Here is a 56362-nt window from a genome sequence, read left to right as displayed (position 1 = left end):
GGAGCGGGATCGCATTGCTTGTGCCATGGAGTACCTCCTGGCCGAAAGGCGGCGCGTCGTGGCGCCGCTCACACCCGATGTGTACAGATTGCGTCTCCTGACCACCGGATTTCAACCGGAAGCCTGTCTACGGGTACTCTGTACGGTCTGCACCGGTGTCTGCCCAGGCCAGCACAGTCAGCCCCTCCTCGACGGAGGGTGTTGTCAGTGGCGGCTGTTTTACTCGGAGACACTGTTGCTTACGCATCACGACCCTCCTGCCACGGAACGACCGTGGCCGCTGAGTCCAAAGGAGGTGGGTTCCACATGCGTCACTACGAGGTGATGGTCATCCTCGACCCCGATCTCGAGGAGCGAGCAGTCTCCCCGCTGATCGAGAACTTCCTCTCCGTCGTCCGTGAGGGCGAAGGAAAGGTTGAGAAGGTCGACACCTGGGGCCGTCGTCGGCTCGCTTACGAGATCAAGAAGAAGCCCGAGGGCATCTACTCGGTCATCGACCTGCAGGCCCAGCCTGCGGTCGTCAAGGAGCTCGACCGCCAGATGAACCTGAACGAGTCGGTCCTCCGGACCAAGGTCCTCCGTCCCGAGATCCACTGAGCTTCTAGCTCAGTGGTCATCGGGTTCGAGTAGCAGCAAGCAGCCAGAAGCAATCCCCGCCGAGAGGTTCATCCATGGCAGGCGAGACCGTCATCACGGTCGTCGGCAATCTCGTCGACGACCCCGAGCTGCGCTTCACCCCGTCCGGTGCGGCGGTCGCGAAGTTCCGCGTCGCGTCCACACCCCGCATCTTCGACCGGCAGACCAATGAGTGGAAGGACGGCGAAGGCCTGTTCCTCACCTGCTCGGTCTGGCGTCAGGCGGCGGAGAACGTCGCCGAGTCGCTCACGCGAGGCATGCGCGTTGTCGTGCAGGGCCGGCTGAAGCAGCGGTCGTACGAAGACCGCGAGGGCGTCAAGCGCACGGTCTACGAGCTGGACGTCGAGGAAGTCGGCCCCAGTCTCAAGAGCGCCACCGCCAAGGTCACCAAGACCACCGGTCGTGGTGGTCAGGGCGGCCAGGGCGGCCAGGGTGGATACGGCGGCGGTCAGCAGGGTGGCGGTAACTGGGGCGGCGGTCCCGGTGCTGGTGGCCAGCAGGGTGGTGGCGGCGCTCCCGCCGACGACCCGTGGGCCACGAGCGCGCCGGCCGGCGGCCAGCAGGGCGGGGGCCAGCAGAGCGGCGGAGGCGGTTGGGGCGGAAGCTCCGGCGGTTCCGGCGGTTCTGGCGGCGGCTACTCGGACGAGCCGCCCTTCTAGGGCAGCTCGTACCCCCACTTCTTGATCACACAGGAGAAACACCATGGCGAAGCCGCCTGTGCGCAAGCCTAAGAAGAAGGTCTGCGCGTTCTGCAAGGACAAGACCCAGTACGTGGACTACAAGGACACGAACATGCTGCGGAAGTTCATTTCCGACCGTGGCAAGATCCGTGCCCGCCGCGTCACCGGCAACTGCACGCAGCATCAGCGTGACGTCGCCACGGCTGTCAAGAACAGCCGTGAGATGGCGCTGCTGCCCTACACGTCCACCGCGCGATAAGGGAAGGGTGACCGAATCATGAAGATCATCCTCACCCACGAGGTCTCCGGCCTCGGTGCTGCTGGCGACGTCGTTGACGTCAAGGACGGGTACGCCCGTAACTACCTGGTTCCGCGTGGCTTCGCCATCCGCTGGACCAAGGGTGGCGAGAAGGACGTGGCGCAGATCCGCCGCGCCCGCAAGATCCACGAGATCGCCACGATCGAGCAGGCCAACGAGATCAAGTCCAAGCTCGAGGCCGTGAAGGTCCGTCTGGCCGTTCGCTCCGGCGACGCCGGCCGTCTCTTCGGCTCTGTCACCCCGGCCGACATCGCTTCGGCGATCAAGGCTGCCGGTGGCCCGGATGTCGACAAGCGTCGCGTTGAGCTCGGTTCGCCGATCAAGACGCTCGGCGGACACCAGGTGTCCGTGCGTCTGCACCCCGAGGTCGCTGCGAAGCTCGGCGTCGAGGTTGTTGCTGCCTGATTGGGCCGCACCTCAGCAGAACAGCGAAGGGCCGCACCCACTGGGTGCGGCCCTTCGCCGTTGCCGGATCAGCCTGTTTCACGTGACGTTGCCGGATCGGTCTGTTTCACGTGAAACAGGCTGTCTTAGCGGGCTCAGCGGGTGGCACCGGTGACCATCCACGCCCCGGAACGGGCGCGAAGCCAGAGCGTCGCCATGCGAACGAGCATCATGAGGGCCATCGCACACCACAGGGCCGTCAGGCTGCCCCCGAGGACGGGAACCAGCAGTGCCGCCGGGGCGAAGACAGCCAGTGTGACGACCATGGCCCAGGCCAGATAGGGCCCGTCCCCGGCGCCCATCAGGACGCCGTCCAGGACGAAGACGACCCCGGCGACAGGCTGGGTCAGAGCGACCACCAGCAGGGCCGGGAGCAGCGCGTCCTGCACGGACTGATCGCTGGTGAAGAGCGGTACGAACAGGGGACGAGCGAGAACGATCAGGGCTCCGAACACCACGCCGGAGACGACGCCCCACTGCACCATGCGGCGGCAAGCCTCGCGTGCGCCCTTGGTGTCACCCGCTCCAAGGTAGCGACCGATGATGGCCTGACCTGCGATGGCGATGGCGTCCAGCGCGAAGGCCATCAGACTCCACAGCGACAGAACGATCTGGTGTGCGGCGATGTCGGTGTCGCCCAGCCGGGCGGCGACGGCTGTGGCGATGAGCAGGACGGCGCGGAGCGACAGCGTACGGACCAGGAGAGGGACGCCTGCCTGGGCGCTGGCCTTGATGCCTGCGATGTCGGGACGAAGCGAGGCTCCGTGGCGCCGGGCGCCACGGACCACGACCACGAGATAGGCGATGGCCATCCCGATCTGAGCGATCACGGTGCCCCAGGCCGATCCTGCGATGCCGAGCCCGGCGCCGTAGACAAGGCCTGCGTTGAGGGCGGCGTTGGCCGCGAATCCGCCGATGGCGACGTAGAGCGGGGTGCGGGTGTTCTGCAGGCCCCGGAGCACACCGGTCGCGGCCATCACCACGAGCATCGCGGGGATTCCGAGGCTGGAGATCCGAAGGTAGGTGGTGGCGTAAGGGGCTGCGGTGTCGGAGGCGCCGAAGGCCTCGATGAGCCAAGGGGCCAGGGGGAGGGTCAGTGCGATGACGGCGAGGCCGAGCAGGATAGCCAGCCAGATGCCGTCCATGCCCTGGCGGATCGCTGAGGCCAGATCGCCGGCGCCGACCCGTCGGGCGACGGCTGCGGTGGTGGCGTAGGCGAGGAAGACGAAGATGCTCACGGCCGTCGTCAGCAAGGCTGCGGCAACGGCCAGACCGGCCAGTTGCGGAGTGCCGAGATGGCCGACGACTGCACTGTCGACCATCACGAAAAGGGGCTCGGCCACGAGCGCGCCGAAGGCGGGGACGGCGAGCGCGATGATCTCGCGGTCGTGCCGCCGACGACGAGATGGCGGGGTCGCCGGTGCCTGGATCATGGCAGTCAATCTAATCTTCCACAGGTAATAGATGCAAGCGTCTTGCAGTCCTTACAATTACCGCGGCGTGACGTTCTGGCATGTGCCGGTTGTCGCGATCTTGTGCTGACTCGGAAAGTTTTTCTCCCCCACAGCCCGTGGATGGAGAAACTGCAGGTCAGGTGGTTGGTGGTGGCGTCGTTATGAGTTTGTCCACAGTGCTGTCCCCCGGTCCGTGCACAGGTTCTGTGGAGTTCTCCACAGAACCTGGTCCGTCGTCCACATGCCCTGTGGATAACCAGATTGGCTGACGCTTCCGGGACGCCTACCGTGGTCCGGCGCCCCCACCTCGTTTCGGCCCTGGAAGCCCGCAGAACCCGACACACCGGAACCGGAGTCGGGCGTCCTGATTGTCGGTGCCGTGCCGTAAGAAAGAGTGGCACGGCTAGGTCCGCGGAGCGGACGGGAGGAGGTGGCCGGATGAGCATTCCCGAGCCTTTGGACGACCCCTGGGCCGACACCGGTCCCAGCGACCGTCTGCCTGTTTCCCGCCAGCGACGGGGCGAGGGCAAGGATCGCGGTGAGCAGCACGACCGAGGCCGGGAGGGCAACAGCTGGGAGGGCGGCTCCTCCGGTTTCGAGCGGGTCCCGCCCCAGGACCTCGACGCTGAACAGTCCGTCCTCGGTGGCATGCTCCTGAGCAAGGACGCTATCGCCGACGTCGTGGAGATCATCAAGGGCCACGACTTCTATCGCCCCGCGCACGAGACCGTCTACCAGGCGATCCTCGACCTCTATGCCAAGGGCGAGCCGGCCGACCCGATCACGGTGGCGGCCGAGCTGGTCAAGCGCGGCGAGATCACCAAGGTGGGCGGAGCTCCTTATCTGCACACCCTGGTCCAGTCGGTGCCGACCGCGGCCAACGCTTCGTACTACGCGGAGATCGTTCACGAGCGCGCCGTCCTGCGGCGACTCGTCGAGGCCGGCACAAAGATCACGCAGATGGGATACGCGGCCGACGGCGACGTGGACGACATCGTCAACTCCGCCCAGGCCGAGATCTATGCCGTCACCGAGCAGCGGACCAGTGAGGACTACCTGCCGCTCGGCGACATCATGGAGGGCGCGCTCGACGAGATCGAGGCGATCGGTTCACGCAGCGGCGAGATGACCGGTGTGCCGACCGGATTCACCGACCTCGACGCCCTGACCAACGGCCTCCACCCCGGCCAGATGGTCGTCATCGCGGCCCGGCCCGCCATGGGTAAGTCCACGCTCGCCCTGGACTTCGCCCGCGCCTGCTCGATCAAGAGCAACCTGCCCAGCGTGATCTTCTCCCTCGAAATGGGTCGGAACGAGATCGCGATGCGACTGCTGTCCGCCGAGGCGCGGGTGGCGCTCCACCACATGCGCTCGGGCACCATGACGGACGAGGACTGGACGCGGCTGGCGCGGCGGATGCCTGATGTCTCGGCGGCCCCGCTCTACATCGACGACTCCCCGAACCTCTCCATGATGGAGATCCGGGCCAAGTGCCGGCGTCTCAAGCAGCGGAACGACCTCAAGCTGGTGGTCATCGACTATCTGCAGCTGATGCAGTCCGGCGGTTCGAAGCGTGCCGAGAGCCGTCAGCAGGAGGTCTCGGACATGTCCCGAAACCTCAAGCTGCTGGCCAAGGAACTCCAGCTGCCGGTCATCGCGCTCTCCCAGCTGAACCGTGGACCGGAGCAGCGCACGGACAAGAAGCCGATGGTCTCCGACCTCCGTGAATCCGGATCGATCGAGCAGGACGCCGACATGGTGATCCTGCTGCACCGTGAGGACGCCTACGAGAAGGAGTCACCGCGTGCGGGCGAGGCGGACCTGATCGTGGCGAAGCACCGTAACGGCCCGACGGCGACGATCACTGTCGCCTTCCAGGGCCACTACTCACGCTTTGTGGACATGGCGCAGACCTGATCCGGCATCGTGGAGTCTCGGATTTCGCGGCACAATCTCACGATCTTGGCATCCAACGCGGCACCGAACGCGGCATCCAACCGAGATGCCACATGTCAAAGGAGGGCAGCCGCGACCACGGAGGTTCTCCGTGCGCGTCGTCGGCTGTCTGTCATGAACTGCTGTCTCCGGCAGCGGGTGCCTCGGCCCTGCTTTGCCATTCGGTCAGGGTGCGCTGGGCGCTGAGGGCTCCGGGAGACTCGGGGCCCTGTACTCGTCGCAGCGGGCGAGCAGCTCGGCGGGGGGCAGAAGACCTCAACGGACCCCGCCAGTTCGACGGACCGGTGGCGTTCTTCGGGAACGATGGTGGAGAGCAGGACGTCCAGGGCTCCGCGGACCTGCGGTTGGCTGTGGGCAAAGTGCATTTCAAACGGACGGGCGGAGCCCCTCTCGCCGGTGAGCCGGAACAAGTAGTCCGATTCGGCACAGCGGATGCTCATCTTCCGCGCCCCGGCCGCGAGTGCGGGATTCTGAGGCCGGGCGAACAGCACGCTGCGCCCCGGGTCACGCGTTGGGGGAGCCCCCTGTGCTCCCGGTGTCGCCGCCGCGTGACGGAATGGCCCCGGTGATGATGTCCGTCAGTCCTGCCCCGTCGCGGACGGTCACTTCACCTGAACGCTGCCGCAACTCTGTGGGCCCGCGTCCCCGCCGGTCGGACTTACGCCCCGCAGCAGAAAATGAACTCGCCATGCCTCGGTGCGGGAGGTAGTTGTTGAGGATGACTTCTCCTGCTGAACAGTTGCTCCCGGGTACACAGCGCGCTCTGTTGCACCGTATTGCCACCGCCCAGACCGAAGGACGCTCACCTTCCGTTGCCGCTGCCGTTCAACGACAGGGGCAGGCCGTCTGGAACGGCTCCCGCAGCTGTGTCGACGGCCATGCCCCGGACGCGGATACACAGTTCAGGATCGGTTCCCTCACCAAGACGTTCACTGCCGTGCTGGTGATGCGGCTGCGGGACGAAGGCCTGCTGGATCTTGGCGATCCCCTGGAGAAGCACCTGCCCGGTACGGGCGTGGGTGACGTCACCATTCATCAACTGCTAGGCCACAGCGCGGGACTCGGTGCCGAGTCCCCCGAACCATGGTGGGAGCGGACGCCTGGCAGTCTGCGACCCGCCCTTGCGGATGTGCTCGGCGATCAGAGCAGGATGCATCCTCCCGGCCGTCGGCATCACTACTCCAACCCGGGCTACACACTGCTCGGAGCACTGATCGAAGCGGCACGCGGAGTTTCGTGGGCAGAGGTACTGCGGAACGAGGTGCTGGAGCCGCTGGGTATGCACCGGACGAGCCCGCAGGCGCAGGCCCCGCATGCCGGCGGCTGGGCCGTCCATCCGTGGGCGGACGTCATGCTGCCCGAACCGGCCGAGGATCTCGGACTGATGGCGCCGGCCGGCCAGCTCTGGTCCACCACTGCGGACCTCCTGCGCTTCGCCGCCTTCCTTGCCGATGGAGACGACCGGGTACTCGCGGCCGCGTCCGTGGCCGAGATGAAGGAGCCGGCGGCACCGCCGGAGGCGGGGGGCTGGGACGGTCATTACGGTCTGGGCCTCCAGGTGGTCCGGAGGAAGGGCCGCACTCTCATCGGGCACACGGGGTCGCTTCCCGGTTTCCTGGCGGCGCTTTGGTTCAGTGCCGAGGACGATGTGGCTGTTGTCGTGTTCGCCAACGTCACGTCCGGGGTGATGATCGGTGAGGTGGCCGCCGAACTCGTGGACATCGTCGCCGAGTCCGAACCACGTATCCCGGAGCCGTGGTGCCCGCTGCCCGAGGTTGATGCGGAGCTTCTGGCGCTGACAGGCCCTTGGTACTGGGGTACGCGGACGAACATGCTGCGGCTGACTCCCGATGGTGGGCTGGAGCTGCAGACCTTGAACGGTCAGGGCCGCGGTGCTCGATTCACCGCCCGCCCCGACGGCGCCTGGATCGGGCTGGACGGCTACTACGCGGGGGAGACGCTTCGGGTCGTGCGGAACGACGACGGCAGTGTGAACCATCTGGATCTAGGTTCGTTCGTTTTCACGCGTGAGCCGTACGACCCCGCAGCAGCCGTTCCGGGTGGCGTGGACGCGGACGGTTGGCGCGGCCTGGGGAATTGAACGGGCAAGTGAGTTTAGGGGGTAGGTGAGTTGAGCGGTCCGGTGAGTTGGGCATCCCGTTTCACGTGAAACGGCACGGGCGGCCGCTCAGGCCGTCAACTCCCTTTCCAGCGGCGTGCGGAAGCGCGGTGTGATCCGGGCCTCCCCCACCCAGCGCGCAAGCCGGGATGCCTCCGCCTCGATGGCGGCGGTGGCATCCCGGCCTGTGTCGGTGAGAAGCCGCCAGACCGGCTCTCCGTCGGCGCGCAGAGCCCAGCCGCCTACGATCCGGCCGTTCCACCACACGGTGGGGCCGACGTTGCCGGAGCGGTCGAAGAGCGCTGCCCGGTGCCCGGCGGGAAGGTGGAATCCGCGATCGGCCCACCCCATGGCGCTCGGGTCGAGCGCAGGAAGTAGCGCGGCCCAGGGTTCGGGTGCCGGATCGGGCTCGTGGTCCTGCGGTGCAACCCAGGCTGTGGCACCGCTGTCGAGCCGTACCTCTTCCGCGCCGGCGGTTGTCAGCGCCTTGCGGACCTGCCCGAGCCCCCACCCCGTCCACCACTTGAGGTCTCCCTCGGATGCGGGGCCGTACGAACGGAGCCAGTGCAAGGCCAACTCCGCCTGCGCCCGGTCGGTTTCCTGTGCGGGCCGGGGCGCGGACGCCGTCCAGCGGAACTGGCTGGAGGTCCACGATCCTCGGGGCCGGTCCCGGCGGATCCGTCCTTCGGCGGCCAGCACGCGGATGACCCGTGAGGCCACGCCCTGCACCGTCTCCTGCTTCTTCCCGGGAAAGACCGTGATCTTGGTGCGCAGGGCGGGTACGGCGGAGGAGAGCTCGCTGCCTGTGGCGGAACCCCGGGAGGCCAGGGCCGCGAGTACGGACTTCTCGGTGCCGGCCAGCCACTGGTCGTCCAGCCCGTTGCCGTCCTCCGCCAGGTGTCTGAGAAGGGTCCTGCGTTCTTTGGCGGCGACAGCGCGCGCGTTCGACGCCTCGACCCGTGGGGCCATCCCCGCGGACACGACGAAGAGGGTGTTGCGCATGGAGAGCAGGCGGACCAGCGAGACGTCCTCGTAGAGGCTCTTCTCCACGGCGGCGATCTCCGGTACCCGGAGCCGTGCGCAGGCGGAGAGGAAGACGGTGGCCGCGTCGGTGGCGTGCAGGGCGACGACGGCGTCGGCCACGGCCACGGGGGACTCCGACCGAACCGAGGGGGCCAGCAGATGGCGGCGGCCGATCCTGATGCGGCGCTGTTCGTCGCTGATGCGGTGCACGGTCGATCCCTTGGAGGCCGGGGACGGGGTCAGAGGGTGAGCTTGAAGCCCACGTGGCTGGCCACGAAACCGAGCCGTTCATAGAAACGATGCGCGTCGGCCCGAGTCGCATCGGAGGTCAGCTGGACCAACTGGCATTCCTGCCGCCGTGATTCATCCACGGCCCATTGGATCAGCCGCGTGCCGAGACCGCTGCCGCGCTCGTCCGCGTGGACGCGGACGCCCTCGATCACCGACCGGGTCGAGCCGCGCCTGGAGAGGCCCGGGATCACGGTCAGCTGGAGCGTCCCTACGACGCGGTCCGAGCGTATGGCGACCATCACATGCTGATGGGGATCGTCGGCCAGCCGGCGGAACGCCGTGAGGTAGGGGGTGAGATCGTCCGGCGACTCGCGCTGGGCGCCCAGCGGATCGTCGGCGAGCATAGCCACGATCTCGTTGAGATCGCCGACGGCCGCAGGACGGATTTCCAGATCGCTCATGATCGGCAGCCTACGCTGCGACCCCTTACGGAGGCCCGCTACGCGGGAACCTTCAGCTCCTCGACCGTCCGGACGAGCGGGGCCAGTTCGGGGTTCTTGGCTGCCTCGTCCAGTGCGGCCCGCAGGGCGGTGTCATTGGTCGGCCGGGCCTCGGAGAGCAGCGTGAGGCCGGCTTCGGTGACGTCGGTGTAGATGCCCCTTCGGTCGGTGTCGCAGAGATACCGGGTCAGCAGGCCCCGGTTCTCGAGGCGGGTCACCAGACGGGTGGTGGCGCTCTGGCTGAGCACGACGGCGTCGGCCACCTGCTTCATCTGAAGATGACCACCGGTTCCGTTGTGCTGTCGGCTCAGGACGTCCAGCAGGGAGTACTCCCGCACGCTGAGGCCGTGCCCGGCCTGCAGTGCCCGCTCGATATGGGCCTCGATCTTCCCGTGGAGCAGGGAGAGCGCGCACCAGCCCTGGGAAAGGGCGGTCAGTGCCGGGTCCGTCGCTGTCATGGGGTCTCTCCTCCGTGCCGGAGTTGCTTGCGTCCAGGATAGGCGACGAGCGCAATAGCCCGCGCTTGCAATTAGCCCGCGTCTGCAATTATTGTGGACGCTCGTAAGGCGCAGACGCAATCTCCAGGGAAGGTGAAACCCATGCCGCTCGCGCTCCTCGCCCTCGCCATCGGGGCATTCGGTATCGGAACGACCGAGTTCGTGATCATGGGGCTGCTCCCCGAGGTGGCTGCGGACTTCCAGGTCTCGATCCCGACCGCAGGCTTCCTCGTCACCGGCTATGCGCTCGGTGTCGTCATCGGAGCCCCTCTGATGACCCTCCTCGGCACCAGGGTCAGCCGCAAGCGCATGCTGATGATCCTGATGGCGCTGTTCGTCATCGGCAATGTGGTCTCCGCGACCGCCCCCGTCTTCGGAGTGATGCTCGCGGGCCGGGTGATCGCCTCACTCGCCCACGGCGCCTTCTTCGGCATCGGATCGGTGGTGGCAGCCGATCTGGTCGCCCCGCACAAGAAGGCCGGTGCGATCGCCATGATGTTCACGGGCCTCACCGTCGCCAACGTCGTCGGTGTGCCGCTGGGCACCTACATCGGTCAGAGCGCCGGCTGGCGGAGCACGTTCTTCGTTGTCGCCGCTCTCGGTGTCATCGGTCTGCTCGGAGTGGCCCGGCTCGTGCCCGACCAGCCCCGCCCCGAAGGCGTCCGGCTCCGCCACGAACTCGCCGCCTTCCGCAACGTGCAGGTACTGCTAGCCATGGCGATGACCGTGCTGGGCTTCGGCGGAGTCTTCGCGGCGATCACGTACATCACGCCGATGATGACGGAGATCGCCGGCTACTCGGCCTCCTCCGTCACCTGGCTGCTGGTGCTCTTCGGCCTCGGCATGGTCGGAGGGAATCTGCTCGGTGGCAGGTTCGCCGACCGTCGTCTGATGCCGCTGCTGTACGTGTCGCTGGGTGGGCTCGCCGTCGTCCTGTCGCTGTTCACGCTGACCGCCCACAACCAGATCGCGGCAGCCGTCACCATCTTCCTGATCGGTGGCCTGGGCTTCGCGACCGTGCCCCCGCTGCAGAAGCGGGTGCTCGACCAGGCGGCCGGCGCCCCGACTCTCGCCTCCGCGGTGAACATCGGCGCCTTCAACCTCGGTAACGCCCTGTCCGCATGGCTCGGCGGCATCGTCATCGCCGCCGGTCTCGGCTACACCGCACCCAACTGGGTCGGTGCGGTGCTCGCCGCCTCCGCGCTGGTGCTCGCCGTCGTCTCCAGCACCCTGGAGCGCCGCGCGGCCGCCCGGAGCCGCCTCGTGACCACCCACGCTCCGGAGTCGGCCGCCGTACCCGCGGCCGCCCGGCACTGACCACCCCGTATCCCCCACCCATCACCGCACCACACCAAGGAGCCCCCCATGAGCACGCTCACCGCCGCTGTAGCCCCCCTGACCACGCAGGACGCGGAGGCACTGATCGAGGCGGCCCGAACGGCCGCCGAGGCCGCAGGCGTCGCGGCAGCCGTCACCGTCCTGGATGCGGGCGGCCACCTGCTGGCCTTCCGCCGCGACGACCGGGCCGTTCTCATCGCCGGTGAGACCAGCACCCGCAAGGCGTACACGGCGCTGCAGCTCGACGCCCCCACGGCCGACCTCGTCGAGGCAGTCCAGCCCGGCGGGCTCTTCCATACCCTTCCGACCGCACTGGACCGGCCGCTGCTCTTCATCGCCGGAGGCGTCCCGGTCCATCGCGACGGCCGGCTGATCGGCGCCGTCGGGGTCGGTGGCGGTGCGCCCGAGCAGGACCACGGGTTCGCGACCGCTGCCGCGGCCGGTCTCGTCTGAGGTCGCACCTGCCCTGCGCCAGGTAATTCGCTGGTGTCGGCTTCCATGTGTCTGGAGAATCTCCGTGCATGGGAGCCGACATTCACGGATTCATCGAGTGCCGGTCACGATGGGCGGAGCCGGAGGACGCGTGGTCGGCGGCCATCGACCTCGACCTGCTCTACCTGGGCCGGGACTATGACGCCTTCGGCTGCCTGTTCGGCGTGCGCAATTACGCAGGCTTCGTTCCCCTCGCGGCGGAGCGGGGGCTGCCCGAACTCATCTCCGACGCCGCACGTGCGGATTTCGACGACTGGGCCTCCAGCGCGCACAGCTCCAGCTGGATCGCGTGGAGCGAGTTGAAGTGCGTCGACTGGGACGAGTCCGCCGAAAGCACGGACCGACGGATCCATGAGTACGAAGCGGTGGACGGTACGTGGGTCTTCGTCTCCAAGGCGGCATGGAGCGCTCGCTTCGCCAAAGCGGCTGGGCTCCCGGCTGATCCCGCAACCCGTGCCGGCGATCGCTACGGCCGGACGGACTGGCCGGAGGGAACGGAGTGGCGGGACGGCGACCGCCTCTACCGGCTGGAGCGGATGACGAGGCGCGACGCAGTGCCGCCGGAAGGCGAGTGGAAGCCGGTGTGGTCCGTGATGGAAGCCCTCGCCGCCGTTCACGGGGACGAGAACGTCCGGCTCACCGTGTGGTTCGACAACTGAGCAGGGACCGAACCGGCGCGGTGATCCCGGTGGTTCGAACGGACCTGCCAGGCGTCAGCCCGTCGCCACGCTCAGCGGCGCGAAGCTCCGTGTCCAGTCCCCCGCCGGTGACTGGTTCCCGAGTCGCATGACCGTGGTCGCCGTGCCGGGCTCCAGGCCGCATGCACCGAACCAGGCCAGCAGCTCTTCGTGACGGGCGTCGATGTCCGCACGCAGCGCCCGGTCCGTCGCCCCGGCGAGCGAGATGACAAGCAGCTTCGCCGTGGCGGTGTCCCGTGCGATCAGCGGCCCGACCACATGGTTGTCCGAACTGGGCCACAGGGCGGCGTACCCGACGAGTTCCCCGCCGTCCTCGGCGACCCGTAGATGGTCGGCGAAGGCGGGGAGGCGGGCCAGGAGCTGCATCCGGTCGTGACCGAAGGCCTCCGAGTCCAGACGGAGCAGGGCCGGCAGATCGCCCGCCGTGGCAGGGCGGATAGCCGGGCCCGCACCGGCGGCCGGACCCGCGTGAACCCCCGTTCCGCGACTGCTCGGCTCCGCGTCCGGCCGCAAGTGCCCGCTCACCCGCTGGGCCCGGCCCACCGCCCTGAACCCGAGCTCTTCGTAGAGCGGTTGGCCTGCCGGCGTCGCATAGAGGCTGAGGGGAGCGCCCCCGGTCGAGTCGATCACCCGCTGCATCAGGTACCGCGCGACCCCCTGGCGGCTGTAGCGCCCGGCGACCAGAAGCATGCCGATGGCGGCCATGTCCGGACCGTATGAGGTCACCACGCAGGTCGCCATCAGACCCTTGCCCCCAGGATCGTCGATGCCGTAGGCCGTTCCCGCGGTGAGGAGCAGTCCCCACCTGTGCTCGTCGCGGGGCCAGCCGCGGTCCTCGCTGAGATCGGCGCACGGGACCAGATCGTCCCGGGTGAGACGCCGGACGGGCAGGTCGGCGAGTGGGCGGGGCAATGAGCTGGGCATAGGGGTCAGGCTGTCCGACGCAGCGATCGCTCGTCCACCGCTTTAACGGATCTGGTCGAGATACGCAGCCGTCGGCCGCGTCGGGTCGGTCCCCAGGGCTTCAGTACGGAGATCGCGGTCATGAAGAGGTAGGTCGCGGCGGCCACCGAAGGGGCGACGACGAGGCTGATGTCGACAGACCCGCGTTCCGCGGCTTCGTTGATGGCCGGGCGCAACGAGAAGACCGACAGTCCCGTCGTGGCCAGGGTGAGCCAGAACTTTGTCCAGACCCAGCGATGTCTGGCCAGTCCCCAGGGGGTGCCGAGTGACAGGATCAGGCCGCTGATCAGGGCAGCCAGGGCGACCGGGACGACAAGCCAGTCACCGAAGATCTTCATGGCCCGGGTGGCGGCCTGCGCGGTGACCGGATCGCCGGTCGCGAAAGCGGTGATGCCGAGCGTCAGCAGGCCGGCGGTGAGACCGAGCCAGCTGACGGATACCGATACATGGGCGACGAGGAGGCTCTTGCGGGTGCGGCGCTTAAGTGGTTTCACGTGAAACACGGTGCAGCCGGCCGCTTGATGGGTCATCTGCCGAGGGGAGTATCCCCGCGTACTGGCTTCGGCGTACGAGGGACTTTGGAGCGGGCCCGCGGCGGGGCCCGCTCGCCCGAAAGGTGGGATCCGCCCCTCCACGGGGCCGGCCCGAGGCCAGAGGGGAGGGGCTGTCGCGAGTCGATGCGCCCTCGCGGATCAGCCCAGGTCGGGCGCGTGCATCGCTCGGACACCCTCGATGTTGCCGTCCAGGTAGTGCCGCAGTGACAGCGGTACGAGGTGAACGGCGGCGATCCCGACCCTGCTGAACGGAACGCGTACGACGTCGTACTCCCCGCAGGGGTCGTCGATCTCGGGGCCGTGGCGCAGGGACAGGTCCATCGATTCGAGTCGGCAGACGAAGAAGTGCTGGACCTTGACGCCCTTCACCCCGCCGCTCTCGATGTGTTCCACGGTGTCGACGAAGCAGGGCACCACATCAGTGATCTTGGCGCCGAGCTCCTCGTCCAACTCGCGGTGCAGGGCTTCGATGACGGTTGCGTCCTCGCGCTCGACCCCGCCACCCGGTGTGAGCCAGTACGGGTCCACCCCTGGCTTGGTGCGCTTGATGAGGATGAGGTCGTTGCCATCGAGCAGGACGGCGCGTGCGGTGCGCTTGACCACAGGACGTTCGGTCATGGCAAGAGAGTGGCCCGCAGAACCGGTTCTGAAACACCTGACGCCTGCTGGACCGCCCTGCGGTCACCAGTCGGCTGCGGCGCGCAGCAGCAAATCGTGTGCCCGAGCGAGATGCGGAAGCGCGAGCGTGCCGGTCCGCGCGGCCAGGAAGTAGGTACGCAGGGGCGGAACCGGTGGATCGAGGAGCGCCACCACCTCTCCCCGTTCCAGTGCGCCCTCGCACAGATAACGGGGCAGCACGGCGAGCCCCGCCCCCGCCGCCGTGCATTCCAGGACCGCCCGCAGATCCGGAGCGATGACCGCCCCGGCCGCCGCGGGGCGGGTATCGAAGACCGCCGCCCAGTAACGGGAGACCAGGGGAAGGCTCTCGTGCACCTCGACCACCGGCAGCTGCTCCAGGACCACCGGGCCGTTGCGCCGTAGCGTTCCCGGTCCCAGACGTCCGGCCCACCGGGGTGCTGCGACCAGAACGTGCTCCTCGTCACAGAGCGGGGCGGCGGTGAGCAGCCCGCCGCGCGGCCGGGCCGTGACGATGGCCAGGTCATGGTGCCCGGCGGCAAGACCGTCGAGCGTCTCGTCGGTGTCCGCGGAGAACGAGCTGCGCAGCGCGAGCCCCTGGGCGATGAGCGGGGTGAGGGCAGGCAGAGCCCGCAGGGAGGTGAACTCCGGTGGGCCCGCCAGATGCAGCGTCCGTACGCCCGACTCCTCGTCGAGCTCGGTCTCGGCGATCTCGACCAGGGCGTCCAGATGGGGGGCCGCCCGGTGCGCGAGCTCGTCGCCGATGGTGGTGGGTGTCACGCCGCGGGCCCGGCGGAGGAAGAGCGGGCGGCCCAGTTGCCGTTCCAGGGTGCGGATCTGCGAGGTCACGGCGGGCTGGGAGAGGCCGAGCAGCGCGGCAGCGCGGGTGAACGAGCCGGCGCGGTGCACGGTGACGAAGGTGCGCAACAGGGCCAGGTCCATGTCCGTCCCCTCTCACCCGCGAACCGTCGGACCAGGACAACTATAAATATGTCGATAGGTCGCTGCCGCTACTGTGATTGGACACTGACGCAGAGTCAACTAGCCTTGTCGAGGCGGTTCTTCGCGAGGAGAAGGCGGGGGACCGGGGCGGTCCGAGCCACGAGGGGGGAGGCTCGGACCGTCCGTACCGTACCGCGGTGGGGAGGTCAGCTCCCGGTCACGGCCTCGGCCAGCGCACGTTCGACGTCGGCCACCAGGTCGGCCGCGTTCTCGGCCCCGACGGAGAAGCGGATGAAGCCTTCCGGCACGGCGTCGCCGCCCCAGCGGGCCCGGCGTTCCGCGGTGGAACGTACGCCTCCGAAGCTGGTCGCGTCCTCGGCGAGATGCAGCGCCGAGAGGAAGCGCTCCGCGGTCCCGCGATCCGCCAGTACGAACGACACGACGGAGCCGAAGCGCCGCATCTGCCGCACGGCGTTCGGGTACGAGGGATCGGTGGGCAGACCGGGGTAGCGCAGTCCGCTCACCTCCGGCTGCTTGGCGAGGGCCTCGGCAAGCACGAGGGCGTTAGCGCACTGCCGCTCGATTCGCAGCTCCAGCGTGGCCAGGGAGCGGTGAGCGAGCCAGGCCTCCATGGGGCCGGGGATCGCGCCGACCACCTTGCGCCAGCGCCGCACCCCCGCCGCCAGCTCGGAGTCGCGGCAGGTCACATGGCCGAGCAGGATGTCACCGTGACCGGTCATGCCCTTGGTGTCGCTGGCCACCGAGAAGTCGGCGCCGAGCTCCAGCGGGCGCTGGCCGAGCGGGGTGGCGAGGGTGTTGTCGACGGCCACCAGTGTGCCGCCCGCGTGCGCCGCCTCGACGAGCCGACGCACGTCACAGACATCGAGCCCGGGGTTGGACGGGGTCTCGATCCACAGAAGCCGGGCCCCCTCCAGCAGTGCCAGCTGGGCGTCGCCCCCCGTCGGGGCGGTGCGCACCTCGACGCCGTAGGCCTCCAGCTGCGCACGCACCAGCGGAAGTGCCTGGTAGCCGTCGTCGGGCAGCACGACGACATCGCCGGTGCGCACCTGGGACAGCAGGACCGCCGAGATCGCCGCCATGCCGGAGGCGAAGACCGTGGTCTCGACGTGCTCCCCCGGCGCTTCGAGTTCCCCGATGGCCCGTTCCAGATGGGTCCAGGTCGGATTGGTGTCGCGCCCGTAGGTGTACGGCCCGGTCGGCTCGCCGGACAGATGGAAGTGCGCGGCGAAGACCGGACCGGGGAGAGTGGGTTCGTACTGCTGCGGTTCCGGCAGGCCCGCGCGTACTGCCCGGGTTCCGTCGCCCATGGTGCTCATTCCGTGCCCTCGCTTCTCTCCCCGGTCTGTCGCCGGTCTCGTCGTCACTGTTTCAGGTACCCAGGGTTCAGTCCTCGTCGGGCAGGACGACGTTCAGCGCCCAGGACACGATCGAAACGATCAGACCACCGAGGACAGCGGTCCAGAAGCCGTCGACATGGAAGCTCAGATCCAGCACGTCGGCCAGCCACGAGGTCAGCAGCAGCATCAGGGCGTTCACCACCAGGGTGATCAACCCCAGTGTGAGGATGAAGAGCGGCAGCGTGAGCAGCTTCACCACCGGCTTGACGAGGAAGTTGACCAGGCCGAAGACCAGCGCGACCAGGACCAGGGTCAATATCTTGCGTCCGGTGCTGCCGCCGGTCAGCGTGATGTCCTGGAGCAGCCAGATGGCCACGGCCAGCGCACCCGCGTTGGCGATCGTCTTGACTACAAAATTCTTCATGTGTCTGATCGTGGCAGACATGATCGGTGGCGGACACCGGCTGGACAGAGACAAGGGGCGGATGGGCCATGAAGGCATTCAGACTGGACGAACTGGAGGCGGAACGGGCCGCAAACGACGGCGCCTACCTCCAGTTCGTCCGCGAACGGAACATGTCTGTCGGTCTGTACGCCCTGGACGCCGGTGAACTCGACCCGCAGCAGCCTCACAACCAGGACGAGGTCTACTTCGTCGTCAGCGGGCGCGCTTCGATCACCGTGGGCATGGAAACGACGCAGGTGGGCAGAGGAAGTGTCGTGTATGTACCTGCCGGCGCGGCCCACAAGTTCCACCACATCACCGAGGACCTGCGGGTGATGGTGGTCTTCTCGCCGCCCGAGGGCTGAGCCGCACCTCGGGGATCCCTAGGGGATGGATCAGGGGAGTTCAAGGGCTCCGGAGCCCCGCAGCCCGCCCCCGCGCCTCTAGCATCGAAGCAGGAACTCACAGAGACGAGGTAAGGACGATGGCCGTGCGGGAGATATTCGCGGGGATGCCCTGGTGGGTGAAGTGGATCGCGGTGCCTGTCATCGCGATCGTCGTGTTCGGTGGCCTGATCGCCAGCATCGTCGGTTTCGTGATCTGGCTGCTGTTCAAGATCCTGCTCGTCGCGATCCTGGTCGGCGGGCTCGTCTTCGTCGTACGGAAGTTCATGTCGTCCTCCTCGCGAAGCGACTGGTAACCGCACGGCCGACCGTACGGTTAGCCCAGCTGAGCTAAGCGGAAGGTGAAACGGCACCCGGTCCGGATGCTCCCGATACAGTGGCAGTCCGCTGCCGCCACCTGGGAAAACACCGTCAGTCGCCACCCTGACCAGTGGTTTGTACGGCATCCGGCCTTCTGGACCCCAGGCCTGCGGCAGATCTGTGGGGGCGGCCCCCACGGGCGGGCTGACCGCCCGTCACCACGCCTGGGGGTGACCGTTGACCACGGCATCGACTACCGCTGTTCCGACGCTGATCGGATCGGTTCAGCGGGCGCTGAGGCTGCTGGAGGCTGTGGGCACCCATCGCGACGGGGCTCCGGCCAAACAGCTGGCACGGGAAGCGGGACTCCCCCTTCCCACCGCCTACCACCTGCTGCGCACCCTGACACACGAGGGATATCTGCGCAGGGAGAACGGCGTCTTCCTCTTCGGCGCCGCCGCGGAGCGGCTGGTGGACGACGGCGCACTGCAGAATCGTCGCAGCAGAATGACCCAGTCCCTGGGGCGGTGGCGGGACATCATCGGTGCCCCGGTGTACTGCGCCGTCTACCGCGACGGTGAGATCGAACTCGTCGCGGTCGCGGACACCCCCGCTGCGCCGGCGGTGGAGGAGTGGGCAGCCTTCGGCGAGACGGGGCATGCACATGCGATCGGCCAGTGTCTGCTGAGTCAGCTCGACGAGCAGGCCCGCGAGGACCACCTGGACCGGCATCCGGTACGGCCGCTGACGCGCTACTCCGTGCGCGACCGCCCGGCACTTCTTGAGCGGCTGCGGTCGGTCGAGCGTATGGAACCTGTCATCGAACGGCAGGAATACGCCCTCGGGACGGTCTGCGCGGCCATCCCGATCACGGCCGGATTCACGGCCGCCGCGATGGCCATTTCGGTCCCCCTCGACCAGTCAGAACGGTTGCTCCCCGCAGTCGAACGACTACGTGGCGAAGTGGCCAGCCTCTTGCGTTCGTTCGTGTTCTCTATCAGTATCTGAAAAATCACTCCTTGTGATCTGCTATCGGGTGCACCACGATGGCGTCAATAGGGCCATGGGGGATCATTCCTGGCCAGATTCATCTACTGCGGGGTTGAACGATGCGCGAGTCGGTTCAAGCTGAGGTCATGATGAGCTTCCTCGTTTCCGAGGAGCTCTCTTTCCGGATCCCGGTGGAGCTCCGGTACGAAGTGTGCGATCCGTACGCGATCCGGATGACCTTCCATCTGCCCGGCGACGCCCCCGTCACCTGGGCTTTCGGCCGTGAGCTGCTGCTCGACGGTCTCAACAGCCCCAGTGGTGACGGCGATGTGCACATCGGGCCGACGGAGCCCGAAGGGCTGTCCGACGTCCACATCCGGCTCCAGGTGGGGGCTGACCGTGCGCTGTTCCGGGCCGGCACGGCGCCTCTCGTGGCGTTTCTCGACCGGACGGACAAGCTCGTGCCGCTCGGGCAGGAGTGCACGCTGGGTGACTTCGAGGGCAATCTGGAAGAAGCGCTGGGGCGGATTCTGGCCGAGGAACAGAACGCCGGCTGACGAGGGCCGTGCCCATGGCCCGTATGCCGGTCGAACAGCACACCTGCCGAACGGGTGAATCGCTCTCCGTGTCCGGGCACTCAGGCCTTCGCCCGACGACGACGTCCCCTGCCGCTCCGTACGGGTGCCGGAGCACCGGAATCCGCGGCGAGCCCGGTGCGGTCCGCGGAGACGACCAGCGCCGCGAGCGCGGTGGTCACCGGCACCGAGGCGACCAGTCCGATCGAGCCGATCAGTGTGCGCACGATCTCCTCCGCCACCAGCTCGCTGTTGGCCACCGTCCCCATGCTGCTCTGGGCGATCGAGAACAGCAGCAGGAGTGGAAGCGCGGCGCCCGCATAGGCGAGCACCAGGGTGTTGACCACCGAGGCGATGTGGTCGCGCCCGATTCTGATCCCTGCCCGGTAGAGCTCCTTCGCACTCATCGTCGGGTCCGCCTGGTGAAGTTCCCAGACCGCCGAGGTCTGGGTGACCGTCACGTCGTCGAGCACTCCCAGGGAACCGATGATGACGCCGGCCAGCAGCAGTCCGCTCATGTCGATGTGCGGATACAGGCCGTGGATGAGGCCGGTGTTGTCGTCGGTGTTCCCGCTCAGGCTCGCCCAGCCGATGAAGAGCGAGCCGAGCAGACCGATCAGCAGCAGTGAGATCAGGGTGCCGATGACGGCGACCGAGGTGCGGGCGGTCAGCCCGTGGCAGATGTAGAGCGCGATCAGCATGATGGCGCCGGCCCCGACGACTGCCACGACCAGCGGGTTCGAGCCCTGCAGGATGGCCGGAAGGATGAACAGGGTCAGGACGGCGAACGACAGGGCGAGCGCCACCAGCGCCATGACCCCGCGCATTCTGCCCACGGCCACCACGACCAGGGCGAAGATCCCGGCCAGCAGCAGCAACGGGAACTTCCGGTTCACATCGGTCACGGAGTACTGGAGATCGTGGGGTGCGTCGGGGGCGTGCGCGACCACCACCCCCTGTCCCTTCCGTAGTTGTCGGGGCGCGTCCGGCTGGACGACCTCAATGAATGTGCGGCCTTTGTCCTGGCCGCTCGTCACCTCGACGGTGGCCTTCTCGCAGAGGCGATCGCCGCCGGCCGGCTCGCCCGTAGGCGGCGATGTCTCACTGCTGACCGGGATCTGCGAGGCGTTCACGTCCGCGCAGTCGACCTTGCCGACGTTCGCCACCTTGCCCTGCTGGGTCTGCCGGTCGAAACCGACACCTGTGCGCTCGTGCGCCGGCGCACCACCGGGCCAGAGGACCACGAGCCCGACGACGACCGCGGCCGCGAACGGGATCAGCACGGCGGCGATCACCTTGCGCAGATGGCCGGAGACGGGAGCGGCGGGGCCGTGGCTGTGCGAGTGCGCGTGCTGATGGCCCTGCGGTTCGGAGTCGTTATGAGGGGACGTCACCGGGCGATCATCGCAAGAAGGGAAGGGGTCCTCTGTTCAGCTTGCCCATGGGGGCGCTAGCGTGGTGGCACCTTTGCACACGCGGGAGCTCGGAGCACCGGGCTGAGAGGGCGCTGATCTCCGTACGTCCGTACGGGACAGGCTGCGCCGACCGCCGAACCTGTTACCGGGTAATGCCGGCGTAGGGAGTAGGTCTCATGACCACATCGGACGCACGCACGCCTGCCTCGAACCAGAACGACGAGGCCGGGAAGTCCATCGGATGGCACAAGGGATACGTCCAGGGCTCACGCCCGGACCTCCGGGTGCCGGTCCGTCAGGTGCACCTCACCAACGGCAGGGACGTGACGCTGTACGACACGTCGGGGCCGTACACCGATCCATCGACGGAGACTGATGTCCGCCGCGGACTGGCACCTCTGCGGGAGAACTGGATCATCGCCCGCGGCGACACCGAGGAGTACACGGGACGTCCCGTGCGCCCCGAGGACGACGGGCTCAAGCACACCTCACCGCGTGGGGGACTGCGCAACCTGGACGCGGTCTTCCCCGGTCGCCCCCGCCAGCCACGGCGCAGCCGGGACGGCCGGCCCGTCACCCAGCTCGCGTACGCCCGCCGGGGCGAGGTCACCCCGGAGATGGAGTACGTCGCGATCCGGGAGAACGTCGAGCCCGAGGTGGTGCGCGACGAGATCGCGGCCGGCCGGGCCGTTCTGCCGGCCAACGTCAACCACCCGGAGATCGAGCCGATGATCATCGGCAAGCGGTTCCTGGTGAAGGTGAACGCCAACATCGGCAACTCCGCGGTCTCGTCCTCCATCGAGGAGGAGGTGGACAAGATGACCTGGGCGACCAAGTGGGGCGCCGACACAGTCATGGATCTGTCCACCGGCCGCAACATCCACACCACCCGTGAGTGGGTTCTTCGCAACTCCCCCGTTCCGATCGGCACCGTTCCGCTCTACCAGGCCCTGGAGAAGGTCGACGGCAGGGCGGAGGAGCTGACCTGGGAGATCTACAAGGACACCGTCATCGAGCAGGCCGAACAGGGTGTCGACTACATGACGGTTCACGCCGGCGTGCGCCTGCCGTACGTGCCGCTGACGGCCCGTCGCAAGACCGGCATCGTCTCCCGGGGCGGCTCGATCATGGCGGCGTGGTGCCTCGCGCACCACAAGGAGTCGTTCCTCTACGAGAACTTCGAGGAGCTCTGCGAGATCCTCGCCTCGTACGACGTGACGTACTCCCTGGGCGACGGGCTGCGGCCCGGTTCGATCGCGGACGCCAACGACGAGGCGCAGTTCGCGGAGCTGCGTACGCTCGGCGAACTGAACACCGTCGCGAAGCGGTTCGGTGTCCAGACCATGATCGAGGGCCCGGGGCACGTACCGATGCACAAGATCAAGGAGAACATCGACCTCCAGCAGGAGATCTGCGAGGAGGCGCCGTTCTACACGCTCGGCCCGCTGACGACCGATGTGGCTCCGGCGTACGACCACATCACCTCGGGTATCGGAGCCGCGATGATCGCCTGGTGGGGGACGGCGATGCTCTGCTACGTGACGCCCAAGGAGCACCTCGGTCTGCCCAACCGTGACGACGTGAAGACCGGGGTCATCACCTACAAGATCGCGGCCCATGCGGCGGACCTGGCCAAGGGGCATCCGGGAGCGCAGGACTGGGATGACGCGTTGTCGGACGCCCGGTTCGAGTTCCGCTGGGAGGATCAGTTCAACCTGGCCCTCGACCCGGACACGGCAAGGGAGTTCCACGACGAGACGCTGCCTGCCGAGCCGGCGAAGACGGCGCACTTCTGCTCGATGTGCGGCCCGAAGTTCTGCTCGATGAAGATCTCCCAGGACATCCGGCGTGAGCACGGAGGTTCGCAGGCGGAGATCGAGGAGGGGATGACGGAGAAGTCCAAGGAGTTCGCGGCGGCGGGCAACCGGGTCTATCTGCCCATCGCGGACTAGGGCCTGGCGGGCGTAACCGAGCAGGGCGCGAACGGCCCCGCGCCCTGCTGTCCGGGCCCGGGACACCCGGGGTCGGTGACGGGTCTTCCCGGGTGCGGGGCCGTCAGTCCAGCTCGTGTTCCGGGCCGCCGAAGTCGGGGCTGGTGAAGTCCGGACTGGTGAACGTCGGGCGGGGCGCGGCGGCGGGACCGTCGTCCGGACTGGAGAAGTCCGGCCTGCTGTAGCCGATCTTCGGGATGCGGTTGGCCGAGCGGTGCGGGATGCGCGCGGCCGGGGCGGCCCCGGGGTCGGCGAGCGCGTCCCGCAGGAACGGCAGGATGCCGCGTTCCAGCAGGGCGTGGCGCCAGGCCTCCCTGGCTCGTGCCACATCCTCCGGCAGTTCCTCGCCCTGTTCCTCGGCGGCCACCGATGTCGAGCCGTTGCGCAAGGCCGTGATGAGGAGGGCGACGGCGGCTACGAGGATGGCGGCCGCGGTCGCCGCCGCGAAGAACCAGCCCGCGCCGACCATGCTGCGCGCGAACGAGGGAGGCGGGTCGAGCGCCTTGAGGATGTAGCCGATGAGCAGGAAGATCACCGCGGCGGTGCCTGCCAGCACCGGAGCCAGCACGGTGATGACGACTCCTATGCCGGCGCCCGACTGGTGCGCGCCGGCCGGGCCGGTGTCGGGTTCACCGTCTTCGTCCGTGCCGGCGGCAGCGGCGCGGATCTCTTCGCGAGCCTTCACGTAGTGCTCGTACTCGGTGGCCGCAGCCGCTGTGATCAGCGCCGTGGCAGCCATCGCCATGGTGCGCAGCTGCACCGGATTGAGCCGTTCGCCGACAGCGGCCAGATCTGGTCGTTCATGGGCGTGACGCAGTGCGTCGTCGAGGATCCGCTCGTACTCGGGGCGGTCCTCGGTCAGCAGGTGCGGAGCGCTGTTCATGTGCATCCCCCGATGCTCCGTAGGGCCTGTGTGCCCGCTCGAACCGGGCAGTCGGGCGGAAACGGAGGAGAGCCTGCTACTGATACGCCGATGGTAGAGCGCCCACGGCACGGGGTGACAGGGGGTTTCCGGAAATAGGCCCAGTGGTCCGCGTATTCAGGTCTGGATGCGTCTTCCCCGAAGAACGTCAGTCATGCAGCGGGAGTTTGACGACCAGTAGCTTTCCGGCCATGGTCACTCCGCCGTCCATGGCGATGGCGAGCCCGTCCGCGTACACGTGCGGTCCGTCCACCAGCGGGCCCGACCTGTCCTCGCCGTCCTCGGAACCCACCTCGCCCAGAAGGTAGGGAATGGGGCTGTGACCATGGACGACGCGTCGGCCGCCGTAGGCCGCCATGAGCTCCTGCACGGCCTGCGGACCAGATTCGTCGCGGAAGGCGAACCGTTTGGTCAGCTTGCGGAAGAGGTCCCAGCATTCATCGGCGTCGTTCCGCGTGAGAATGGCGTGCACCGTGTCGTTGACGTCCTCGATGGTGGAGCCGTAGTCGAGGTACGCCGTCGTGTCCGAGTGCATCAGGAGGTGCTCGTCCTCCTCGACGACGGCGTCGAGTCGGGACATCCACTGGAGGTGGACGTCCTGGAGCCGCTCCATGTCGGTCTTCTGGCCGCCGTTGAGCAGCCAGGCGGCCTGGAAGGTGGCGGTGCCGGCACCGGAGTTGACCGGGGTGTCGCCGAACCGCTTGGCACCGATGAGCAGCAGCTCGTGGTTGCCCATCAGGGCCTTGCAGTAGCCGCCGGCGGCCGCGGCCTCGGCGGACAGCCGCATCACGAGGTCGATGACGCCGATTCCGTCGGGTCCCCGGTCGGTGAAGTCGCCGAGGAACCAGAGCCGGGCATGACCCGCGGCCCAGCTGCCCTCGGAGTCGATCAGGTCCTGCTCGGCGAGGGCGGCGAGGAGCTCGTCCAGATAGCCGTGGACGTCACCGACGACGTACAGCGGTCCGAGACCCGGCTCCTGGGCGGGCCGCGGGTCGGGCACGGCGCGGACCTGGACGGTGTCCTCGCGGTTGATCACGGGGAGGTCGCGTGCGGTCGGCGTGTACCCCTCGGGCGGCTCGCCCCCCGGGAAGGCGTTGCCCGGGTGCGGTGGGGCGGGCGGCGCAGGGGACTGCGCATAGGGCGGTACGCGGAAGTCGCGCAACGTCGCCGTCCGCACCACGGGTTCCTGACCGGCCCCCTGTGTCATCGACCCCTCCACCACCGTCGTGCCGCCGTACACCTGACGGGCCCTGCTGGTCGGGGTGGTCCGCGGTGTCGTGCGCCCATCATAGGAATGAGGATCGTGCTCTGTGACGCACCAGGGGTGGTGAATCCGCGCGCACGCCAGGTTCATCGGTCGATTAGTCCCAATTGGCCTGATCAATCCCCTGTCGGGGAGCGTGGCGCGCTGACCGTCGTGCGTGGCGGGCGGCGTTGCGAGGAGGTCCGGACGATGAGTTCCGTCGGTATGACCTGTTCCACCGGTCCGTCCTGGTCGACCCCTTCGATGGCGTCGATGAGCAGCTGGACGACCGCCGTACCGATGCGGCGCGGTTTGAGTGAAAGCGTGGTGATGGGCGGCTCGGTCGTCGCGTAGACGGTGGACTCGCTGCAGCAGACCAGGAGCAGGTCCTCCGGGACGCGCAGGCCGTACCGGCGGGCGGCCGCCAGCAGATCCGTGCCATTGGGGTCGAAGAGGCCGTACACGGCGTCCGGGCGGTCCGGACGGGCCAGCAGGCGGTCGGCTGCCACCGCGCCCGCGCACGGGTCGTGGGCGGGGTAGGACTCGTACACCGGATCCTGGCCGACGCGCTCGCACCAGTGGAGGTACGCGGTGGTGGACAGCCGGGTGTAGGTGTCGGTGGTGGTGCCGGTGAGCAGTCCGATGCGGCGGGCGCCGGCGGCGGCGAGGTGGTCGAGGAGGTCGAGGACGGCTGCCCGGTGGTCGTTGTCGACCCATGCGGTGACCGGCAGGGTCCCGGCCGGCCGGCCGTCGGAGACGACGGGCAGCCCCTGGCGTACGAGTTCGGTGACCACCGGGTCCTGGTCGGAGGGGTCGATGACGACGGTGCCGTCCAGCGCGACGTTCGACCAGACGTCGTGGCGCGAGGTGGCGGGAAGGATCACGAGGGCATAGCCGCGGGCGAGTGCGGCGGAGGTGGCGGCTCTGGCCATCTCGGCGAAGTACGCGAATTCGGTGAAGGTGAAAGGTTCATCCCCGTAGGTCGTCACGGTCAGGCCGATCAGGCCCGACTTGCCGGTACGGAGCGTTCGGGCCGCGGCGGAAGGGCGATAGCCCAGGCGCTCGGCGACCTCGCGGACATGGCTGCGGGTGGCGTCCGGGAGCCTGCCCTTGCCGTTGAGCGCGTCGGAGACGGTCGTGATGGAGACTCCGGCGGCGGCGGCCACGTCCCGGATTCCTGCTCGTCCCTGCCGGCCGCCGCGCCGGGGGGTATCCGTCCGGCTCACCTGGTGCTTCCCTGCTGCTGTCATGGCGAGCCGATAGTAGGGCTCGGGCGGGCACTTGACCTGGTCGCATATGCACTCGTTGACAGGCACGTTTCTGCATGGTCATCAAGCCCCAATTGCCTTGGTAACACAGGGCGTTATGGGGTGGCGCCGTCATGTGTCACGCGTCGGGCCGGATGAGCCTGGCGATAGGTCCATGTCTCGAAGAGGTCTCAACTCACCTCTTCGGGGGACGCGCGCCACGGAGTGAGCCACCGGCGCGCGCCAGAGTGAGGGGCGCTCCCCCTCATTCCGGGGTCCACCGGACTAATCCTCGGTCCGCCATTCGCACCGGCGCTCAATCCTCATAAGGTGAGCAGTATTGATGTGTAAGGACGGTCGAGGAGGACCTGCGGTGAGCGAGACGAGCCCCAAGCTGCGTGCCGAACTGGATGGCGTCCCTGCCTATGTGCCGGGCAAGCCGGCCGCGGCGGACGGACCGCTCGCGTTCAAGCTGTCCTCCAACGAGAATCCGTATCCGCCGCTGCCGGGGGTGATGGAGTCGGCGCTGGCCGCGGCCGCGCACTTCAACCGGTATCCGGACTTGGCCTGCACCGGTCTGATGAACGAGCTGTCCGACCGTTTCGGTGTGCCGCTCTCGCACCTGGCCACCGGCACCGGTTCGGTCGGTGTGGCCCAGCAGCTGCTGCAGGCCACCTCGGGCCCGGGTGACGAGGTCATCTACGCCTGGCGTTCCTTCGAGGCGTACCCGATCATCGCTCAGGTCAGCGGGGCGACGTCGGTGAAGGTGCCGCTGACCGACGCCGAGGTGCACGACCTGGACGCGATGGCGGACGCGATCACCGACCGGACCCGGCTGATCTTCGTCTGCAACCCGAACAACCCGACCGGCACCGTGGTGCGCCGGGCGGAGCTGGAGCGCTTCCTGGACCGGGTGCCGAGTGATGTGCTCGTGGTGCTCGACGAGGCGTACAAGGAGTTCATCCGCGACGCCGAGGTCCCCGACGGCATCGAGATCTACCGGGACCGGCCCAACGTGGCGGTGCTGCGGACGTTCTCCAAGGCCTACGGTCTGGCCGGACTGCGGGTCGGCTTCGCCGTGGCCCATGAGCCGGTGGCGGCCGCGCTGCGCAAGACGGCGGTGCCCTTCGGCGTCAGCCAGCTCGCGCAGGACGCGGCAGTGGCCTCGTTGCGTGCGGAGGACGAACTCCTGGGCCGGGTGGGCTTGTTGGTGTGCGAGCGCCAGCGGGTGCAGGAGACGCTGAAGCGACAGGGCTGGACGGTGCCCGAGTCCCAGGCGAACTTCGTCTGGCTGCGGCTGGGGGACCGTACCGCTGATTTCGCCGCGGTCTGCGAGAAGGCCGGTGTGGTGGTCAGGCCGTTCGCCGGTGAGGGCGTGCGGGTCTCGATCGGAGAGGACGAGGCGAACGACCTGTTCCTGAAGGTGACGGAGTCGTACCGCAAGGATCTGTAGAACCGGCTGCCACCTGCCGGCGGGCCCCGTACCTCGATCGAGAGGACGGGGCCGTCTGCGTGTGCGGGCGCAGATGCCGGGGTGTCCGCTTCGGCGGTAATGATCGCTACGTCCCGGAGGGGGACCCCGGTCGTACCTACCGAAAGCCTGTGCGCCATAATTGCTTGTGAATGTGAACGCGTTCACAAGCGTGTCCCGTTTCCTCCGCTGTTAAGTCGGATTTATAGGACAAACTGCCGATGCATTGGCGGCGACGTAAGGAGAAGACGACGTGGAGCTAGCTCTGGCGCCGGAGACCCTGGCGCGATGGCAGTTCGGAACGACCACCGTCTACCACTTCCTCTTCGTTCCCCTGACGATCTCTCTCGCCGCGCTCACCGCCGGCCTGCAGACCGCCTGGGTGCGGACCAACAAGGAGAAGTACCTCAGGGCCACCAAGTTCTGGGGAAAGCTCTTCCTGATCAACATCGCCATGGGTGTCGTCACAGGCATCGTCCAGGAGTTCCAGTTCGGGATGAACTGGTCCGACTACTCGCGGTTCGTCGGCGACATCTTCGGTGCCCCGCTGGCGTTCGAGGCGCTGATCGCCTTCTTCTTCGAGTCCACGTTCATCGGCCTGTGGATCTTCGGCTGGGACAAGCTGCCGAAGAAGATCCATCTCGCCTGCATCTGGATGGTCTCGATCGGCACCATCCTCTCCGCATACTTCATCCTGGCCGCCAACTCCTGGATGCAGCACCCGGTCGGCTACCGCATCAACGAGGAACGCGGACGCGCTGAGCTCACCGACTTCTGGCACGTGCTCACGCAGAACACCGCGCTCGCGCAGTTCTTCCACACCATCACGGCGGCCTTCCTGGTCGGCGGCGCGTTCATGGTCGGCATCGCCGCCTTTCACCTGGCGCGCAAGAAGCACATCCCGGTGATGCGGACCTCCCTGCGGCTGGGGCTGATCACCGTGGTGGTCGCCGGCCTGCTCACCGCCGTCAGCGGTGACCAGCTGGGCAAGGTGATGTTCAAGCAGCAACCGATGAAGATGGCGGCGGCCGAGGCGCTGTGGGACGGCCAGAGCTCCGCGCCCTTCTCGATCTTCGCGTACGGAGATGTCAGCAAGGGGCACAACTCCGTCGAGATCTCGATCCCCGGGATACTGTCCTTCCTCGCCGACGACAACTTCAACTCCTACGTCCCCGGCATCAACGACATCAACAAGGCCGAGCAGGAGCGGTTCGGGCCCGGCGACTACCGGCCCAACATCCCCGTCGCCTTCTGGAGCTTCCGGTGGATGATCGGCTTCGGCATGGCGTCCTTCGGCCTCGGGATCCTCGGACTGTGGCTGACCCGGAAGAAGTTCATGCTGCCGCCGGGGATGCGCACAGGTGAGGACGAGGTGCCCCACCTGGTCCTGTTCAAGAACAGGGCGCTGAGCCCGAAGCTGGCCAAGTGCTACTGGATCGTCGCGCTGTGGACCCTGCTCTTCCCGCTGATCGCCAACTCCTGGGGCTGGATCTTCACCGAGATGGGCCGTCAGCCCTGGGTCGTCTACGGCGTCCTGCAGACCCGTGACGCGGTCTCCCCCGGCGTCTCGCAGGGCGAGGTACTCACCTCGATGATCCTGTTCACGCTGCTCTACGCGGTCCTCGCCGTCATCGAGGTCAAGCTGCTCGTGAAGTACATCAAGGCCGGCCCGCCGGAACTCACCGACGCCGACCTCAACCCGCCCACCAGGATCGGCGGCGACCACGACGACGCCGACCGGCCCATGGCCTTCTCCTACTGAGAGCACAGGGAGCCGAGAGATGGAACTCCACGACGTCTGGTTCGTGCTCATCGCCGTTCTCTGGACCGGCTACTTCTTCCTGGAGGGATTCGACTTCGGGATCGGTGTCCTGACCAAGCTGCTGGCGCGGGACCGGAAGGAACGACGGGTCCTGATCAATACGATCGGGCCCGTCTGGGACGGCAACGAGGTGTGGCTGCTCAGCGCGGGCGGAGCAACCTTCGCCGCGTTTCCCGAGTGGTACGCCACGCTGTTCTCCGGCTTCTACCTGCCACTGCTGATCATCCTGCTCTGTCTGATCGTGCGGGGTGTCGCCTTCGAGTACCGGGCGAAGCGGCCCGAGGAGAAGTGGCAGACCAACTGGGAGCACGCGATTTTCTGGACCTCGCTGATCCCGGCCCTGCTCTGGGGAGTGGCCTTCGGGAACATCGTCCGCGGCGTGAAGATCGACGCGGACATGGAGTACGTGGGCAACTTCTGGGATCTGCTCAATCCGTACGCGATCCTCGGCGGACTGGTCACGCTCTTCCTCTTCACTTTCCACGGAGCGGTGTTCGCCGGTCTCAAGACGGTCGGCGACATCCGGGCCCGGGCGCGCAGGCTGGCGCTGAAGCTGGGCGCGGTCACCGCGGTTCTCGCTCTGGGGTTCCTGATCTGGACCCAGGTCGACAACGGTGACGGCTGGAGCCTGATCGCGATGATCGTCGCCGCGGTGGCCCTGGTCGGGGCGATCGGAGCCATCGCGGTGGGGCGCGAGGGCTGGTCCTTCGCCTTCTCCGGGGTGACTATCGCTGCCGCGGTCGCCATGTTGTTCCTGACGCTCTTCCCGAACGTCATGCCGTCCTCGCTGAACGATGCCTGGAGCCTCACGGTCACCAACGCTTCGTCCAGCCCGTACACGCTGAAGATCATGACCTGGTGTGCAGGGATCGCCACTCCCGTCGTCCTGGTCTACCAGGGCTGGACGTACTGGGTGTTCCGCAAGCGGATCGGTACGCAGCACATCGCCGACGCGCACTGAACGCAGTGAGTGCCTTGACCGAGTCGAGCTCCATGGGGTGTTTCACGTGAAACCGATCGATCCGCGTCTGCTCCGCCACGCCCGTGCCACCCGCCTGTTCCTGGTGGCGGTGGTGGTACTCGGGCTGGCCGGAGCGGCGCTGGTCATCGCCCAGGCGATGCTCGTCGCCGAGGTGGTGGTGGGCGGTTTCGAGGACGGGCTCACCGGTGCGGGACTGCGTACACCGCTCATCCTGCTCGCCGCGGTCGCGCTCGGCCGGGCCTTGGTTTCCTGGCTCACCGAACTGGCCGCCTACCGGGCCGGTGCGGCCGTCAAGTCCGAACTGCGCGGGCGCCTTCTCGCTCGGGCGGCGGAACTGGGCCCGGACTGGCTGAGCGGGCAGCGCACCGGCTCGCTGGTGGCTCTCGCCACTCGGGGGATCGACGCGCTCGACGACTACTTCGCGCGCTACCTCCCGCAGCTCGGACTCGCGGTGGTGGTACCGGTGGCGGTACTGGCCAGGGTTGTCACCGAGGACTGGATCTCGGCCGCGATCATCGTGGTCACGCTGCCACTCATCCCGCTCTTCATGATTCTCATCGGCTGGGCCACCCAGTCGAGGATGGACCGGCAGTGGCGGCTGCTCTCCCGGCTCTCCGGGCATTTCCTCGACGTGGTCGCGGGGCTGCCGACGCTGAAGGTCTTCGGCCGGGCCAAGGCCCAGGCCGAGTCCATTCGCACCATCACCTCGCAGTACCGGCAGGCCACCCTGCGCACCCTGAGGATCGCGTTCCTCTCGTCCTTCGCTCTGGAGCTCCTGGCGACGCTGTCGGTGGCGCTGGTCGCCGTCACCATCGGCATGCGGCTCGTGCACGGTGAGCTCGACCTCTACACCGGACTGGTGGTGCTGATCCTCGCGCCCGAGGCCTACCTGCCGATCCGGCAGGTAGGCGCGCAGTACCATGCCGCGGCCGAGGGACTCTCGGCCGCGGAGGAGATCTTCGCCGTCCTGGAGACCGAGCCGCGCACGGGCGGTACGCAGGACGTCCCCTGCTCGCTGCGGCTGGAGCTGGAAGGAGTGACCGTCCGGCATGCCGGGCGCACCGACCCCTCGCTCGCCGGAGCCTCGCTGGTGGTGGACGAGGGGGAGACCGTCGCCCTGGTCGGGCCGAGCGGCGTCGGCAAGTCCACCCTGCTGAACGTGGTGCTGGGGTTCGTGGAACCCGACGAGGGCCGGGTGAGGGTCGGCGGTACCGATCTGGCGGCCCTCTCCCCCGAGCGCTGGCGCGAGCGCATCGCCTGGGTGCCGCAGCGTCCCCATCTCTTCGCGGGCACGATTACGGAGAACGTCCGGCTGGCCCGTCCAGGCGCGGACGACAACGCGGTGGCGGCTGCGTTGCGGGACGCCGGGGCGTACGACTTCGTGACGGCGCTGCCGGACGGTGCCCGCACACTCCTCGGCGAGGACGGTGCGGGACTCTCCGCCGGACAGCGCCAGCGGCTCGCGCTCGCCCGGGCATTCCTCGCCGACCGGCCGTTGCTGCTGCTCGACGAGCCGACCGCGAGCCTGGACGGTGAGACGGAGGCGGGCATCGTCGAGGCGGTACGGCGACTGGCGGTGGGCCGGACCGTGCTGCTGGTCGTCCACCGGCCGGCGCTTCTGACGGTGGCCGACCGGGTGGTGACCCTGTCGCCTGCCTCGCCTGCCGAAGTGGCCGAGCAGGTGACGGATGAGGCGTTCGCAGCGGTGCCCGGGGCTGTGTCGGACATGGCGTCCGTTGTGGTGGCGGGGCCTGTGGGGGCGCAGGCAGGCGCCTTGGCATCCGAGCCGTCACGTGAACCCACGGCGCTTCGGGACACCGCGGCGTGGACCGGGCATGTGCTCGCCCGGGTGAGGGAGGCCGCCGGCGCGCAGCGCGGCCGACTGCTGCTGGCCCTGTTGCTGGGAAGCCTCGCACTGGGCTCGGCCGTCGGTCTCATGGCCGTTTCCGGCTGGCTGATCTCCCGCGCCTCCGAACAGCCCCCGGTGCTCTATCTGATGGTGGCGGTGACGGCGACCCGCGCCTTCGGAATCGGGCGGGCGGTCTTCCGCTACGCCGAGCGCCTCGTCTCGCACGACGCCGTGCTCCGGATACTCGCCGAGCTCCGCGTAGCGGTCTACCGAAGCCTGGAGCGCATCGCGCCCGCGGGCCTGCGCCGGACCCGGCGGGGAGACCTGCTCTCACGGCTCGTCGCCGATGTGGACGCCCTTCAGGACTACTGGCTGAGGTGGCTGCTGCCTGCGGGGACCGCGGTCGTCGTAGGAGCGGGAGCCGCCGGTTTCACCGGCTGGCTGCTGCCGGAGGCGGGTCTCGTACTGGCCGCCGGACTGTTGCTGGCCGGGGTCGGGGTCCCGCTCGTCAGCGGAGCCTGCGCCCGGCACGCGGAGCGCCGGCTGGCACCCGCACGGGCCGATCTGGCCACCCGGATCACCGACCTGCTCGGCGGAACCGCTGAGCTGACCGTCGCGGGCGCGCTTCCGGGACGTGTGGCCCGCACTCGGGAGGCCGATGGGGTACTGACCCGGATCGCAGCCCGCGCGGCGGCCGCCACCGCTCTCGGCGGCGGTCTCAGCGCCCTGATCGCCGGCCTCACCGTGGCCGCGGCCGCCCTCGTCGCTCTTCCCGCAGTGGCCGATGGCCGACTGGCCGGGGTGGGACTCGCCGTGGTCGTCCTGACCCCGCTGGCCGCCTTCGAAGCCGTGACCGGCCTGCCGCTCGCCGTGCAGTACCGGCAGCGGGTCAAGCGGAGTGCGGAGCGGGTGTTCGAGGTGCTGGATGCCCCGGTCCCCGTGCAGGAACCCGCCGTCCCGGCCGAGGCTCCCAGCTCGCCGTTCCCGCTGGAGGTGCGGGGGCTGTCCGCCCGTTACCCAGGGGCCGGACACGATGCGTTGGACTCCGTCGACCTCACGCTGGAGGCAGGCCGGCGCATCGCGGTCGTGGGATCGTCCGGTTCAGGAAAGACCACGCTGGCCCAGGTCCTGCTCCGGTTCCTGGACGCGCGGACGGGGACGTACCGGATCGGCGGGGTGGAAGCGTCCGCGCTGGACGGGGACACCGTCCGGCGGTTCGTGGGGCTCTGCGCCCAGGACGCCCACATCTTCGACAGTTCCATCCGGGAGAATCTGCGGCTGGCCCGCACCGGTGCGACGGACGGGGAACTGCGCGACGCCCTCGGCCGGGCCAGGCTGCTCGACTGGGCGGAGGCGCTGCCTGACGGCCTGGACACCCTCGTCGGTGAGCACGGCGCCCGCCTCTCCGGCGGCCAGCGTCAGCGGCTCGCCCTGGCCCGGGCGCTGCTGGCGGATTTCCCCGTGCTGGTCCTGGACGAGCCTGCCGAGCACCTCGACCTGCCGACGGCCGACGCTCTGACCGCGGACCTGCTGGCGGCCACCCAGGGGCGTACGACCGTACTGATCACTCACCGTCTCGAAGGGCTGGATGCCGTCGACGAGGTGGTGGTGCTGGAGGCGGGTGCCGTCGTCCAGCGCGGCCCGTACGAGGCCCTCGCAGCGGTGGACGGGCCGCTGTGCCGGATGCTCAAGCGTGAACGGGAGACCACGCTCGCTCCCGGCGAACCGGTGGGCGCGCATGCCTGAGATGTCCTGTCGGCCTTCAGCTCTCGACTTTCCATGGCAAAAGGGACTAACTACGCTCTGGGTATGTCAGAGCAGGACCCGAACCACCCGCAGCAGTCGAAGGACCCGAATCACTCGGCTCAACCCCGTAAGCCGTCGGGTTCAGGGGGCCTGCTCGATCCGGGCGACCCGTTCGATCCGCTCGACCCGACAGACCTGACAGACCCGACGGACTCGCTCGACGCCGCGACGGAGGCGACCCGCAGTCTGCAGGGCCTGTCCACCGAACTCACCGCCCGCGTACCGCGGCTGCTGGAGGCGATGCGGTCGGTGGGCACGGGGCTCGAACTCCACTCCACGCTCGACCGCATCTGCGAGACGGCTGCCGAGTTGGCCCACTCCCGTTATGCGGCCATCGGCGTCGTGGACGAGGAGCGAAAGGGGCTTTCCGACTTCGTCACTTACGGGGTCTCCGACGAAGTGGCGAGCCGGATCGGGCACCGGCCGGACGGGCACCGGGGGCTGCTCGGCGCCCTCATCCACGACCCGCGCCCTCTGCGGCTGGCCGACCTGACGGCTGACCCGAGATTTGCCGGCTTCCCGCCGGGCCATCCACCGATGCGCACGTTCCTCGGCGTTCCGATCCGGGTCCAGGGCGAGATCTTCGGCAATCTGTATCTGGCCGAAAAGGTGGACGGCGGCGAGTTCAACGACTACGACCTGCACATGGTCCGCGTACTGGCCACCGAGGCCGGCATCGCCATCGGCAACGCGCGGCTGTACGAGGCAGCCAGGCAGCGCGAGCGGTGGATCGACGGTTCGGTGGCCGTGACCACTGCCCTGCTGTCCGGCGGGGACGCCGACGACGCGCTGTCCGTCGTTGCCGAGCAGGCCCGCCACCTCGCCGGATCCGCGGCCGGCATCGTGCTGTTGCCGGCCGAGGACGGAGGGCTGGAGATCGTCGCCGTCTCCGCGGACGACCCGTCCGCCTCGCTCGGAGTGATCATTCCGGCGCACAGCCCCGTGGTGGCCAGGCTGTTGAGCGGCGAGGCGGTCTTCATCGACGACTCGGCCACCGACTCCCGCATGATCACCAGGCTGGCGGACCGGTTCGGCCCGAGCATGATGCTCCCGCTGCACAGCGGGGGCCGGGTGCTCGGTGCGCTCGCCACACCGCGCGCCAAGGGCGGCCGGCCGTTCACGGAGACCGAGCGGACCCTCGCCACCCAGTTCGCCTCGCAGGCCGCCCTGGCGCTCATGATGGCCGAGGCGCAGCGCGACCGGGAGCGGCTCGCGGTCTACGAGGACCGCGACCGCATCGCCCGCGACCTGCACGACCTGGTCATCCAGCGGCTGTTTGCCACCGGGATGATGCTGGAGAGCGCGCAGCGCCGGTCGGAAGTACCGGAGGTGCAGACCGGGGTGGGCCGGGCGGTCGACGAACTGGACGTGACCATTCAGGAGATTCGTACCGCGATTTTCGCGCTGCAGCAGGAGCCGGCCGAGGCGCCTTCCGGGCTGCGTACCCGCGTTCTGCGCGAGATCAACATGGCGGCGGTCCCGCTGGGGTTCAAACCGTCCCACCGTTTCCTGGGGCCGGTCGACTCCCTGGTCGGTGAGCTGACCGGGAAGAACCTGATCGCGGCGCTCCGGGAGGCGCTGTCCAACGCGTTCCGTCACGCCGGTGCGGCACGGATCGATGTGGTCGTCGACGCGACCGCCACGCTGCCCGACGGACGGGACGCGGTGCGGCTCTCGGTCGCCGACGACGGAGTGGGCATCCCGGCGGGCGGCCGACGCAGCGGGCTGCGGAACCTGGCCCGCCGGGCGGAATCACTCGGCGGGGCCAGCTGGTTCGGGCCCGGCATCGGAGAGGACGGCGCCGGTACGACGGTGGTGTGGCAGGCGCCGTTCTGACCGCCGAGGGGCCGGGCGGGAATGAACCCGGGGGCTCTGACTACCGGGGCTGGGTGAGGCGGGCCCCTCAGCGGTTCGCGCGGGGGTGGGTTTCCTCAGCGCGCGGTGTTGCGGGGGTGGGTTTCCTCAGCGCGCCGCACGCGGGCGGGCGCGTTCGGCGATGATCCGCTCGATGACGACTGCGACACCGTCCTCGTTGTTGGTGACCGTACGGCCGGAGGCCGCCGCCAGTGCGGCCGGGTGTGCGTTGGCCATCGCGTACGACGTGCCCGCCCAGCTCAGCATCTCCACGTCGTTCGGCATGTCGCCGAAGGCGACGACCTCGGCGGAGGAGATGCCGCGTTCGGCACAGCACAACTCCAGCGTGCTGGCCTTGGAGACACCGGGTCCGCTGACCTCCAGGAGGGCGGTGGGGCTGGACCGGGTGAAGGACGCCCGGTCGCCGGCCACCCCGAGTGCCAGGGCGAGGAAGTCGTCCGGGGCCAGTTCGCCATGGTGGGCCAGGAGCTTCAGCACGGGGGCGCCGGCACCCGGCGTCTCCTCGTGGAGCAGCTTCTCGGCGACGGCCACCGTCGCACCGGGGTCCAGGTGGAACGGCGGGTAATCCGGCTCGTAGTGAATTCCGGTGGCCAGCTCCACGGCGAAAGAAGTCCCGGGGGCGGCCGCACGCAGCGTGTGTACGACATCGAGGGCCGTCGGCCGATCGAGGGCCCGCACCTTCAGCAGCCTGCCGCCCGCGTGCAGGTCAGCGACGGCGGCGCCGTTGGCGCAGATCGCCAGGCCGTGGCCGTGCACATGGTCGCTGACGACATCCATCCAGCGGGCGGGACGGCCGGTGACGAAGAAGACCTCGATCCCGGCCTCCTCGGCGGCGGCGAGCGCCGCGACCGTGCGGTCCGAGACGGTCTTGTCGTCGCGCAGGAGGGTGCCGTCCAGGTCGGTGGCGATCAGCCGAGGAGCGGCAGAAACGGGCTGTTCGGTAGCTGAGGTCACCGGTCCATTCTCGCGTACGAGGGTGCACGGGCGTGCGCAGGGGCGCACATCTGAGTACGTACGCCCCTGAGCAGGGGAACGTTCCTCTGGCATATGTCGGCGGATTTCCAAGCGCCGCGTTCCCCTGAGGCGCCAGACGCAGTCAGACGCCGGCAGACGGCAGACGGCAGACGGCAGACGGCAGACGGCAGGCAACGCCGGACAACGCCCGACGCCCGGGTTCCGTACCGGTGGCCCCATTTGTGGTGCTCAGCACCCAGTCAGGCGTTTGAGCGGGAAGGTGTGGCTGACCGCCCGCCGTAAACTGCGAGCCATGAGCACCACTCTGCGCCTCAGCACAGTCATCCTGCCCGTCCGCCGTTGGAACGAGGGCGGGAGCACGCAGTGGCAGCGCGCCGAGGAACTGGGTCTGCACGCCGCGTACACCTATGACCACCTGGCCTGGCGTGCCTTCCGGGACCGGCCGTGGTTCGGCGCCCTCCCCACCCTGACGGCGGCCGCCTGCGTCACCTCGCGTCTGCGGCTGGGGACGCTCGTGACCTCGCCGAACTTCCGGCACCCGGTCACCCTGGCCAAGGAACTCATCTCGCTCGACGACATCTCGGGCGGCCGCATCACGCTGGGCATCGGAGCCGGTGGCAACGGGTTCGACGCGACGACGCTCCTGCGGGGTGACGAGCAGCCGTGGACCCCGCGTGAGCGGGCCGACCGGTTCGGTGAGTTCGTTCCGCTGCTGGACGGACTGCTCCGCGAGCCGGCCGGGCTGACGTCCGAGGGCGAGTTCTACGCGGCCACCGAGGCGCGCAACCTCCCGGGCTGCGCACAGCTTCCGCGGCTGCCGTTCGCCGTGGCCGCCACGGGACCGCGTGGGCTCAGGCTTGCCGCACAGTACGGCCAGGCCTGGGTGACCACGGGTGATCCGAAGGTGTACGAGGCGGGCAGCGCAGCGGATTCGCTCGACGCCATCCGTGGCCAGGCCGCCAGGCTGGGCACGGCCTGTGCCGAGAGCGGCAGGGACGTGGACGAGCTCGACAAGATTCTGCTCACCGGTTTCACACCGGAGTTCAACCCGGCCCTCACCAGTGGCAGGGGCGGGCCGTTCGGATCCGTGGACGCGTTCGTGGATTTCGCGGGCAGGCATGCGGAGCTCGGATTCACCGAGATCGTGATCCATGCACCGGTGCCCGACGGCAGCCCCGAGTTCTCCGCCGCGGTGGCGGACGAGAAGCTCTTCGAGCAGATCGTGACGCAGGGCCTGGCCCAGCTCGCGGGCTGAGGACAGGCGGCACGGCGGCACCCCGACCGGGCGGCGGTCGGTCCGCCGCGTCAGTCGGGCAGGTGTAGGAATTCCGGGGGTACGGCGGCGGTGAGCCAGACCCCGTTGGCGCTGACGTAGAAGGTGTGGCCCGCCCGGTGCATGGCACCCGCGTCCACTGACAGGACGACGGGGCGGCCACGCCTGGCCCCGACGCGTGTCGCCGTCTCTCGGTCGGGTGAGAGGTGGACGTGTGTGCGGTTCATCGGACGCAGCCCCTCACCGCGGATCGCGTCCAGGGACCGGCCGACCGTGCCGTGATAGAGGTACGCGGGCGGATCGGCCGGAGGCAGGTCCAGGTCCACGTCGACGGTGTGTCCCTGGCTCGCCCGGATGCGGTCGCCCGCGATGGCGAAGCGCTGCTTGTCGTTGGACGCGACGACATGGTCGAGCTCGGCACGAGTGAGCGGGAAGTGGTGGCGGGCAAGGGCCCGCAACAGCTCGTCGATCGCCACCCAGCCGTTGGCGTCCAGCGTGAGACCGATTCGTTCGGGCTGATGCCGGAGGTGTTTCGAGAGGTACTTGGACACCTTGACGGTGCGTCTTTCGTCCATGTCGACAGACTGCCCGTGACGTCCACTCCGGCGCATCCGGATTTGGATCTGATCTCCCTCAGGAATCTCTGCCCACAGGTTTGATCCACAGCCAACTCGGGTTATCCACAGGTAATTTGACGATTCTGTGGACAAGTGCCTTATGAATTAGACTGTTTGATCAACTATGGGCGGATTGACGTGAGATGAGGCAAGTGTATCCAATATCCTTGATTGCACCTCGCGTTCGGCGGCGGCCGCGATAAAGGCTTGGGCGTTCTCCCGCCCAACCAGGCGCTCCACAGCGCTGATCGTCCCCGCCGGAAGTGCGACGGGTACCGGTGAAGGCAGGGCTGCCGGGACAGTGAAGGGACCCTCGGCGGCGAGGTGGTGCTCCAGATGTCGGGTGGCGAACGTCCGCATGGCGCGCGCCAGTTCGGCGTCCACCGTCTGCTGCGCCAGCGGGCGGAGCCGCCGGACCATCGACGCTGCCTCGGCCGCGTCCGCGTCGGTCGGCGGGCGGTGGCCGAGATAACGGGCGAAGACGTGCTCCGTCGTGAACTCGAGGAAGCGGGACGCTATCTGCTCGACCTGACCGCGAAGCTCCCGCAGATGACCGGAGATTGCGTTCAGCGGTACGCCGGCGGCGTACAACTCCACCGCCACAGCCAGCTCTTGCGGACTGGGGACGAGGAACTCGTCGTCGCGTCCCGGGATTGGTTCGAGTACTCCCAGTTCCACCGCTTCGGCGACCGCCTCGTCGTCGGGACGCCCACCGAACTTCACGTTGAGCTCCGCGCGGGTGATGCGGTCGGCCCGCTCGTCCGTCCATGGCCCGTGCACCTCGGCGACGAGCCCGAGCACACCACCGAGTCCGCGTCCCGTGTCCCAGGCCTCCAGCAACTCCTTGATACTGGCCAGGGTGTAGCCGCGGTCCAGCAGGTCGGCGATCTGCCGGAGTCGGGCGAGATGGGTGTCCCGGTACACATTGGCCCGGCCACGCCGTTCCGGAGTCGGCAGGAGTCCGCGGTCCTGATAGGCGCGGATGGTGCGGACCGTGGCGCCGCTGGCATGCGCGAGGTCCTCGATCCGGTACTCGGCGACTGCCCGGCTGCCGGCCGCCGACGGCCCGGTGGTGCTCACAGCGGCGGCTTCAGCCGGGCGATCCCGCGCAGCACTCCCGGACTGAGCCGGGACAGGAAGCGGGCGGCATGGGACTCCGGCGTCACCGGCACGACGGCCTGGTTGCGCGCGACCGCCCTGAGGATCGCGTCAGCGACCTTCTCCGGCGGGTAGTTGCGCTTCCCGTACAACTTGCTCGTCCGCGTCCGCAGCCGCTTCTCCTCTGCCGCGTCCGCCCCGGCGAAGCGCGTGGTCGCGGTGATGTTCGTGTTGACGATGCCGGGACAGATCGCACTGACGCCGATCGACTTCTCGGCAAGCTCGGCGCGCAGGCACTCGCTGAGCATCAGCACTGCGGCCTTCGACGTGCTGTACGCGGGCAGCGCCCGGGACGGCTGATATGCGGCGGCGGAGGCCGTGTTGACGATGTGGCCACCCTGACCGCGGTCGGCCATCTGCTTGCCGAACAGCCGGCAGCCGTGGATGACACCCCACAGATTCACGTCGAGGACATTCCGCCACTCCTCGGCGGTCGTCTCCAGGAACGAACCGGAGAGCCCGATCCCCGCGTTGTTGACCAGCACATCGACGATGCCGTACTCGTCCGCGACCTTCTCGGCCAGCTTCTCCATGGCCTGCTCGTCACTGACATCGACGGTCTCGGCCCAGGCGGCCGGGGCACCGATCAGCCGGGCCAGCTCCGCCGTACGGCTCGCCCCCTCCGCGTCCCGGTCCACGGCCACCACCCGGGCGCCGGCCTCGGCGAACGCGAACGCCGTGGCCCGTCCGATCCCTCCGGCCGCTCCCGTCACCAGGACGAGCTGCCCGCCGAACCGGTCCGCGTACGCCCCCTTCGGCGCGGTGTCCTGCACCGGAACACCACCTTGCAGCGCCGCCTCGTTGGCAGCGGCGAACTCGCCGATCCAGGAAGCCAGCTGGTCCGGCCGTGTGCGCGGCACCCAGTGCTTGGCGGGCAGTGAGCGGCGCGTCAACTGCGGCACCCAGGCGTCGAGTCCGTCATAGAGCTGTTCCGAAAGGAATATGTCTCCGGTCGGGGTGATCAGCTGGACCGGTACATGTGCGAACGCGTCGGCACGCGGCCTGCGCAGCCGGGAGCGGACGTTGTCCCGGTAGAGCCAGGCCCCGTGCGCCGCGTCGTCGGGCAGGGACGGCGTCGGGTAGTCACCCGGAGGGATCTTCTCCAGCCGCTCCAGGATGCGGGGCCACAGCTTTCCGATCGGCCCCCGCCAGGCGAGCTCCGGAAGCACCGGTGTGTGCAGCATGTACACGTACCAGGACTTGGCGCCCTGGCCCAGCAGCTGGCCGACCCGGCGCGGGGTCGGCCGGGACATCCGCTGCTTGATCCAGTGCCCGAAGTGATCAAGCGACGGGCCGGACATCGAGGTGAAGGAGGCGATCCGGCCCTCCGTACGGCTGACCGTGGCGAACTCCCAGGCCTGCACCGAACCCCAGTCGTGCCCGACCACGTGCACCGGCCGGTCCGGGCTCACCGCGTCGACGACAGCCAGGAAGTCGTCGGTCAGCTTCTCCAGCGTGAAGCCGCCGCGCAGCGGCACGGGCGCCGTCGACCTGCCGTGGCCGCGCACGTCGTACAGCACGACGTGCCACTGCTCGGCGAGCTGCCGGGCGACCTGCGTCCAGACCTCCTTGCTGTCCGGATAGCCGTGCACCAGCACGATCGTGGGCTGTGTCGCATCGCCCAGCTCGACGACGCACAGGTCGATACCGCCCGTGGACACCCGGCGCTCGCGCGCCCCCGGCAGATTTCGCAGACTCACGCCGCCACCCTCTCCTCGGCCCAGCGCCACACATGCGGCAGATCGTCGTCCAGCCAGAAGGCACTCTGTTCGGGATCCCGCGAGTCCGTGACGACCAGGATCTCCTCGAACTTCGCACCTGTGCCCCGGAATCCGAGGTGCGGCTCGACCGCCCACAGGCCCGGCTGCGGGGGATGGTCGGAGAAGCGGTACGGACTCCAGAGTGGCGACCAGCCCTCCCGGTGCCCGTGCACCGCATCGCTCAGAAGTCCCTTGAGCGACTGCGTGCCGAACCCGAACACCTGGGGTGACCAACGCCGTTCGGCGACCCGGGCGACCTTGTGCGCGATGACTCCGAACGGGTAGGCGCGGTGGCGGTTGGCGTAGCCCTGCCGGATCATCAGGCGCTCGACGTCCTCATAGATCTCGCGCAGCGGACGCCGCTCGCGTACCTCGCGCAGGATCAGTTCGCGGTGCGCCTCCAGATCGGAGAGCAGCCTGTCGTGCAGCGGATTGAGCCCCAGGCAGCCGGAGTAGCCGATGTCGGCGGTGAACCCCTTGTACACCGGAGCCATGTCAAGGATGAACGGCATCCCCGGCTCCAGCTGCCGGTCGGTCGGGAAGAACTGCAGCGGCACCCTGAACCCGGTGAACGCCGTGCGGTCCCCGAACCAGGCGAACGGGAGATGGAACCAGTCGCGCACCCCGCGCTCGCGCAGCCACTCGCGCTGCATCCGGGCCGCCTCGCGCTCCGTCACTCCCGGTCTCAGACGGGCGGCGACCGCTTCCGCGCAGGCGTACGCAAGGCGTTGCACTTCCCTGAACCCCTGGAGCTCCGGAGCCCGTTCGTCCTTGACGCGCGAGGCCATGCCACCGTCCGTTCCCTGTCGTGTGCGGTACGTGCCCGTAACGTGACACTGATGAATGTGACAATGTCCGGCGGCTACGTCAAGGGGCGTGCGCAGCCTGTGGACAACCGCAGATGCCGACCGGTCCGACGCGCCCGTTCCGCTTCGCGGTCCTCCTTCGTGGGGTCCCCCTACGGGTCCGTACATCTGGAGTCTGACGCGAATCCAGCCGCCAGGTCTGACGACCGGTGTGGCCCGCGCCACTACCGTCGATGACGTGACTGTGATTGCGACCGAAAGCCTGAGCAAGCGGTTCCCCCGGGTGACCGCGCTTGACCGGCTCTCGTTGGACATCGGCCCCGGTGTGACCGGGCTGGTGGGCGCCAACGGAGCCGGCAAGTCCACGTTGATCAAGATCCTGCTGGGTCTGTCCCCCGCGACCGAGGGCCGGGCCGCGGTGCTCGGGCTCGACGTCTCGACCAGTGGCGCCGCCATCCGGGAACGGGTCGGCTACATGCCCGAGCACGACTGCCTGCCGCCCGACGTCTCGGCCACCGAGTTCGTCGTCCACATGGCGCGGATGTCCGGACTGCCGCCGACCGCGGCCCGGGAACGCACCGCGGACACGCTGCGGCACGTCGGACTGTACGAGGAGCGCTACCGGCCCATCGGCGGCTACTCGACCGGCATGAAGCAGCGGGTGAAGCTGGCCCAGGCGCTGGTCCACGACCCGCAGCTGGTCCTACTCGACGAGCCGACCAACGGACTGGACCCGGTCGGCCGCGACGAGATGCTCGGCCTGATCCGGCGTATCCACACCGACTTCGGCATCTCGGTGCTTGTCACCTCACACCTCCTGGGTGAGCTGGAACGCACCTGCGACCACGTCGTCGTCATCGACGGCGGATCACTGCTGCGCTCCAGCTCCACCAGCGACTTCACCCAGACCACCACGACCCTCGCGGTCGAGGTCACCGACAGCGACACCCACCCGGACGGGACCGACGCCCTGCGCCAGGTCCTCACCGGTGCGGGGATCAAGCTGGTGGGACTCGACGGGCTGGACGCACAGGGCCTGCCCGGGGCGGGCCACATCCTGCTGATCGAGGCGACCGGCGAGGAGACATACGACCTCGTCCGCGACAGCGTCGCCGGCCTCGGCCTCGGCCTCGTCCGGATGGAACAGCGCCGCCACCACATCGCCGAGGTCTTCCGTACCGAAGAGGCACCGGCAGCGCACCCCGAGGCGCGGACCGCGTCCGTGGCCGCCGGGGCCGTACAGCAGAAGGGGAGCGGTCGCGATGAGCACTGAGACCGGCGCCGCGACCGGGAGCGAGACCTCCCGGATCCACAACATCGGCTACCGCGCCTACGACGGCCCGCGCCTCGGCCGTGCCTACGCACGCCGCTCGCTCTACTCGCAGTCCCTGCGCGGTTCCTTCGGACTCGGCCGCTCGGCCAAGTCAAAGGTGCTGCCCATGCTGCTGTTCGGCGTGATGTGCCTGGTGGCCGCGATCATCGTGGCCGTCGCCATCGCCACGCCGAATTCGACGAAGCTGCCGATCAAGTACACCTCGTTCGCGATCTATCTGCAGGCCGTCATCGGCCTGTTCATCGCAGCGCAGGCACCGCAGTCGGTCTCCAGGGACCTTCGGTTCAAGAGCGTTCCGCTGTACTTCTCCCGGCCGATCGAGCGCAGCGACTACGTCCTCGCGAAGTTCGCGGCCATGGTCTCCGCGCTCTTCGTCCTCACCGGTGCGCCGCTCGTCATCCTGTACGTGGGCGCGCTGCTGGGGAAGTTCGACTTCGCCGACCAGACCAAGTGGTTCGCCCAGGGAATGGTGTCGGTGGCGCTGCTGTCCGTGCTCTTCGCCGGTCTCGGTCTCGTGATGGCCGCGCTCACCCCGCGGCGCGGCTTCGGTGTCGCAGCGGTGATCGCCGTGCTGACGATCACGTACGGCGCGGTCAGCACGATCCAGGGCATCGCCTGGTCCACGGGGTCCACCGGCGCCGTGCCGTGGCTGGGCCTGTTCTCCCCGATCACGCTCATCGACGGAGTGCAGACCGCGTTCCTCGGGGCGACTTCCGCCTTCCCCGGAGGGGAAGGCCCGGGGGCCGGTGCCGGTGTGGTCTACCTGATCGTTGTTCTCGCGCTCGTCGCCGGCTCGTACGCCGTACTGATGCGCCGCTACCGGAGGGTCGGGCTGTGACCACCATCGAGATCGACCACACGTCCCGCTGGTTCGGCAATGTGGTCGCCGTCAACGACGTGAGCATGACCGTGGGTCCGGGGGTGACCGGTCTGCTCGGCCCCAACGGCGCCGGCAAGTCCACGCTGATCAACATGATGGCCGGATTCCTCGCCCCGTCGACGGGCACGGTCACGCTCGACGGCAAGCCGATCTGGCGCAACGAGGCCGTATACCGGCAGATCGGCATCGTGCCGGAGCGGGAAGGGATGTACGACTTCCTGACCGGTCGCGAATTCGTCGTGGCCAACTCCGAACTGCACGGTCTCGGCGACGCCGAGGCGGCCGCCGCGCTGGCCACGGTCCAGATGGAGTACGCGCAGGACCGCAAGATCTCCACGTACAGCAAGGGCATGCGCCAGCGCGTGAAGATGGCGTCCGCGCTGGTCCACAACCCGTCCGTGCTGCTGCTCGACGAGCCGTTCAACGGGATGGACCCGCGCCAGAGGATGCAGCTGATGGAGCTGCTGCGACGGATGGGGGCGGAGGGCCGCACGGTTCTCTTCTCCTCCCACATCCTCGAAGAGGTCGAGCAGCTCGCCTCGCACATCGAGGTGATCGTGGCCGGGCGGCACGCCGCGTCCGGTGACTTCCGGAAGATCCGGCGGCTGATGACGGACCGCCCGCACCGCTATCTCGTACGGTCCAGCGACGACCGCGCCCTCGCCGCCGCGCTCATCGCCGACCCGTCGACGGCCGGGATCGAGGTCGACCTCGGCGAGAACGCCCTGCGCATCCAGGCCGTGGACTTCGGACGCTTCACCACGCTGTTGCCGAAGGTGGCACGTGATCAGGGCATTCGCCTTCTGACCGTTTCGCCGTCGGACGAGTCCCTCGAATCGGTCTTTTCCTATCTCGTAGCGGCCTGAGTAGTGGCCTGAAAGGAGCTGTGACGTCATGTACGACCCCACAGTCGCCCGGCTCACCTACCGGGCCCTGCTCGGCCGGCGCCGGGCCGCCATCCTCTTCGTCCTGCCCGCGCTTCTGATCGTCATCGCGGTGGCGGTACGGATGTTCGCCGGGGCCGACGACCAGGTGGCCTCTGACGTGCTGGGCGGTTTCGCCATCGCCACCATGGTGCCGCTGATCGGTGTGATCGCCGGGACGGGCGCCATCGGGCCCGAGATCGACGACGGTTCGATCGTCTATCTGCTGGCCAAGCCGGTGACCCGGCCGACGATCATCTTCACCAAGCTGATCGTGGCGATCGCGGTGACGATGGTGTTCTCGGCGGTGCCGACCCTGATCGCCGGTCTGATCCTCAACGGCAACGGCCAGCAGATCGCGGTGGCTTACACGATCGCGGCGTTGGTCGCTTCGATCGCCTACAGCGCGCTGTTCCTGCTGCTGGGCACGGTCAGCCGGCACGCGGTGGTCCTCGGTCTGGTCTACGCGCTCGTGTGGGAGGCCCTCTTCGGCAGCCTGGTGCCCGGTGCCCGCACGCTCAGCGTGCAGCAGTGGTCCCTCGCGGTGGCCGAGAAGGTCGGCGGGGGCGGCGCGATCACCTCCGATGTCGGCCTGCCGGCCGCGACGGTGCTGCTGGCGGCGGTGACCGTGGTGGCGACCTGGTACGCCGGTCAGAAGCTGCGCACCCTGAAGCTCGCCGGCGAGGAGTGAGGACTCGACCTCCCGCCGCGCTGTGCGACAACCCCCGTCCGATGGGCGGGGGTTGTCGCATGTCGGACAGTCCTACGCGTAACTGTACGGTTATCGGTTCGTTGTCCACGATGCGTGGAGGCAACTGGAATCTGTGGCGTCGTAGCTTTCGTGAAATCCGGATAGCCGATGCGGCGAGGAATCACCCGCCGGTCGGTCATTGAGTGAGTGGCAACCGTGAGCGTCCTCCGCCCCTGAAGCCCGGGGAGAGGGCTGTCCACCGTCGCATTCACGATCGGAAGGCAGACTCATGCCCACGGAAGTCGCCCTGCTCGAATCACGCGCGCTGCGCGTCGAACAGATGGGGCGTGTCGACGCCCTCGACAAGGTGGAGAGCCTTGTCATGCTCCCGGACGGAGTTCACGTTCGCACCGAGGACGTTTCCCGGTACTTCGAAGTATCCACAGGCGCGGTCAGGAGGCTGACCGACCGTCATCAGGACGAGCTCACACAGAACGGGATGCGTGTGCTCCGAGGCTCTGACCTGCGAGCCTTCCATAGCGACATGCTGTCGCTATGGGGTGGTGAGGGGGCGGAAAGTTATCCACAGGCGGTGACTCGGCTCCGCCTCCACACCCGCAGGACCGTCCTCAACGTCGCCATGCTTCTTCGCGACAGCGACATCGCCCGATGCGTCCGTACCTATCTCCTCGACGCCGAACACGACCTGCGCGCGGGATATGCCTGGCTCGAACACCGCGTCACCCGGGTCGAAAGCTGCCTGGCCGGAGTCGGCACCGCTCTCCAGGAACTCGGGCCGGTCCTCAACCGGATGTCGCACCGCCTCGACAGCCTCGACCGGAGACTGGAGGTCACCCATCAGGTGGTCGGGGCCATGAGCGTGCGGCTGGGAGGGGTGTCCGAGGACATCGTCCGGCTCGACGGGCGCATGGACGAGCTCGCGCGCAACCTCAAGAATCTGAGCCGCCGCAACAGGAGCGGCTGAGAAGGTCCGCGGGCCGGTGCCACCCGAAATTGAGTGGCACCGGCCCTCGGAGGCACGGCACAGTGGTCAGTACGGCACACGCCGGGAACGCACCACAGACCGGGAGAGGAGCGCGGCGATGACCGAGAGTCCGAGTCCGTCGAGCTCCCAGCAGGGCGTGCCCGAGCCGGCATCGGAGTAGTCAGCGACTGCTCCGCCGAGCCGCTCCGAGCAGCACGCCGGGGCGGCCGTCCCCGCGCATCGCGCGCGGCCGCCCTCCCGGAGGATTGGCCGAGTGGTAAGGCAGCGGCTTGCTAAGCCGTCGTCGGGGCCGAAAGCCCCGCGCGCGTTCGATCCGCGCATCCTCCGCCTCAGGGCACTCAGGCCCAGAGTTTCAGAGCAGCTGCTCCAGCACCACGGCGATTCCGTCGTCCTCGTTCGACGCGGTGATCTCGTGGGCGACGACCTTCAGATCCTCGTGAGCGTTGGCCATGGCCACACCGTGCTGTGCCCAGGCGAACATCGGGATGTCGTTGGGCATGTCACCGAAGGCGATCGTGTCCGCCGCCTTCACGCCCAGCCGACGTGCCGCCAGTGAGAGGCCGGTGGCCTTGCTGAGTCCGAGCGGCAGGATCTCCACCACGCCCGGACCCGCCATGACCACGTCCACCAGATTGCCGACCGCCGCCCGCGCGGCCTTCGCCAGCGCGTCGTCGTCCAGATCGGGGTGCTGTATGTAGACCTTGTTCAGCGGAGCGGACCACATCTCGGCCGGGTCCTCGACGAGGACGGCCGGAAGCGGGCCCTCCTGTACGCGGTAGCCGGGGCCGACCAGCACTTCGCCGTCGAGCCCGTCGCGGCTCGCGGCAAGCGCCAGCGGACCGACTTCGGCCTCGACCTTGGAGAGCGCGAGGCCGGCCAGCTGCCGGTCCAGCGTCAGCGATGTCAGCAGCTTGTGCTCGCCCGCGTGGTAGACCTGCGCACCCTGACCGCAGACCGCGAGGCCTTCGTAACCCAGGTCGTCCAGGATGTGCCGGGTCCACGGGACGGCGCGGCCGGTGACGATGATGTGCGCCGCACCGGCCGCGGTAACCGCGGCCAGTGCCTCGCGCGTGCGCTCGGAGACTGTGTCGTCGTCACGCAGCAGCGTGCCGTCGAGGTCGGTCGCGACGAGCTTGTAGGGAAAGGTCACTTGGCGACCGGCTCCAGAACCTCACGCCCGCCGAGGTACGGACGGAGCACCTCGGGCACCCGTACGGAGCCGTCGGCCAGCTGGTGGTTCTCCAGGATCGCCACGATCGTGCGCGGTACGGCGCAGAGCGTGCCGTTCAGCGTGGACAGCGGCTTCAGGACCTTCTTGCCGTCGCGGTTGTCCCGCATCCGGACGGACAGCCGGCGTGCCTGGAAGCTGTCGCAGTTGGACGCGGAGGTCAGCTCCCGGTACTTGCCCTGAGTCGGGATCCACGCCTCGCAGTCGAACTTCCTGGAGGCCGAGGCGCCGAGGTCGCCGGTGGCGACGTCGATCACCTGGAAGGGCAGCCCGAGCGCGGTGAGCCACTGCTTCTCCCATTCCAGGAGGCGCTGGTGCTCGGCCTCGGCGTCCGCCGGGTCGACGTACGAGAACATCTCGACCTTGTCGAACTGGTGGACCCGGAAGATGCCGCGCGTGTCCTTGCCGTACGTACCCGCCTCACGGCGGAAGCAGGGCGAGAAGCCCGCATAGCGCAGGGGCAGCTTGTCCGCGTCGATGATCTCGTCCATGTGGTACGCGGCGAGCGGTACCTCGGAGGTGCCGACCAGGTAGTAGTCGTCCTTCTCCAGGTGGTACACGTTCTCCGCGGCCTGGCCGAGGAAGCCGGTGCCCTCCATGGCGCGCGGGCGGACCAGCGCGGGGGTGAGCATCGGGATGAAGCCGGCCTCGGTGGCCTGGGCGATCGCGGCGTTGACGAGGGCGAGCTCCAGCAGCGCGCCGACACCCGTCAGGTAGTAGAAGCGCGAACCGGACACCTTGGCGCCGCGCTCCATGTCGATCGCGCCGAGCGCCTCGCCGAGCTCCAGGTGGTCCTTGGGCTCGAAGCCCTCGGCGCCGAAGTCGCGGATGGTGCCGTGCGTCTCCAGGACGACGAAGTCCTCCTCACCGCCGACCGGCACATCCGTGTGGACGATGTTGCCGAGCCGCAGCAGCAGGCTCTTGGTCTCCTCGTCCGCCTCGTTCTGTGTCGCGTCGGCCGCCTTGACGTCGGCCTTGAGCTGTTCGGCCTTCTTCAGGAGTTCGGCGCGCTCCTCCGGAGAGGCCTTGGGGATGAGCTTGCCGAGCGACTTCTGCTCGGAACGGAGCTCGTCGAACCGGACCCCGGACGACCTGCGCCGCTCGTCGGCGGAGAGAAGGGCGTCGACGAGGGCGACGTCCTCTCCACGGGCGCGCTGGGAGGCGCGAACACGGTCGGGGTCCTCACGAAGCAGGCGAAGGTCAATCACCCCTCCAGGCTACCGGTGTCGGCTTCGGTAGTTCGAACCGATATTGACAAGCGTGTCACTTTGCCCGAATTGCCGGTATTGGTAATGCTGGGGATGGAATCCGTGGCGAGCGGGAGGGGGCAGGTCAGGAAAGAGACTCTATTCCCCTAAATGGGGCGGAAGGGTTACGTGCCTTGACGCATCGGCCTTGCCTGAAGGGGGAGTTGGTGGCTGCTTGTCCACAGGGGTGGGTGATCGAGAAAAGTTATCCACAGGCTGTGAGGAAGGTCTGTGGACATGGAGGAGATCATTCCGAAAGCCGCATGCTGCCTCATGGATTCACGGTTCAAACCCCCTTCGTGCGCTCGTTCGGGTGGGAATTCCCCGCTCTAAAGAGTTGATCAATGGAATTGAGCTGACAAGGGGCGACCCATCGGCCTGTGGATCGATCTGGGGGAGGTGGGCAGATTTGTCGACCATGTCGCATTACGGTGTCGACTTGTCCCCAGGTCGAGACGTGTGCCTGTGGATAACTTTTCCGCTGAGGACAATCGGCTGATCGCACCGGGCGTGCGGGCAGTGTCCTGCCGACGGGAGGGGGCGGACCTCCTGGACCGCAACGGCCGCAACGACCGAAGCGATGGCAACGATCAAAGCGGCCGAAGGGGTGGCGACGACTGCAACGGCCGAAGGGCGGCGGCTATGACGGCGACAGCCGAAGAGGGCTGCATTGTCTTTTATATGCAGGAAAGTCGCAGGTGGTGTCCGGGGGATCCGAGCCCTCAGGCCCGGCCGTCCTGATTCCGCGCCAGCCAGTCGGAGGCCTCGGTGAACGCCTCGTCCGACGTACCCGCACGCAAGGCTCGTACATCCGCCGGTGTCACGCCGGCCCGCGGATAGGAGCCGAGGAACCGCACCTTCGGGCAGATCCGCTTCAGGCCCATCAGTGCCTCGCCGACCCGGCGGTCGGAGATATGGCCTTCGGCGTCCACCGCGAAGCAGTAGTTGCCGATCCCCGCGCCCGTCGGCCGGGACTGGATCAGCATCAGGTTCACCCCGCGTACCGCGAATTCCTGGAGCAGTTCGAGCAGCGCGCCGGGGTGGTCCTCTCCCAGCCAGATGACCACGGAGGTCTTGTCCGCACCGGTCGGTGCCGCCGGCCTGGCCGGGCGGCCCACCAGCACGAAGCGGGTCTGGGCGTTCTCCGCGTCGTGGATCTCGGTCACGAGTGGTTCGAGCCCGTAGGTCGCCGCGGCGAACTCACCGGCGAAGGCGGCGTCGTACCGCCCCTCCTGCACGAGCCGCGCGCCGTCCGCGTTGGACGCCGCCGACTCCCATACGGCCTGGGGGAGATGGGCCGCCATCCAGTTGCGTACCTGCGGCTGTGCGGCCGGGTGCGCGGTGACCGTCTTGACGTCGGACAGCTTGGTGCCGGGACGCACGAGCAGCGCGAAGGTGATGGAGAGGAGCACTTCGCGGTAGATCATCAGCGGTTCGCCGCTGGTCAGCTGGTCGAGCGTGGTGGTGATGCCGCCCTCGACGGAGTTCTCGATCGGTACGAGCGCCGCGGCGGCCGTACCGTTGCGCACCGCGTCAAGCGCCGCCGGTACGGAGACCATCGGGACGAGTTCGCGGGTGGCGGCTTCCGGGAGCGTACGGAGGGCGACCTCGGTGAAGGTGCCCTCGGGGCCGAGATAGGCGTAGCGCGTGGCGGACATACCGTCACCCTAATGCGCCGGGATGGCTCGGAACTCCAGTACGTGCCGCCCCACGCCGAGGTGGGGCGGCCGCTGGCAGCCGTGGTGGCTCAGGACGCCGGGGCCGTTGCCCGCCTTGTCCGTGGTGGCTCGGGACGCCGGGGCCCGCTGCCTGCTCCCCACCCGCGGTGGCTCACGCCTCCAGGAGTCGCTGCCCCACGTACTCCCCGGCCGCCGCACCGCCCGGCACCGCGAACAGGCCGCTCGCCTCGTGGCGGAGAAACGGGGACAGGGCGTCTCCCCGGTCGAGCTTGCGCTGCACAGGGACGAAGCCGCGCAGCGGATCCGCCTGCCAGCAGATGAACAGCAGCCCGGCGTCCGGGGTGCCGTCCGAGGAGATGCCGTCGTGGTACGAGAACGGGCGCCGCAGCATGGCCGCGCCGCTGTTGCGGTCGGGGGAAGAGATCCGGGCGTGAGCGTTGTCGGGGATCAGGAGCTTGCCGTCGGGGCCCGCCTTGTCGAGGTCCATCTCGGTGGTCTCGGTGCCGCCGCTGAGCGGGGCGCCGTCCGCCTTGCGCCGGCCGATGACCCGTTCCTGACGTTCCACCGGGAGCTTCTCCCAGTCGTCGAGCAGCATCCTGATCCGCCGGACGACCGCGTACGAGCCTCCCACCAGCCAGTCGTGCGTGGCTGCACTGCCGTCCGCCGCCACGAAGACCCGTCGGTCGAAGTCGCTGTCGGCCGGCTTCGGGTTGCCGGTGCCGTCGATCTGGCCCATGAGGTTGCGGGCGGTCATCGGCTTCGCGGTGGCGCCGGGGGTGCGGTTGAAGCCGTCCATCTGCCAGCGCACGGTGGCCGTCGACGCGGCCTCCTTCTGTACGGCCCGCAACGCGTGGAAGGCGACGAGTGCGTCATCGGCGCCGATCTGTACCCAGAGGTCGCCGTTGGACCGGCCGGCGTCGAGGTGATCGGCGGAGAACGGCGGCAGCGGGTCGAGCCCGGGCGGACGGTGAGCCGTCAGGCCCGTCCGTTCGAAGAAGGTGGCGCCGAAGCCGAAGGTGATGGTCAGCGAGGACGGCCCGGCGTCCAGCGCGATACCGGTGTCGTGCCCTGTACCGTCCGCCGCGCCGCCGGTGGGTTCACCGGCCATCAGCCGCTGTGCCGCGGCCGACCAGCGGCGCATCAGGGCCGCCGCCTCCTTGCGCCCGGATCCAGGCGCAAGGTCGAAGGCGATGAGATGGCCGCGGGCCTGAAGCGGAGTGGTGATCCCCGGTTGATGTTTCCCGTGAAACATCACCTCGGTGGAGCCGACGGAGGCAGGCGCGGCCGGCGCCTCGTCCCGGGTCGCGGCATAGCCGGTGGCGCCGCCGGCCGCCCCGAGGACGAGGCCGGTGGCACCGGCCGCTCCCGCGGTACCGAGCAGCCGTCGCCGGGAGATCGCCCCGGTCGCCGGTGGGCCGGCGTCACCCGCGCCCTTGTTCCTGCTGCCCGCACTGCCCGACGCGGCTGTGCTGTTCGTCTTGTTTCCGCTCACGGTCCTGCTCAGCCGATCTTCACGTTCTTGTCGACCGTGGTCTGGTCGATGTCCGAGGTCCGCACGGTGACCGCGACGTTCCAGTTGCCGGCGATCGGGATCTGGACACCGGTGGAGGTCCAGTGCCCTTCGGTCAGCCGGACGGGAAGGGCCGGAAGGGGCCCGATGTCCTTGGACTTCAGGGTGAAGGCGAGCTTCACCTCGGGGACGTCCATGGCCTTCCCGTTGATGTCGTCGATCCAGAGGTGCACCACGTTGGCTCCGGTACGCCCGGGGTCCAGGTCCATGCGGACCGTGCCCTTCCCGTTCTCGCCACCGGTGTCGAAGGGCAGGGTGAGGTTGACGGGGCCGCTTGCCGCGGGCGCGGCGGCCGGTGCCGACAAGCGTGCCGCCTCCTCCTCGGTACGGCCGGGTTCGGTCGAGGTGAGGATGGTGGTCACCGCCAGCAGAGCCACCGCGACCCCCACTTCGGCCAGTACCGAGCGGCGCAGGCCCGACCGGTCGGGGTCGGCGTCGCGTATCCGCTTCCTCTCCGTGGTCGCCACGGCGGCCTGCTGCCGCGCGAGCTGGGCGGCACGCGCGGGATCCTCGGGGGCGGCCGGTTCCGGAGTCTCCGTGTCGGCGGCCTGCTCCTCCACATCCGTTTCCGCGGTGCCGGCTTCTGTACGTGCGTCCCCGCTCCCACCGGTCGCCAGCCGGGCGGTCCACCGGCGCGAGATCCAGGCGACCCCGACGAGGACGGCGACGAGCCCCACCTTCACGAGCAGCAGCTGTCCGTACCCCGTGCCGGTCAGTGCGGACCAGGAGCCGACCTGGCGCCAGGACTGGTAGATCCCGGTGGCGGTGAGTACGAGCACGCTGATGAACGCGACCCGGGAGAAGCGCCGTACCGCGGCGGCCGTGATGTCAGGGGTGCGGTACAGCGCGACCAGCAGGGCCGTGAGCCCGCCCAGCCAGGTGGCGACGGCCAGCAGGTGGAGTACGTCGACCGGCATGGCGATGCCTGGCTGGATCCCGGTCGAGGCGTGCTCGGCGAGGGCCCAGGTCCCGGCGATCCCGGCGGCGACGACCGTGCCTCCGATGGCGAGTCCGAAGGTGAGGTCCTTCTTCTCGCGTTCGTCCTCGCGCTTCGCGTACGCCCCGAACAGCACCGCGATGAACAGCGCACTGGCGCCGAGCAGCAGCAGTCGCGAGACGAGCGCGGCGCCGGGCTTGGTGTCCAGGACCGCCTTCAGCCCGTCGAGGTCGAAGGCGTCGCCGAGTTTCCCGGAACCGGTGTAGGGGCTGCGCAGCAGCAGCATCGCGATCGTGGCCGCAGTGAGGGTCATCCAGCCGCGGACGACGAGGCGTTGGAGCGGGCGGGCGCCCGCCCCGCGCTGCCAGCAGGCCAGTACGAAGGCTGCGCCGCCCGCGAGCACGATGAAGCCGGCGTATGCGGCGTAGCGGGCGATGCCGTAGAGCGTGCCGACGAGGCCGCCGCCGGCCTCGTTGTCGGGGAGGGCGACGGTGGTCTCGGAGGGGGCGCCGATGGAGAAGGTGAAGGCTCCGGAGACGGGGTGGCTGTCGGCGGAGACGGCCTGCCAGGCGACGGTGTACGTACCGTCGGGCAGCCCGCTGTGCAGGGAGACGCCGTACTTCACGGTGGAGCCGCTGTGCAGATCGCGCGGGGCGCCCTCGGTGTCCGCGCGCTTGCCGTCCGGGTCCAGGACCCGGATGGAGCCCTCTCCCATGGCGACCTGTTCGGAGAAGGTGAGCGTGACTGCCTCGGGTGCGGTGGCGACCACCGCCCCGTCCTGCGGATCGCTCCCGGTGAGCGCGGCATGCGCCGACGCTGGGCCCGCGACGGCCAGCAGCAGACCGAACACCACGCCGGCCAGGGCGGCGAGGAGTCCGGCGACGGCGAGCGGCCGACGCCGGGCGGTTGCGGACGGGGAGGGCCCGAAGGACGGGGTGGTGGCTGTCATGGTGTGTCAGTCCCTCACTGCTTCTTCGGGTTGTGGGTGGTCTCCTTCACGGGAAGATCGACCTTGATGGGGCCGGCCTTCTCGAAGTGCAGTTCCACGGACACCGTCTCGCCCTGCTTGGGCTGCTGCTTGAGCTTCATGAACATGATGTGGTTTCCACCGCGTTCCAGATCGAGCTCACCGCCCGCGGGTACGTCGAAGGACGTCACCATGCGCATGGCCTGGTTCTTCGTCTCGTGGATCGTGACGTCGTCCGAGAGCGGACTGGTGACCGAGGTGAGCCGGTCGGAGGTGCCGCCGTTGTTCTGCACGACGAGGAAGCCGGCCGCGATGTCGCTGACGGGCTGCGGCATGAACGCGCCGATGACCTTCAGTTCCGGTGTGCCGTCGGAGGTGGAGCACCCCGCCAGCGTCAGACCCGTGGAAAGGGCCAGGACGCCGGCGAGGGTGGTGCGGCGGTTCACGGATTCTCCCCCTTGACGATCTTGGGGAGGTCCTTGGTGTAGTCGTCGGGCGTGGTGTCCTCGCTGTACAGCACGTACCCCTGGTCGGTCTTCGGCGAGAAGGCGATGACCTGGGAGCCGTGCATCGAGACGACCGTGCCGTCCTTCTCCTTCTTCGGTGCGTCGATACCGATACCGATCTGCCGGGCGCCCGCCTGGATGGTCGGGAAGTCACCGGTGAGACCGACGAAAGAGGGGTCCTGGGACTTGAGCCAGCTGCCCAGCGAGGCCGGGGTGTCCCGCTCCGGGTCGGTGGTGACGAAGACGACCTGGAGCTTCTCCTGGTCTGCCTTGGGGAGGGACTTCTTGGCGATCGCGATGTTGCTCATGATGAGCGGGCAGACGTCGGGGCAGTTGGTGTAGCCGAAGTAGATGAGCGTCGGCTTGCCCTTGGTCTGCTCGCGCAGGTCGTACTTCTTGCCGTGGGTGTCGGTCAGGACGAGATTCGGCTTGGTGAACGGCTGGTCGAGCACCGTCGCGGCCTGGGTCTTCGCCTCCACCGACACGTCGGCGATGGGCTTCTTGCTGTCGTTGTCACTGCCGCCGCAGGCGGACAGGGTGAGCGCGGCCGCGGCGACGAGCGCCGCGGCCAGCACAGACTTCTTAACCATGGAGCACTGTTCCTGATGGGTCGGTGTACGGGTGGGGCT

52 protein-coding genes, 1 tRNA gene and 1 riboswitch (1 of these 54 only partly in view) are annotated in these 56362 nt (G+C 68.7%); of the genes, 26 read left to right on the top strand and 27 right to left on the bottom strand.

Annotated elements, in window-relative coordinates; genetic code table 11:
* Positions 1-27, bottom strand: the 5' end (the start) of a protein-coding gene (locus ACIOEW_RS14665; protein WP_362540058.1) for a hypothetical protein. 294 nt of this gene lie to the left of the window's left edge; only the first 27 of its 321 coding nucleotides appear in the window; its start codon is at positions 25-27; the stop codon falls past the left edge of the window.
* A gap of 279 nt (positions 28-306) precedes the next feature.
* On the opposite strand from ACIOEW_RS14665, the gene rpsF reads away from it, so the two are divergent.
* From rpsF to rplI, 4 genes are all read left to right on the top strand, one after another.
* Positions 307-597: a 30S ribosomal protein S6 gene (gene rpsF, locus ACIOEW_RS14660; RefSeq protein WP_148019639.1), complete on the top strand. Its 291-nt coding sequence runs from the start codon at positions 307-309 to the stop codon at positions 595-597.
* A gap of 74 nt (positions 598-671) precedes the next feature.
* The gene (locus ACIOEW_RS14655; protein ID WP_393059282.1) at positions 672-1295 is read left to right on the top strand and encodes a single-stranded DNA-binding protein; all 624 of its coding nucleotides are present in this window, start codon (positions 672-674) and stop codon (positions 1293-1295) included.
* A 43-nt stretch (positions 1296-1338) separates the two neighbouring features.
* Positions 1339-1575, top strand: coding sequence for a 30S ribosomal protein S18 (gene rpsR, locus ACIOEW_RS14650; RefSeq protein WP_003967857.1), 237 nt, complete (start codon positions 1339-1341; stop codon positions 1573-1575).
* Between the two features lie 18 nt (positions 1576-1593).
* Positions 1594-2040, top strand: coding sequence for a 50S ribosomal protein L9 (gene rplI, locus ACIOEW_RS14645; RefSeq protein ID WP_073733221.1), 447 nt, complete (start codon positions 1594-1596; stop codon positions 2038-2040).
* A gap of 134 nt (positions 2041-2174) precedes the next feature.
* Here the strand turns inward: rplI and ACIOEW_RS14640 are convergent, their stop codons facing one another.
* Entirely contained in the window at positions 2175-3512 is a 1338-nt protein-coding gene (locus ACIOEW_RS14640) for an MATE family efflux transporter (protein WP_401964082.1), read from the bottom strand.
* A 459-nt stretch (positions 3513-3971) separates the two neighbouring features.
* On the opposite strand from ACIOEW_RS14640, the gene dnaB reads away from it, so the two are divergent.
* Positions 3972-5450: a replicative DNA helicase gene (gene dnaB / locus ACIOEW_RS14635; protein ID WP_350988346.1), complete on the top strand. Its 1479-nt coding sequence runs from the start codon at positions 3972-3974 to the stop codon at positions 5448-5450.
* A 757-nt stretch (positions 5451-6207) separates the two neighbouring features.
* Positions 6208-7590, top strand: coding sequence for a serine hydrolase domain-containing protein (locus ACIOEW_RS14630; protein WP_401964081.1), 1383 nt, complete (start codon positions 6208-6210; stop codon positions 7588-7590).
* 87 nt (positions 7591-7677) lie between these two features.
* On the opposite strand, the gene ACIOEW_RS14625 is transcribed toward ACIOEW_RS14630, so the two are convergent.
* The 3 genes from ACIOEW_RS14625 to ACIOEW_RS14615 are packed head-to-tail and all read right to left on the bottom strand — an operon-like array spanning position 7678 to position 9820.
* The gene (locus ACIOEW_RS14625) at positions 7678-8841 is read right to left on the bottom strand and encodes a winged helix DNA-binding domain-containing protein (protein WP_401964079.1); all 1164 of its coding nucleotides are present in this window, start codon (positions 8839-8841) and stop codon (positions 7678-7680) included.
* Between the two features lie 29 nt (positions 8842-8870).
* On the bottom strand, positions 8871-9323 hold the full coding sequence (locus ACIOEW_RS14620) for a GNAT family N-acetyltransferase (protein WP_401964078.1): 453 nt from the start codon (positions 9321-9323) through the stop codon (positions 8871-8873).
* Positions 9324-9361: 38 nt separating this feature from the next.
* Entirely contained in the window at positions 9362-9820 is a 459-nt protein-coding gene (locus ACIOEW_RS14615) for a MarR family transcriptional regulator (RefSeq protein ID WP_362540074.1), read from the bottom strand.
* Between the two features lie 141 nt (positions 9821-9961).
* On the opposite strand from ACIOEW_RS14615, the gene ACIOEW_RS14610 reads away from it, so the two are divergent.
* From ACIOEW_RS14610 to ACIOEW_RS14600, 3 genes are all read left to right on the top strand, one after another.
* Positions 9962-11176: an MFS transporter gene (locus ACIOEW_RS14610; RefSeq protein WP_362540076.1), complete on the top strand. Its 1215-nt coding sequence runs from the start codon at positions 9962-9964 to the stop codon at positions 11174-11176.
* A 48-nt stretch (positions 11177-11224) separates the two neighbouring features.
* Complete coding sequence (locus tag ACIOEW_RS14605) at positions 11225-11650, top strand: heme-binding protein (RefSeq protein ID WP_401964076.1); 426 nt, start codon at positions 11225-11227, stop codon at positions 11648-11650.
* Between the two features lie 68 nt (positions 11651-11718).
* Entirely contained in the window at positions 11719-12348 is a 630-nt protein-coding gene (locus ACIOEW_RS14600; protein WP_362540082.1) for a hypothetical protein, read from the top strand.
* A 54-nt stretch (positions 12349-12402) separates the two neighbouring features.
* Here the strand turns inward: ACIOEW_RS14600 and ACIOEW_RS14595 are convergent, their stop codons facing one another.
* The 6 genes from ACIOEW_RS14595 to ACIOEW_RS14570 all read right to left on the bottom strand — a co-directional run bounded on the left by ACIOEW_RS14595 (position 12403) and on the right by ACIOEW_RS14570 (position 17264).
* A complete protein-coding gene (locus ACIOEW_RS14595) occupies positions 12403-13311 on the bottom strand; it encodes a GNAT family N-acetyltransferase (protein WP_401964073.1) in 909 nt (302 codons plus the stop codon).
* A 5-nt stretch (positions 13312-13316) separates the two neighbouring features.
* Positions 13317-13844, bottom strand: coding sequence for a DUF2269 domain-containing protein (locus ACIOEW_RS14590; RefSeq protein WP_401964071.1), 528 nt, complete (start codon positions 13842-13844; stop codon positions 13317-13319).
* 198 nt (positions 13845-14042) lie between these two features.
* Complete coding sequence (locus tag ACIOEW_RS14585) at positions 14043-14522, bottom strand: NUDIX hydrolase (protein WP_362540091.1); 480 nt, start codon at positions 14520-14522, stop codon at positions 14043-14045.
* Between the two features lie 63 nt (positions 14523-14585).
* On the bottom strand, positions 14586-15482 hold the full coding sequence (locus ACIOEW_RS14580) for a LysR family transcriptional regulator (protein ID WP_362540094.1): 897 nt from the start codon (positions 15480-15482) through the stop codon (positions 14586-14588).
* 206 nt (positions 15483-15688) lie between these two features.
* The gene (locus ACIOEW_RS14575; RefSeq protein WP_362540097.1) at positions 15689-16819 is read right to left on the bottom strand and encodes a cystathionine gamma-lyase; all 1131 of its coding nucleotides are present in this window, start codon (positions 16817-16819) and stop codon (positions 15689-15691) included.
* A gap of 67 nt (positions 16820-16886) precedes the next feature.
* Positions 16887-17264: a phage holin family protein gene (locus ACIOEW_RS14570; protein ID WP_362540100.1), complete on the bottom strand. Its 378-nt coding sequence runs from the start codon at positions 17262-17264 to the stop codon at positions 16887-16889.
* A 68-nt stretch (positions 17265-17332) separates the two neighbouring features.
* Between ACIOEW_RS14570 and ACIOEW_RS14565 the strand changes: the two genes are divergently transcribed.
* From ACIOEW_RS14565 to ACIOEW_RS14550, 4 genes are all read left to right on the top strand, one after another.
* Positions 17333-17650, top strand: coding sequence for a cupin domain-containing protein (locus ACIOEW_RS14565; RefSeq protein WP_056793130.1), 318 nt, complete (start codon positions 17333-17335; stop codon positions 17648-17650).
* A 119-nt stretch (positions 17651-17769) separates the two neighbouring features.
* Positions 17770-17985, top strand: coding sequence for a DUF5326 family protein (locus ACIOEW_RS14560; RefSeq protein ID WP_362540103.1), 216 nt, complete (start codon positions 17770-17772; stop codon positions 17983-17985).
* Between the two features lie 241 nt (positions 17986-18226).
* Positions 18227-18997 carry an IclR family transcriptional regulator gene (locus ACIOEW_RS14555; protein WP_401964068.1) on the top strand — a complete coding sequence of 257 codons (771 nt, stop codon included), beginning with the start codon at positions 18227-18229 and terminating at the stop codon, positions 18995-18997.
* 101 nt (positions 18998-19098) lie between these two features.
* A complete protein-coding gene (locus ACIOEW_RS14550) occupies positions 19099-19536 on the top strand; it encodes an SsgA family sporulation/cell division regulator (RefSeq protein ID WP_114245561.1) in 438 nt (145 codons plus the stop codon).
* A gap of 80 nt (positions 19537-19616) precedes the next feature.
* On the opposite strand, the gene ACIOEW_RS14545 is transcribed toward ACIOEW_RS14550, so the two are convergent.
* The gene (locus tag ACIOEW_RS14545) at positions 19617-20948 is read right to left on the bottom strand and encodes a YibE/F family protein (protein WP_401964066.1); all 1332 of its coding nucleotides are present in this window, start codon (positions 20946-20948) and stop codon (positions 19617-19619) included.
* Positions 20949-21019: 71 nt separating this feature from the next.
* Positions 21020-21153: riboswitch (TPP riboswitch) on the top strand.
* Here ACIOEW_RS14545 and thiC point away from each other — a divergent pair.
* A complete protein-coding gene (gene thiC / locus ACIOEW_RS14540) occupies positions 21146-22921 on the top strand; it encodes a phosphomethylpyrimidine synthase ThiC (RefSeq protein ID WP_401964065.1) in 1776 nt (591 codons plus the stop codon). It overlaps the preceding riboswitch by 8 nt.
* 103 nt (positions 22922-23024) lie before the next feature.
* On the opposite strand, the gene ACIOEW_RS14535 is transcribed toward thiC, so the two are convergent.
* The 3 genes from ACIOEW_RS14535 to ACIOEW_RS14525 form a co-directional block, all read right to left on the bottom strand.
* Positions 23025-23849, bottom strand: coding sequence for a hypothetical protein (locus ACIOEW_RS14535; RefSeq protein ID WP_362540115.1), 825 nt, complete (start codon positions 23847-23849; stop codon positions 23025-23027).
* A gap of 181 nt (positions 23850-24030) precedes the next feature.
* Entirely contained in the window at positions 24031-25089 is a 1059-nt protein-coding gene (locus tag ACIOEW_RS14530) for a metallophosphoesterase (RefSeq protein WP_401964064.1), read from the bottom strand.
* A 173-nt stretch (positions 25090-25262) separates the two neighbouring features.
* Entirely contained in the window at positions 25263-26375 is a 1113-nt protein-coding gene (locus ACIOEW_RS14525; protein ID WP_362540121.1) for a LacI family DNA-binding transcriptional regulator, read from the bottom strand.
* A gap of 370 nt (positions 26376-26745) precedes the next feature.
* Between ACIOEW_RS14525 and hisC the strand changes: the two genes are divergently transcribed.
* The 5 genes from hisC to ACIOEW_RS14500 all read left to right on the top strand — a co-directional run bounded on the left by hisC (position 26746) and on the right by ACIOEW_RS14500 (position 36138).
* Positions 26746-27825, top strand: coding sequence for a histidinol-phosphate transaminase (hisC, locus tag ACIOEW_RS14520; RefSeq protein ID WP_362540124.1), 1080 nt, complete (start codon positions 26746-26748; stop codon positions 27823-27825).
* A gap of 271 nt (positions 27826-28096) precedes the next feature.
* Positions 28097-29605: a cytochrome ubiquinol oxidase subunit I gene (locus tag ACIOEW_RS14515; RefSeq protein ID WP_401964063.1), complete on the top strand. Its 1509-nt coding sequence runs from the start codon at positions 28097-28099 to the stop codon at positions 29603-29605.
* 19 nt (positions 29606-29624) lie between these two features.
* Positions 29625-30626 (top strand): cytochrome d ubiquinol oxidase subunit II, encoded by a 1002-nt coding sequence (cydB, locus tag ACIOEW_RS14510; RefSeq protein ID WP_401964062.1) that lies wholly within the window; start codon positions 29625-29627, stop codon positions 30624-30626.
* Between the two features lie 46 nt (positions 30627-30672).
* Positions 30673-34242, top strand: a complete 3570-nt coding sequence (cydD, locus tag ACIOEW_RS14505) for a thiol reductant ABC exporter subunit CydD (protein WP_401964061.1) — start codon at positions 30673-30675, stop codon at positions 34240-34242.
* A gap of 63 nt (positions 34243-34305) precedes the next feature.
* A complete protein-coding gene (locus tag ACIOEW_RS14500) occupies positions 34306-36138 on the top strand; it encodes a GAF domain-containing sensor histidine kinase (RefSeq protein WP_401964060.1) in 1833 nt (610 codons plus the stop codon).
* Positions 36139-36264: 126 nt separating this feature from the next.
* On the opposite strand, the gene ACIOEW_RS14495 is transcribed toward ACIOEW_RS14500, so the two are convergent.
* A complete protein-coding gene (locus ACIOEW_RS14495) occupies positions 36265-37131 on the bottom strand; it encodes an HAD hydrolase family protein (protein WP_362540138.1) in 867 nt (288 codons plus the stop codon).
* Positions 37132-37444: 313 nt separating this feature from the next.
* Between ACIOEW_RS14495 and ACIOEW_RS14490 the strand changes: the two genes are divergently transcribed.
* On the top strand, positions 37445-38407 hold the full coding sequence (locus ACIOEW_RS14490) for an LLM class flavin-dependent oxidoreductase (RefSeq protein ID WP_401964058.1): 963 nt from the start codon (positions 37445-37447) through the stop codon (positions 38405-38407).
* A gap of 50 nt (positions 38408-38457) precedes the next feature.
* Here the strand turns inward: ACIOEW_RS14490 and ACIOEW_RS14485 are convergent, their stop codons facing one another.
* From ACIOEW_RS14485 to ACIOEW_RS14470, 4 genes are all read right to left on the bottom strand, one after another.
* Positions 38458-39000, bottom strand: coding sequence for an RNA 2'-phosphotransferase (locus tag ACIOEW_RS14485; RefSeq protein ID WP_401964057.1), 543 nt, complete (start codon positions 38998-39000; stop codon positions 38458-38460).
* Positions 39001-39147: 147 nt separating this feature from the next.
* On the bottom strand, positions 39148-40122 hold the full coding sequence (locus ACIOEW_RS14480; RefSeq protein ID WP_401964055.1) for a MerR family transcriptional regulator: 975 nt from the start codon (positions 40120-40122) through the stop codon (positions 39148-39150).
* Positions 40119-41900, bottom strand: a complete 1782-nt coding sequence (locus tag ACIOEW_RS14475) for an SDR family oxidoreductase (protein ID WP_362540149.1) — start codon at positions 41898-41900, stop codon at positions 40119-40121. Before ACIOEW_RS14475 ends, ACIOEW_RS14480 begins: the two co-directional genes overlap by 4 nt.
* Positions 41897-42748: a M24 family metallopeptidase gene (locus ACIOEW_RS14470; RefSeq protein ID WP_362540152.1), complete on the bottom strand. Its 852-nt coding sequence runs from the start codon at positions 42746-42748 to the stop codon at positions 41897-41899. Before ACIOEW_RS14470 ends, ACIOEW_RS14475 begins: the two co-directional genes overlap by 4 nt.
* A gap of 262 nt (positions 42749-43010) precedes the next feature.
* Here ACIOEW_RS14470 and ACIOEW_RS14465 point away from each other — a divergent pair, with 262 nt between their 5' ends.
* The 6 genes from ACIOEW_RS14465 (at position 43011) to ACIOEW_RS14440 (ending at position 47926) form a co-directional block, all read left to right on the top strand.
* The gene (locus ACIOEW_RS14465; RefSeq protein WP_362540588.1) at positions 43011-44039 is read left to right on the top strand and encodes an ABC transporter ATP-binding protein; all 1029 of its coding nucleotides are present in this window, start codon (positions 43011-43013) and stop codon (positions 44037-44039) included.
* Positions 44029-44937 carry an ABC transporter permease gene (locus ACIOEW_RS14460; protein WP_362540155.1) on the top strand — a complete coding sequence of 303 codons (909 nt, stop codon included), beginning with the start codon at positions 44029-44031 and terminating at the stop codon, positions 44935-44937. The genes ACIOEW_RS14465 and ACIOEW_RS14460 overlap by 11 nt, the downstream gene beginning before the upstream one ends.
* Positions 44934-45845, top strand: a complete 912-nt coding sequence (locus ACIOEW_RS14455; protein WP_362540158.1) for an ABC transporter ATP-binding protein — start codon at positions 44934-44936, stop codon at positions 45843-45845. The genes ACIOEW_RS14460 and ACIOEW_RS14455 overlap by 4 nt, the downstream gene beginning before the upstream one ends.
* A 28-nt stretch (positions 45846-45873) precedes the next feature.
* Positions 45874-46593: an ABC transporter permease gene (locus ACIOEW_RS14450; protein ID WP_362540161.1), complete on the top strand. Its 720-nt coding sequence runs from the start codon at positions 45874-45876 to the stop codon at positions 46591-46593.
* 289 nt (positions 46594-46882) lie between these two features.
* The gene (locus ACIOEW_RS14445; RefSeq protein ID WP_401964053.1) at positions 46883-47578 is read left to right on the top strand and encodes a hypothetical protein; all 696 of its coding nucleotides are present in this window, start codon (positions 46883-46885) and stop codon (positions 47576-47578) included.
* Positions 47579-47838: 260 nt separating this feature from the next.
* Positions 47839-47926 (top strand) — tRNA-Ser (locus ACIOEW_RS14440).
* A 25-nt stretch (positions 47927-47951) separates the two neighbouring features.
* Here the strand turns inward: ACIOEW_RS14440 and ACIOEW_RS14435 are convergent.
* The 7 genes from ACIOEW_RS14435 to ACIOEW_RS14405 all read right to left on the bottom strand — a co-directional run bounded on the left by ACIOEW_RS14435 (position 47952) and on the right by ACIOEW_RS14405 (position 56323).
* The gene (locus tag ACIOEW_RS14435; RefSeq protein WP_401964051.1) at positions 47952-48749 is read right to left on the bottom strand and encodes an HAD family hydrolase; all 798 of its coding nucleotides are present in this window, start codon (positions 48747-48749) and stop codon (positions 47952-47954) included.
* Positions 48746-50035, bottom strand: a complete 1290-nt coding sequence (serS, locus tag ACIOEW_RS14430; protein ID WP_362540170.1) for a serine--tRNA ligase — start codon at positions 50033-50035, stop codon at positions 48746-48748. Before serS ends, ACIOEW_RS14435 begins: the two co-directional genes overlap by 4 nt.
* A gap of 761 nt (positions 50036-50796) precedes the next feature.
* Positions 50797-51732, bottom strand: coding sequence for a prephenate dehydratase (pheA, locus tag ACIOEW_RS14425; protein WP_401964049.1), 936 nt, complete (start codon positions 51730-51732; stop codon positions 50797-50799).
* 172 nt (positions 51733-51904) lie between these two features.
* The gene (gene efeB, locus ACIOEW_RS14420) at positions 51905-53149 is read right to left on the bottom strand and encodes an iron uptake transporter deferrochelatase/peroxidase subunit (RefSeq protein WP_401964446.1); all 1245 of its coding nucleotides are present in this window, start codon (positions 53147-53149) and stop codon (positions 51905-51907) included.
* 104 nt (positions 53150-53253) lie between these two features.
* Entirely contained in the window at positions 53254-55209 is a 1956-nt protein-coding gene (locus ACIOEW_RS14415; RefSeq protein WP_401964047.1) for a copper resistance CopC/CopD family protein, read from the bottom strand.
* 14 nt (positions 55210-55223) lie between these two features.
* Positions 55224-55673 carry a copper chaperone PCu(A)C gene (locus tag ACIOEW_RS14410; protein ID WP_362540182.1) on the bottom strand — a complete coding sequence of 150 codons (450 nt, stop codon included), beginning with the start codon at positions 55671-55673 and terminating at the stop codon, positions 55224-55226.
* Positions 55670-56323 carry an SCO family protein gene (locus ACIOEW_RS14405; protein ID WP_362540185.1) on the bottom strand — a complete coding sequence of 218 codons (654 nt, stop codon included), beginning with the start codon at positions 56321-56323 and terminating at the stop codon, positions 55670-55672. Before ACIOEW_RS14405 ends, ACIOEW_RS14410 begins: the two co-directional genes overlap by 4 nt.
* Positions 56324-56362: the final 39 nt, after the last annotated feature.

It is taken from the genome of Streptomyces sp. NPDC087901, assembly GCF_044742205.1.
GTDB lineage: Bacteria > Actinomycetota > Actinomycetes > Streptomycetales > Streptomycetaceae > Streptomyces.
The sequence above is the reverse complement of the archived record's forward strand: the minus strand, read 5'-3'. Positions and strand labels throughout refer to the sequence as shown.

Bases quoted from the DNA above. Each gene is read 5' to 3' on its own strand.
- rpsF (WP_148019639.1), top strand. From the start codon at position 307: ATGCGTCACTACGAGGTGATGGTCATCCTCGACCCCGATCTCGAGGAG.
- ACIOEW_RS14655 (WP_393059282.1), top strand. From the start codon at position 672: ATGGCAGGCGAGACCGTCATCACGGTCGTCGGCAATCTCGTCGACGAC.
- rpsR (WP_003967857.1), top strand. From the start codon at position 1,339: ATGGCGAAGCCGCCTGTGCGCAAGCCTAAGAAGAAGGTCTGCGCGTTC.
- rplI (WP_073733221.1), top strand. From the start codon at position 1,594: ATGAAGATCATCCTCACCCACGAGGTCTCCGGCCTCGGTGCTGCTGGC.
- ACIOEW_RS14640 (WP_401964082.1), bottom strand. From the start codon at position 3,512: ATGATCCAGGCACCGGCGACCCCGCCATCTCGTCGTCGGCGGCACGAC.
- dnaB (WP_350988346.1), top strand. From the start codon at position 3,972: ATGAGCATTCCCGAGCCTTTGGACGACCCCTGGGCCGACACCGGTCCC.
- ACIOEW_RS14630 (WP_401964081.1), top strand. From the start codon at position 6,208: ATGACTTCTCCTGCTGAACAGTTGCTCCCGGGTACACAGCGCGCTCTG.
- ACIOEW_RS14620 (WP_401964078.1), bottom strand. From the start codon at position 9,323: ATGAGCGATCTGGAAATCCGTCCTGCGGCCGTCGGCGATCTCAACGAG.
- ACIOEW_RS14615 (WP_362540074.1), bottom strand. From the start codon at position 9,820: ATGACAGCGACGGACCCGGCACTGACCGCCCTTTCCCAGGGCTGGTGC.
- ACIOEW_RS14610 (WP_362540076.1), top strand. From the start codon at position 9,962: ATGCCGCTCGCGCTCCTCGCCCTCGCCATCGGGGCATTCGGTATCGGA.
- ACIOEW_RS14605 (WP_401964076.1), top strand. From the start codon at position 11,225: ATGAGCACGCTCACCGCCGCTGTAGCCCCCCTGACCACGCAGGACGCG.
- ACIOEW_RS14600 (WP_362540082.1), top strand. From the start codon at position 11,719: ATGGGAGCCGACATTCACGGATTCATCGAGTGCCGGTCACGATGGGCG.
- ACIOEW_RS14595 (WP_401964073.1), bottom strand. From the start codon at position 13,311: ATGCCCAGCTCATTGCCCCGCCCACTCGCCGACCTGCCCGTCCGGCGT.
- ACIOEW_RS14585 (WP_362540091.1), bottom strand. From the start codon at position 14,522: ATGACCGAACGTCCTGTGGTCAAGCGCACCGCACGCGCCGTCCTGCTC.
- ACIOEW_RS14580 (WP_362540094.1), bottom strand. From the start codon at position 15,482: ATGGACCTGGCCCTGTTGCGCACCTTCGTCACCGTGCACCGCGCCGGC.
- ACIOEW_RS14575 (WP_362540097.1), bottom strand. From the start codon at position 16,819: ATGAGCACCATGGGCGACGGAACCCGGGCAGTACGCGCGGGCCTGCCG.
- ACIOEW_RS14570 (WP_362540100.1), bottom strand. From the start codon at position 17,264: ATGAAGAATTTTGTAGTCAAGACGATCGCCAACGCGGGTGCGCTGGCC.
- ACIOEW_RS14565 (WP_056793130.1), top strand. From the start codon at position 17,333: ATGAAGGCATTCAGACTGGACGAACTGGAGGCGGAACGGGCCGCAAAC.
- ACIOEW_RS14560 (WP_362540103.1), top strand. From the start codon at position 17,770: ATGGCCGTGCGGGAGATATTCGCGGGGATGCCCTGGTGGGTGAAGTGG.
- ACIOEW_RS14550 (WP_114245561.1), top strand. From the start codon at position 19,099: ATGCGCGAGTCGGTTCAAGCTGAGGTCATGATGAGCTTCCTCGTTTCC.
- thiC (WP_401964065.1), top strand. From the start codon at position 21,146: ATGACCACATCGGACGCACGCACGCCTGCCTCGAACCAGAACGACGAG.
- ACIOEW_RS14535 (WP_362540115.1), bottom strand. From the start codon at position 23,849: ATGCACATGAACAGCGCTCCGCACCTGCTGACCGAGGACCGCCCCGAG.
- ACIOEW_RS14530 (WP_401964064.1), bottom strand. From the start codon at position 25,089: ATGACACAGGGGGCCGGTCAGGAACCCGTGGTGCGGACGGCGACGTTG.
- ACIOEW_RS14525 (WP_362540121.1), bottom strand. From the start codon at position 26,375: ATGACAGCAGCAGGGAAGCACCAGGTGAGCCGGACGGATACCCCCCGG.
- cydB (WP_401964062.1), top strand. From the start codon at position 29,625: ATGGAACTCCACGACGTCTGGTTCGTGCTCATCGCCGTTCTCTGGACC.
- ACIOEW_RS14500 (WP_401964060.1), top strand. From the start codon at position 34,306: ATGTCAGAGCAGGACCCGAACCACCCGCAGCAGTCGAAGGACCCGAAT.
- ACIOEW_RS14490 (WP_401964058.1), top strand. From the start codon at position 37,445: ATGAGCACCACTCTGCGCCTCAGCACAGTCATCCTGCCCGTCCGCCGT.
- ACIOEW_RS14485 (WP_401964057.1), bottom strand. From the start codon at position 39,000: ATGGACGAAAGACGCACCGTCAAGGTGTCCAAGTACCTCTCGAAACAC.
- ACIOEW_RS14470 (WP_362540152.1), bottom strand. From the start codon at position 42,748: ATGGCCTCGCGCGTCAAGGACGAACGGGCTCCGGAGCTCCAGGGGTTC.
- ACIOEW_RS14460 (WP_362540155.1), top strand. From the start codon at position 44,029: ATGAGCACTGAGACCGGCGCCGCGACCGGGAGCGAGACCTCCCGGATC.
- ACIOEW_RS14450 (WP_362540161.1), top strand. From the start codon at position 45,874: ATGTACGACCCCACAGTCGCCCGGCTCACCTACCGGGCCCTGCTCGGC.
- ACIOEW_RS14445 (WP_401964053.1), top strand. From the start codon at position 46,883: ATGCCCACGGAAGTCGCCCTGCTCGAATCACGCGCGCTGCGCGTCGAA.
- pheA (WP_401964049.1), bottom strand. From the start codon at position 51,732: ATGTCCGCCACGCGCTACGCCTATCTCGGCCCCGAGGGCACCTTCACC.
- ACIOEW_RS14415 (WP_401964047.1), bottom strand. From the start codon at position 55,209: ATGACAGCCACCACCCCGTCCTTCGGGCCCTCCCCGTCCGCAACCGCC.
- ACIOEW_RS14405 (WP_362540185.1), bottom strand. From the start codon at position 56,323: ATGGTTAAGAAGTCTGTGCTGGCCGCGGCGCTCGTCGCCGCGGCCGCG.